Origin of the sequence: Streptomyces sp. NPDC003077, assembly GCF_040611095.1 — a bacterium.
GTDB lineage: Bacteria > Actinomycetota > Actinomycetes > Streptomycetales > Streptomycetaceae > Streptomyces.
In genome coordinates this window covers 114,823-172,493 of sequence record NZ_JBEXNM010000011.1, presented here as the reverse complement: position 1 = coordinate 172,493, position 57,671 = coordinate 114,823, and the positions used below count along the sequence as shown (strand labels likewise).

General features: G+C 72.4%; 47 protein-coding genes (1 of these 47 running past the window's edge). 33 read left to right on the top strand and 14 right to left on the bottom strand.

The features are described from left to right. Window positions 1-3: 3 nt before the first annotated feature. From ABZX96_RS10975 to ABZX96_RS10855, 25 genes are all read left to right on the top strand, one after another. A complete protein-coding gene (locus ABZX96_RS10975) occupies window positions 4-492 on the top strand; it encodes a response regulator (RefSeq protein ID WP_355541346.1) in 489 nt (162 codons plus the stop codon). A 170-nt stretch (window positions 493-662) separates the two neighbouring features. Further along, window positions 663-1,778: an ArgS-related anticodon-binding protein NrtL gene (gene nrtL / locus ABZX96_RS10970; protein WP_355541343.1), complete on the top strand. Its 1,116-nt coding sequence runs from the start codon at window positions 663-665 to the stop codon at window positions 1,776-1,778. Window positions 1,779-2,049: 271 nt separating this feature from the next. Then, window positions 2,050-3,441: a diaminopimelate decarboxylase gene (gene lysA / locus ABZX96_RS10965; protein ID WP_355541340.1), complete on the top strand. Its 1,392-nt coding sequence runs from the start codon at window positions 2,050-2,052 to the stop codon at window positions 3,439-3,441. A 97-nt stretch (window positions 3,442-3,538) separates the two neighbouring features. Then, complete coding sequence (locus ABZX96_RS10960) at window positions 3,539-4,831, top strand: homoserine dehydrogenase (protein WP_355541337.1); 1,293 nt, start codon at window positions 3,539-3,541, stop codon at window positions 4,829-4,831. Window positions 4,832-4,839: 8 nt separating this feature from the next. After that, a complete protein-coding gene (gene thrC / locus ABZX96_RS10955; protein WP_355541334.1) occupies window positions 4,840-5,916 on the top strand; it encodes a threonine synthase in 1,077 nt (358 codons plus the stop codon). 401 nt (window positions 5,917-6,317) lie between these two features. Next, complete coding sequence (gene thrB, locus ABZX96_RS10950; RefSeq protein ID WP_355541331.1) at window positions 6,318-7,235, top strand: homoserine kinase; 918 nt, start codon at window positions 6,318-6,320, stop codon at window positions 7,233-7,235. A 361-nt stretch (window positions 7,236-7,596) separates the two neighbouring features. Further along, on the top strand, window positions 7,597-9,636 hold the full coding sequence (gene rho / locus ABZX96_RS10945) for a transcription termination factor Rho (RefSeq protein WP_355541328.1): 2,040 nt from the start codon (window positions 7,597-7,599) through the stop codon (window positions 9,634-9,636). Window positions 9,637-10,143: 507 nt separating this feature from the next. Beyond that, window positions 10,144-11,268 carry an LCP family protein gene (locus ABZX96_RS10940; protein ID WP_355541325.1) on the top strand — a complete coding sequence of 375 codons (1,125 nt, stop codon included), beginning with the start codon at window positions 10,144-10,146 and terminating at the stop codon, window positions 11,266-11,268. A gap of 200 nt (window positions 11,269-11,468) precedes the next feature. Beyond that, window positions 11,469-11,693 (top strand): 50S ribosomal protein L31, encoded by a 225-nt coding sequence (gene rpmE / locus ABZX96_RS10935; RefSeq protein WP_004953295.1) that lies wholly within the window; start codon window positions 11,469-11,471, stop codon window positions 11,691-11,693. 207 nt (window positions 11,694-11,900) lie between these two features. Beyond that, the gene (prfA, locus tag ABZX96_RS10930) at window positions 11,901-12,980 is read left to right on the top strand and encodes a peptide chain release factor 1 (protein ID WP_355541322.1); all 1,080 of its coding nucleotides are present in this window, start codon (window positions 11,901-11,903) and stop codon (window positions 12,978-12,980) included. Window positions 12,981-13,114: 134 nt separating this feature from the next. Beyond that, on the top strand, window positions 13,115-13,960 hold the full coding sequence (gene prmC / locus ABZX96_RS10925; protein WP_355541319.1) for a peptide chain release factor N(5)-glutamine methyltransferase: 846 nt from the start codon (window positions 13,115-13,117) through the stop codon (window positions 13,958-13,960). Window positions 13,961-14,040: 80 nt separating this feature from the next. Next, on the top strand, window positions 14,041-14,688 hold the full coding sequence (locus ABZX96_RS10920; protein ID WP_355541316.1) for an L-threonylcarbamoyladenylate synthase: 648 nt from the start codon (window positions 14,041-14,043) through the stop codon (window positions 14,686-14,688). Further along, the gene (locus tag ABZX96_RS10915; RefSeq protein WP_355541313.1) at window positions 14,688-15,350 is read left to right on the top strand and encodes a protein-tyrosine-phosphatase; all 663 of its coding nucleotides are present in this window, start codon (window positions 14,688-14,690) and stop codon (window positions 15,348-15,350) included. The genes ABZX96_RS10920 and ABZX96_RS10915 overlap by 1 nt, the downstream gene beginning before the upstream one ends. Before the next feature lie 446 nt (window positions 15,351-15,796). Next, the gene (glyA, locus tag ABZX96_RS10910) at window positions 15,797-17,038 is read left to right on the top strand and encodes a serine hydroxymethyltransferase (RefSeq protein WP_355541388.1); all 1,242 of its coding nucleotides are present in this window, start codon (window positions 15,797-15,799) and stop codon (window positions 17,036-17,038) included. Window positions 17,039-17,167: 129 nt separating this feature from the next. After that, window positions 17,168-18,562 carry an MraY family glycosyltransferase gene (locus ABZX96_RS10905; RefSeq protein ID WP_355541310.1) on the top strand — a complete coding sequence of 465 codons (1,395 nt, stop codon included), beginning with the start codon at window positions 17,168-17,170 and terminating at the stop codon, window positions 18,560-18,562. Between the two features lie 706 nt (window positions 18,563-19,268). Continuing rightward, the gene (locus ABZX96_RS10900; RefSeq protein ID WP_355541307.1) at window positions 19,269-19,706 is read left to right on the top strand and encodes a hypothetical protein; all 438 of its coding nucleotides are present in this window, start codon (window positions 19,269-19,271) and stop codon (window positions 19,704-19,706) included. A 270-nt stretch (window positions 19,707-19,976) separates the two neighbouring features. Further along, window positions 19,977-20,771, top strand: coding sequence for a F0F1 ATP synthase subunit A (gene atpB, locus ABZX96_RS10895; RefSeq protein WP_355541385.1), 795 nt, complete (start codon window positions 19,977-19,979; stop codon window positions 20,769-20,771). 77 nt (window positions 20,772-20,848) lie between these two features. Continuing rightward, window positions 20,849-21,115, top strand: a complete 267-nt coding sequence (atpE, locus tag ABZX96_RS10890; RefSeq protein WP_355541304.1) for an ATP synthase F0 subunit C — start codon at window positions 20,849-20,851, stop codon at window positions 21,113-21,115. 42 nt (window positions 21,116-21,157) lie between these two features. Further along, window positions 21,158-21,730, top strand: coding sequence for a F0F1 ATP synthase subunit B (locus tag ABZX96_RS10885; protein ID WP_355541301.1), 573 nt, complete (start codon window positions 21,158-21,160; stop codon window positions 21,728-21,730). After that, window positions 21,727-22,542: a F0F1 ATP synthase subunit delta gene (locus ABZX96_RS10880; RefSeq protein ID WP_355541298.1), complete on the top strand. Its 816-nt coding sequence runs from the start codon at window positions 21,727-21,729 to the stop codon at window positions 22,540-22,542. The genes ABZX96_RS10885 and ABZX96_RS10880 overlap by 4 nt, the downstream gene beginning before the upstream one ends. Before the next feature lie 210 nt (window positions 22,543-22,752). Beyond that, a complete protein-coding gene (gene atpA, locus ABZX96_RS10875; protein ID WP_355541295.1) occupies window positions 22,753-24,345 on the top strand; it encodes a F0F1 ATP synthase subunit alpha in 1,593 nt (530 codons plus the stop codon). A gap of 20 nt (window positions 24,346-24,365) precedes the next feature. After that, window positions 24,366-25,280 carry a F0F1 ATP synthase subunit gamma gene (locus tag ABZX96_RS10870; RefSeq protein ID WP_355541292.1) on the top strand — a complete coding sequence of 305 codons (915 nt, stop codon included), beginning with the start codon at window positions 24,366-24,368 and terminating at the stop codon, window positions 25,278-25,280. A gap of 5 nt (window positions 25,281-25,285) precedes the next feature. After that, window positions 25,286-26,740: a F0F1 ATP synthase subunit beta gene (gene atpD, locus ABZX96_RS10865; protein ID WP_355541289.1), complete on the top strand. Its 1,455-nt coding sequence runs from the start codon at window positions 25,286-25,288 to the stop codon at window positions 26,738-26,740. Window positions 26,741-26,851: 111 nt separating this feature from the next. Beyond that, a complete protein-coding gene (locus ABZX96_RS10860) occupies window positions 26,852-27,235 on the top strand; it encodes a F0F1 ATP synthase subunit epsilon (protein WP_355541286.1) in 384 nt (127 codons plus the stop codon). A gap of 134 nt (window positions 27,236-27,369) precedes the next feature. Continuing rightward, window positions 27,370-27,819: a DUF2550 domain-containing protein gene (locus ABZX96_RS10855; protein WP_355541283.1), complete on the top strand. Its 450-nt coding sequence runs from the start codon at window positions 27,370-27,372 to the stop codon at window positions 27,817-27,819. 450 nt (window positions 27,820-28,269) lie between these two features. On the opposite strand, the gene ABZX96_RS10850 is transcribed toward ABZX96_RS10855, so the two are convergent. The 3 genes from ABZX96_RS10850 to ABZX96_RS10840 form a co-directional block, all read right to left on the bottom strand. After that, window positions 28,270-30,126 carry a glycoside hydrolase family 18 chitinase gene (locus tag ABZX96_RS10850; RefSeq protein ID WP_355541280.1) on the bottom strand — a complete coding sequence of 619 codons (1,857 nt, stop codon included), beginning with the start codon at window positions 30,124-30,126 and terminating at the stop codon, window positions 28,270-28,272. Window positions 30,127-30,528: 402 nt separating this feature from the next. Beyond that, a complete protein-coding gene (locus tag ABZX96_RS10845; protein WP_355541277.1) occupies window positions 30,529-31,215 on the bottom strand; it encodes a response regulator transcription factor in 687 nt (228 codons plus the stop codon). Then, window positions 31,212-32,414 carry a histidine kinase gene (locus ABZX96_RS10840; protein WP_355541274.1) on the bottom strand — a complete coding sequence of 401 codons (1,203 nt, stop codon included), beginning with the start codon at window positions 32,412-32,414 and terminating at the stop codon, window positions 31,212-31,214. The genes ABZX96_RS10845 and ABZX96_RS10840 overlap by 4 nt, the downstream gene beginning before the upstream one ends. Window positions 32,415-32,641: 227 nt before the next feature. Between ABZX96_RS10840 and ABZX96_RS10835 the strand changes: the two genes are divergently transcribed. Beyond that, window positions 32,642-33,274 (top strand): hypothetical protein, encoded by a 633-nt coding sequence (locus tag ABZX96_RS10835; RefSeq protein WP_355541382.1) that lies wholly within the window; start codon window positions 32,642-32,644, stop codon window positions 33,272-33,274. 129 nt (window positions 33,275-33,403) lie between these two features. Here ABZX96_RS10835 and ABZX96_RS10830 read toward each other — a convergent pair whose 3' ends face one another. After that, window positions 33,404-33,976 carry a cob(I)yrinic acid a,c-diamide adenosyltransferase gene (locus tag ABZX96_RS10830; protein ID WP_355541271.1) on the bottom strand — a complete coding sequence of 191 codons (573 nt, stop codon included), beginning with the start codon at window positions 33,974-33,976 and terminating at the stop codon, window positions 33,404-33,406. Between the two features lie 389 nt (window positions 33,977-34,365). Between ABZX96_RS10830 and ABZX96_RS10825 the strand changes: the two genes are divergently transcribed. The 3 genes from ABZX96_RS10825 to ABZX96_RS10815 all read left to right on the top strand — a co-directional run bounded on the left by ABZX96_RS10825 (window position 34,366) and on the right by ABZX96_RS10815 (window position 39,170). Next, on the top strand, window positions 34,366-35,214 hold the full coding sequence (locus ABZX96_RS10825) for a 3-hydroxyacyl-CoA dehydrogenase family protein (RefSeq protein WP_355541268.1): 849 nt from the start codon (window positions 34,366-34,368) through the stop codon (window positions 35,212-35,214). 156 nt (window positions 35,215-35,370) lie between these two features. Beyond that, window positions 35,371-35,694 carry an STAS domain-containing protein gene (locus ABZX96_RS10820; protein ID WP_355541265.1) on the top strand — a complete coding sequence of 108 codons (324 nt, stop codon included), beginning with the start codon at window positions 35,371-35,373 and terminating at the stop codon, window positions 35,692-35,694. Window positions 35,695-36,455: 761 nt separating this feature from the next. Further along, window positions 36,456-39,170 carry an ATP-binding protein gene (locus ABZX96_RS10815; protein WP_355541262.1) on the top strand — a complete coding sequence of 905 codons (2,715 nt, stop codon included), beginning with the start codon at window positions 36,456-36,458 and terminating at the stop codon, window positions 39,168-39,170. A 207-nt stretch (window positions 39,171-39,377) separates the two neighbouring features. Here ABZX96_RS10815 and nucS read toward each other — a convergent pair whose 3' ends face one another. Continuing rightward, the gene (gene nucS, locus ABZX96_RS10810; protein ID WP_355541259.1) at window positions 39,378-40,037 is read right to left on the bottom strand and encodes an endonuclease NucS; all 660 of its coding nucleotides are present in this window, start codon (window positions 40,035-40,037) and stop codon (window positions 39,378-39,380) included. A 182-nt stretch (window positions 40,038-40,219) separates the two neighbouring features. Between nucS and ABZX96_RS10805 the strand changes: the two genes are divergently transcribed. Next, a complete protein-coding gene (locus ABZX96_RS10805) occupies window positions 40,220-40,612 on the top strand; it encodes an SCO5389 family protein (protein WP_355541256.1) in 393 nt (130 codons plus the stop codon). A gap of 262 nt (window positions 40,613-40,874) precedes the next feature. Here ABZX96_RS10805 and ABZX96_RS10800 read toward each other — a convergent pair whose 3' ends face one another. Beyond that, complete coding sequence (locus tag ABZX96_RS10800; protein ID WP_355541253.1) at window positions 40,875-41,903, bottom strand: LLM class flavin-dependent oxidoreductase; 1,029 nt, start codon at window positions 41,901-41,903, stop codon at window positions 40,875-40,877. A 189-nt stretch (window positions 41,904-42,092) separates the two neighbouring features. On the opposite strand from ABZX96_RS10800, the gene ABZX96_RS10795 reads away from it, so the two are divergent. After that, window positions 42,093-42,410, top strand: coding sequence for an ATP/GTP-binding protein (locus ABZX96_RS10795; RefSeq protein ID WP_355541250.1), 318 nt, complete (start codon window positions 42,093-42,095; stop codon window positions 42,408-42,410). Window positions 42,411-42,466: 56 nt separating this feature from the next. Here the strand turns inward: ABZX96_RS10795 and ABZX96_RS10790 are convergent, their stop codons facing one another. The 7 genes from ABZX96_RS10790 to mce form a co-directional block, all read right to left on the bottom strand. After that, on the bottom strand, window positions 42,467-43,624 hold the full coding sequence (locus ABZX96_RS10790) for an ABC transporter permease subunit (protein WP_355541247.1): 1,158 nt from the start codon (window positions 43,622-43,624) through the stop codon (window positions 42,467-42,469). Continuing rightward, a complete protein-coding gene (locus ABZX96_RS10785) occupies window positions 43,621-44,826 on the bottom strand; it encodes an ATP-binding cassette domain-containing protein (protein ID WP_355541244.1) in 1,206 nt (401 codons plus the stop codon). The genes ABZX96_RS10790 and ABZX96_RS10785 overlap by 4 nt, the downstream gene beginning before the upstream one ends. A 316-nt stretch (window positions 44,827-45,142) precedes the next feature. Next, window positions 45,143-45,916, bottom strand: a complete 774-nt coding sequence (locus ABZX96_RS10780; protein WP_355541241.1) for an ABC transporter permease subunit — start codon at window positions 45,914-45,916, stop codon at window positions 45,143-45,145. A gap of 1 nt (window position 45,917) precedes the next feature. Further along, a complete protein-coding gene (locus ABZX96_RS10775; protein WP_355541239.1) occupies window positions 45,918-46,919 on the bottom strand; it encodes an ATP-binding cassette domain-containing protein in 1,002 nt (333 codons plus the stop codon). 475 nt (window positions 46,920-47,394) lie between these two features. Continuing rightward, window positions 47,395-48,330: a cellulose-binding protein gene (locus ABZX96_RS10770; RefSeq protein ID WP_355541236.1), complete on the bottom strand. Its 936-nt coding sequence runs from the start codon at window positions 48,328-48,330 to the stop codon at window positions 47,395-47,397. Between the two features lie 102 nt (window positions 48,331-48,432). After that, a complete protein-coding gene (gene scy / locus ABZX96_RS10765; RefSeq protein WP_355541233.1) occupies window positions 48,433-52,692 on the bottom strand; it encodes a polarized growth protein Scy in 4,260 nt (1,419 codons plus the stop codon). A 277-nt stretch (window positions 52,693-52,969) separates the two neighbouring features. Beyond that, window positions 52,970-53,443 (bottom strand): methylmalonyl-CoA epimerase, encoded by a 474-nt coding sequence (gene mce, locus ABZX96_RS10760; RefSeq protein WP_355541230.1) that lies wholly within the window; start codon window positions 53,441-53,443, stop codon window positions 52,970-52,972. Between the two features lie 173 nt (window positions 53,444-53,616). On the opposite strand from mce, the gene ABZX96_RS10755 reads away from it, so the two are divergent. Further along, window positions 53,617-54,795, top strand: coding sequence for an acetyl-CoA C-acetyltransferase (locus tag ABZX96_RS10755; RefSeq protein WP_355541379.1), 1,179 nt, complete (start codon window positions 53,617-53,619; stop codon window positions 54,793-54,795). A gap of 159 nt (window positions 54,796-54,954) precedes the next feature. Then, entirely contained in the window at window positions 54,955-55,911 is a 957-nt protein-coding gene (gene meaB, locus ABZX96_RS10750; RefSeq protein WP_355541227.1) for a methylmalonyl Co-A mutase-associated GTPase MeaB, read from the top strand. A gap of 440 nt (window positions 55,912-56,351) precedes the next feature. Here the strand turns inward: meaB and ABZX96_RS10745 are convergent, their stop codons facing one another. Next, a protein-coding gene (locus tag ABZX96_RS10745) for a HAMP domain-containing sensor histidine kinase (protein ID WP_355541224.1) crosses the window boundary here: on the bottom strand, window positions 56,352-57,671 show its 3' portion. Its footprint extends 162 nt past the window's final position; 1,320 of the gene's 1,482 nt are visible here — the last part of the coding sequence; its start codon lies off the right edge, out of view; its stop codon occupies window positions 56,352-56,354.

The following is a 57,671-nucleotide window of genomic DNA, read 5'->3' as shown; positions in this document are numbered from 1 at the left end:
GGTGTGCCTGGCGTGTCCGGCCGGGTCCTTGTCGTCGACGACAACAAGGTCATCCGGCAGTTGATCAGGGTCAACCTTGAGCTGGAGGGCTTCGAGGTCGTGACCGCGGCTGATGGTGCCGAGTGTCTGGAGATCGTGCATCAGGTCAGTCCGGATGTCGTGACGCTGGATGTGGTGATGCCTCGGCTCAACGGGCTGGAGGCGGCGGAGCGGCTGCGGGCCGATGCGCGGACGCGGGACATTCCGCTCGTCATCGTCAGTGCCTGCACCCAGCTGGAGGTGGAGAGCGGGCAGGCGGTCGGGGTGGACGCCTTCCTGGAGAAGCCGTTCGAGCCGGTGGAGCTGGTGCGCGTGGTGCGCCGGCTGATCAGGCACGGGCGGGAAAGCGGGAATGCCGAGGGGATGGAGCCCGAAGGGGCTGCCGAGGGGGCGCAGGGGCTGGCGGATGCCGGTGGGGAGGAGTCGGAGTCCGTGGTCCGGCCGACCCGCTGAGAGCGGGCGGCCGGGCCACGGGCACTGCTGGCGCCGGTCGGCGGCAGTGCGGCTTCGGGGGTTGTTGGCGGGGATGGGCGCTTTGTGTGCGCGACCTGGAGATGGTCGCGGTGTCCGAGTGGTGAAACCGGGTGGTGGGGGGACCGGGCCTCTCCCATACGCTGGGGGTTGTGACGCCCGCTGAGCTTTCCTGTGCCGTGCTGCGCGCCGTGCGTGGTGCCGTGGAGGACGGGGAGCTTTCCGTGACGGTGCCGGAGCGGGTGGTGGTGCGTCCGCCGTCGCTGGGCGGGGTCGGGGATTACGCGTCGAATGTGGCGTTGCGGCTGGCCGGGCCCGCTGGGCGGGCGCCGGGGGAGGTCGCGGAGATTCTGCGGAGGCGGCTGGAGGGCGTTGCCGGGATCGGGCGGGTCGAGGTCGCGGGGCCGGGTTTTTTGAACTTCACGTTGGGGGCGGGGGCCTCCGTCGCCGGGTTGGTGCGGATGGTGCTGGGGGAAGGCGCTGCTTACGGCGGTGATGGGAGAGACGTCCCGCCGTTGAGGGGGAAGGGGGAGCCGCGGGCCGTCGTCGAGGAGCCTCGGGGCGTCATCGTCGGGGAGGCGTTGGGGCGGATCTTCCGGGCGGTGGGGGCGGAGGAGACCCCGGAGCGGCCTGTCGTGCGGCCCCTGGAATCCGGGCTCACGCTCGAAGGTCTGCGGGCTCGGCTGGGGGAGGACGAGCTGCGGTGGGCGGTGCTGCGGACGGCGGCGCACGATCGGGTGCGGCTGCCGGAGCGGCCCGTGCAGCGGGAGGGCAATCCGCGGTTCGCGGTGCAGTACGCGCATGCGCGGGCGCGGGCCGTGGTGCGGAACGCGGGGGAGCTGGGGATCGCGGGGGAGGCCGGGGATCCCGGTTTTGTGGCCGGGGAACCTTCGAAGACTTCGAAGACTTCGGGGCGCCCTGACGGCCTCGCCTCGTCCGCTGCCGACCAGCACGTCGCCGTTGGCGACCGGCGCGCCCCGGGGCCCGACCGGCCCGCCCCCGGCCCCGCCCTCTGCGCCGCGCTCGCTTCCTACCCCGCCGTCGTCCAGGCTGCCGCGCGGCACCGGGCGCCCGAGCGGGTCGCCCGGCATGTGGAGGACACGGCCGAGGCGTTCTTCCGGTGTGTGGACGCGTACCCGCCGTTGCCGGTCGGGGAGGAGAAACCCTTGGCCGTGCACCGCGCCCGGGTGGCCCTTGCCGAAGCCACGGGGACGGTGCTCGCCAACGGCCTGCGTCTGCTCGGCATCTCCGCCCCCGAGCGCCTGTAAGGGAAGCAAGGAAGGCCGGTGCACAGTGTGGTGTGCCGGGGTTTCCGGTGCAGGTGCGGGGGAGCCGGTCGTCCGCGTGTGTGCGGGGGCCGGCGGTCCGTCCGTACCGGTCCGGGCGCGGCGTCGAAGGTGACGTGCGCGGTGGTCGGGCCGGGTCTTCGTCGTCATCCATCGTCAGTGTCTCGCCGCGCGTCGGGCCGTGGGGCTCCCGTGCGGCAGGGGCTCGTACGACAGAATTCGTACGTCGTCACAGAGGGGAATCCCCGTCACCATGAGCCGTTCCGCACATCCCGCAGGTCCCCGGCACGGAGACGTGCTGCCCGAGGGGCACTACAGCGCGCCGCCCGCCGATCTGAACGCCCTCGATCCGCGGGTGTGGTCCCGCACGGTCGAGCGCGGGGCCGAGGGGGCCGTGACCATTGGGGGGATGGACGTCCGGAAGCTGGCCGAGGAGTTCGGTACGCCGGCGTTCTTCCTGGACGAGGAGGACTTCCGGGCGCGGTGCCGGGCGTGGAAGGACGCGTTCGGGGAGGGGGCCGACGTCTTCTACGCGGGGAAGGCGTTCCTTTCGCGGGCCGTCGTGCGGTGGCTGGACGAGGAGGGGATGAACCTCGACGTCTGCTCGGGCGGGGAGCTGGCCACGGCGCTGGCGGCGGGGATGCCGGCCGAGCGGATCGCGCTGCACGGGAACAACAAGAGCGTGGCGGAGATCACCCGGGCCGTGGAGGCGGGGGTCGGGCGGATCGTGCTCGACTCGTTCCAGGAGATCGTGCGGGTGGCGCACATCGCTGAGCGGCTGGGGAAGCGGCAGCGGGTGCAGATCCGGGTGACGGTGGGCGTGGAGGCCCATACGCACGAGTTCATCGCGACCGCGCACGAGGACCAGAAGTTCGGGATCGCGCTGGCCGGGGGGCAGGCGGCGGAGGCGGTGCGGCGGGTGCTGGGGCTGCCGAGCCTGGAGCTGACGGGCATCCATTCGCACATCGGGTCGCAGATCTTCGACATGGCCGGGTTCGAGGTGTCGGCCCGGCGCGTGGTGGGGCTGCTGTCGCAGGTGCGGGACGAGCACGGGGTCGAGCTGCCGGAGATCGATCTGGGGGGCGGGCTCGGGATCGCGTACACCTCGGAGGACGATCCGCGGGAGCCGCAGGAGATCGCGAAGGCGCTGGGCGACATCGTGACGCGGGAGTGCGCGGTGGCCGGGCTGGCGGTGCCGCGGCTGTCGGTGGAGCCGGGGCGGGCCATCGTCGGGCCGACCGCTTTCACGCTGTACGAGATCGGGACGGTCAAGGAACTGGCCGGGCTGCGGACCTATGTGTCCGTCGACGGCGGGATGTCGGACAATATTCGTACGGCTCTGTACGACGCCGAGTACAGCGTGGTGCTGGCCTCGCGCGTCTCGCAGGCCGAGCCCATGCTGTCGCGGGTGGTCGGCAAGCACTGCGAGAGCGGGGACATCGTGGTCCGGGACGCGTTCCTGCCCGCGGACGTGGCGCCCGGTGACCTGCTCGCCGTGCCGGCGACCGGTGCGTACTGCCGGTCGATGGCCAGCAACTACAACCACGCGTTGCGTCCGCCGGTGGTGGCGGTCCGCGACGGCGAGGCGCGGGTGATCGTCCGGCGCGAGACGGAGGAAGACCTCCTGCGGCTCGACGTCGGTTAAGTGAAATGGATGTCTCGGCATCTGGACGACGGGCAGAATCTGTCGTCCGGTGCGTGAGACTGGTGCATTGACGAGCACGAAAGTGAAACGAGGTCGAATGATGCGTACGCGTCCGCTGAAGGTGGCGCTGCTGGGCTGTGGTGTGGTCGGCTCAGAGGTGGCGCGCATCATGACGACGCACGCCGACGACCTCACGGCGCGCATCGGCGCGCCGGTGGAGCTCGCGGGGATCGCGGTACGGCGCCCGGACAAGGTCCGCGCCGGCGTCCCCGCCGAGCTCGTCACCACCGACGCGACGGCGCTGGTCAAACGCGGGGACATCGATGTGGTCATCGAGGTCATCGGCGGTATCGAACCGGCCCGCACGCTGATCACCACCGCCTTCGAGCACGGCGCGAGCGTGGTGTCCGCCAACAAGGCGCTGGTCGCCGCGGACGGCGCCGCGCTGCACGCCGCGGCCACCGAGCACGGCGCGGACCTCTATTACGAGGCCGCCGTCGCGGGCGCCATTCCGCTGGTGAGGCCGCTGCGCGAGTCGCTGGCCGGCGACAAGGTCAACCGGGTGCTGGGCATCGTGAACGGGACGACCAACTTCATCCTCGACAAGATGGACAGCACCGGCGCCGGGTACTCCGAGGCGCTGGACGAGGCCACCGCCCTCGGGTACGCCGAGGCCGACCCGACCGCCGACGTCGAGGGCTTCGACGCGGCGGCGAAGGCCGCGATCCTGGCGGGCATCGCCTTCCACACCCGGGTCACCATCGACGACGTGTACCGCGAGGGGCTGACCGAGGTCACCGCCTCCGACATCGCCTCCGCGAAGCGGATGGGCTGCACGGTCAAGCTGCTGGCGATCTGCGAGCGGGCCGCGGACGGCGCGTCGGTGACGGCGCGCGTGCACCCGGCGATGATCCCGCTCAGCCACCCGCTGGCCTCGGTGCGCGGCGCGTACAACGCGGTCTTCGTGGAGGCGGAGGCGGCCGGGCAGCTCATGTTCTACGGGCCCGGCGCGGGCGGCTCGCCGACCGCCTCGGCGGTGCTGGGCGACCTCGTCGCCGTCTGCCGCAACAAGCTCGCCGGGGCGAACGGGCCGGGCGAGTCGGCGTACACGCGCCTGCCGGTCAGCCCGATGGGCGAGGTCGTCACGCGCTACCACATCAGCCTGGACGTGGCCGACAAGCCCGGCGTCCTCGCCCAGGTCGCCACGGTCTTCGCCGAGCACGGCGTATCCATCGATACGGTGCGCCAGCAGGGCAAGGCGGGCGAGGCGTCCCTCGTGGTGGTCACGCACCGGGCGGCCGACGCCGCTCTGTCGGCGACCGTCGGGGCGCTGCGCAAGCTGGACACCGTCCGCGGTGTGGCCAGCATCATGCGGGTTGAAGGGGAGTAAAGGAACCCATGTCTGTCATTTCCACCGCCGGCCGTCAGTGGCGCGGGATCATCGAGGAGTACCGCGACCGTCTCCCGGTCGGCGACACGACCGAGGTCGTCACCCTTCGCGAGGGCGGCACGCCGCTCGTACCCGCCCAGGTGCTCTCCGAGCGCACCGGCTGCGAGGTGCACCTGAAGGTCGAGGGTGCCAATCCGACGGGTTCCTTCAAGGACCGCGGCATGACGATGGCCATCACCCGGGCGAAGGAGGAGGGGGCCAAGGCCGTCATCTGCGCCTCCACCGGCAACACCTCCGCCTCGGCCGCCGCGTACGCGGTGCGGGCCGGGATGGTGTGCGCCGTGCTCGTCCCGCAGGGGAAGATCGCGCTGGGCAAGATGGGCCAGGCGCTGGTGCACGGGGCGAAGATCCTGCAGATCGACGGCAATTTCGACGACTGCCTGACCCTGGCCCGCGGGCTCTCGGACAAGTACCCCGTCGCACTTGTGAACTCTGTGAATCCGGTCCGGATCGAGGGCCAGAAGACGGCGGCGTTCGAGATCGTGGACATGCTCGGGGACGCCCCCGACATCCACGTCCTGCCGGTCGGCAACGCCGGCAACATCACCGCGTACTGGAAGGGGTACCGGGAGTACGCCGCCGACGGCATCGCCTCCCGCACCCCGCGCATGTGGGGCTTCCAGGCCTCCGGCAGCGCGCCGATCGTGCGCGGCGAGGTGGTCAAGGACCCGCACACCATCGCGACCGCGATCCGCATCGGCAACCCGGCCTCGTGGCGCTTCGCCGAGCAGGCGCGGGACGAGTCGGGTGGCTTCATCGACGAGGTGACGGACCGTCAGATCCTCGCCGCCTACCGGCTGTTGGCGTCCCGCGAGGGCGTGTTCGTGGAGCCCGCGTCGGCCGCGTCGGTCGCCGGTCTCCTCAAGGCCGCGGACGAGGGCAAGGTCGACCCGGGCCAGAGGATCGTGTGCACGGTCACCGGCAACGGCCTCAAGGACCCGGACTGGGCGGTGGCCGGCGCGCCGCAGCCGGTGACGGTCCCCATCGACGCGGACGCGGCGGCCGAGCGCCTCGGGCTCGCCTGAGGCAGGCGTACGCCGGGTACGCCCGGACGTCGCCGGCCCCCTACGGGGCGCGGCGCACGGACCCCGGGAAAACGGGGTCCGTGCGGGCGTAACCAAGCTCGTACGAAACGGGTTACGGGACCGTCGGACACACCGTCACCCCGCGTACAGCAAATCCAGCAAAGGTTGCAAACGCAGCGTCAGGACGGGGGAGGCGCGCGACACGCATCGTGCGCCTCCTGTGCGCCCTATGTCGCCGCAGAACCTTCCTTCGATAGGCTGGCAGTCAACTCCCCTCCCCACCGCATACCGCAGTGGTGTGCAGGGCAGGTCAGAACGGTCCCCACGAGCCGGCCGGGCGCCTCGGCGCCGCGGCGCTTGCGGCGGGTCCCGCAGCATCAACCAAGGAGAGTCATCGAGCGATGGCCGGTCCAGCGTTCCGCGCCGCCGCCGTCCGGGTGCGCACCCCCGCGACCAGCGCAAATCTCGGTCCCGGCTTCGATGCCCTGGGGCTTTCCCTGGGGCTGTACGACGACATCGTCGTGCGTGTCGCCGACTCCGGACTGCACGTCGACATCGCCGGCGAGGGCGCCGAGACGCTGCCCCGCGACGAGCGCCACCTGCTCGTGCGGGCCCTGCGCACCGCGTTCGACCTGCTCGGCGGGCAGCCGCGGGGCCTGGAGATCGTCTGCGCCAACCGCATCCCGCACGGCCGCGGCCTCGGCTCCTCCTCCGCCGCCATCTGCGCCGGCATCGTCGCCGCCCGCGCCGTGACCATAGGTGGCGAGCAGAAGCTCGACGACGCGGCCCTGCTGGAGCTGGCCACCGAGATCGAGGGCCACCCCGACAACGTCGCCGCCTGCCTGATGGGCGGATTCACGCTGGCCTGGATGGACACCGGCGCCGCGCGGGCGATCAGGATGGACCCGGCCGGTTCCATCGTTCCGGTGGTCTTCGTGCCCGGCAAACCGGTGCTGACGCAGACCGCGCGCGGGCTGCTGCCGCGCACCGTCCCCCATGTGGACGCCGCCGCCAACGCCGGGCGCGCGGCCCTGCTGGTCGAGGCGCTGACCAGGCGTCCCGAGCTGCTGCTCGCCGCGACCGAGGACCGGCTCCACCAGGAGTACCGTGCTCCCGCGATGCCCGACAGCGTCAACCTGGTCAACCGTCTGCGGGCGGACGGCGTCCCTGCTGTCATCTCGGGTGCGGGCCCCACGGTGCTCGCGCTGGTCGAGGACGGTGCGGCCGACAAGGTCGCCCGACTGGCGGGGGAGGGATGGGCGGCCAACCGGCTGGCCCTCGACGCGACGGGTACCTGCGTCCTGCCGCTCGCCGGGTGATCCACGCTTGCCGGTCTTGGAGAGGGGGAATGTTTGTTGGATCCGGTAGTGTTAACCTCAAGTGAGTATCCGATGCCTCTGCGGCGCGGTGCTTCGTGTCCCCGTTCGGGACCACTTTTCTTCCGGGAGCCTCCCAAACTGCTTGGAGCAGTTGCCTGAGCAGAAGCGAGCACGCTCCGGAATCGGCGTGACGGACCACGAGCGCTACGTCTCCGTCCGCCGGAATCATCAATGATCTCTCCGCCGTATCCGGCGGGACCACCGCCCCGGCCCGGCCCGCAAGACGATGGGACCGCAGCCGGACAGCACAACCGGTCGCCGAGCCAGACAGGCCGACGCCCGCTCCAGGGAAGGACCCTTCGTGAGCGACACCACCGATCTGATGGGCGCGCGCACCGATGGCAGTGCCACCACGCCCGCCACGGACGCTCCCGCCGCGCCTGCTACCGGGGCTGCCACGGGTGCCCCGCGGCGACGCCGTTCCGGCACCGGCCTTGAAGGCATGGTCCTGGCAGAGCTGCAGCAGGTCGCGTCCAGCCTCGGTATCAAGGGCACCGCGCGGATGCGCAAGAGCCAGCTGATCGAGGTCATCAAGGAGAGGCAGGCCGGTGCCTCCGGCACCGCGGCCAAGGCCGACGCGCCCGCCGCCGAGACCACCGAGACCAAGCCCAAGCGCCGCGCCACCTCCAAGGCCCGTACGGGTGAGGACGCCGCCGAGAAGGCCGCCAAGACCGAGAAGGCCGCCGAGAAGGCCGGCCAGCAGCAGATCGAGATCCCGGGCCAGCCGGTGAGCGAGGACCAGCCGGCCGGCGAGCGCCGCCGGCGCCGCGCCACCGCCGCCGCGGGCAGCCCCGAGCAGTCCGGCGAGGCCAAGGCCGCCGAGACCAAGGCCGGGGACGTCAAGACCGACACCCGCGCCGAGGCGAAGGCCGAGGCCGCGGCGGACACCGCCGAGGGCCGCCAGGGCAAGTCCGACCGCCAGGACCGCGGCGACCGCCAGGAGCGCGGCCAGAAGGGCGACCGCCGGGAGCGCGGCCAGCGTGACCGCGACCGTGACCGGGACCGTGACCGCCGTGGCAAGAACGCCGACGGCGCCGACGGCGGCAACCAGCAGCAGGGCGGCAACCGCCAGCGCGACAACCGTCCCGAGGACGACGACTTCGAGGGCGGGCGCCGCGGGCGCCGCGGGCGCTACCGGGACCGCCGGGGCCGTCGCGGCCGTGACGACTTCGGCAACGAGCCGCAGGTCAACGAGGACGACGTCCTGATCCCGGTCGCCGGCATCCTCGACATCCTCGACAACTACGCGTTCATCCGGACCTCCGGCTACCTGCCCGGCCCGAACGACGTCTACGTCTCCCTCGCCCAGGTCCGCAAGAATGGCCTGCGCAAGGGCGACCACGTCACCGGCGCGGTGCGCCAGCCGCGCGAGGGCGAGCGGCGCGAGAAGTTCAACGCGCTGGTCCGCCTGGACACCGTCAACAGCGTCTCGCCCGAACAGGGCCGCGGCCGTCCGGAGTTCGGCAAGCTGACCCCGCTGTACCCGCAGGAGCGGCTGCGGCTGGAGGGCGAGCCGGGCGCGCTGACCCCGCGCATCATCGACCTGGTCGCGCCCATCGGCAAGGGCCAGCGCGGGCTGATCGTGGCCCCGCCGAAGACCGGCAAGACCATGATCATGCAGGCGGTCGCCAACTCGATCACCCGCAACAACCCCGAGTGCCACCTGATGGTCGTCCTCGTCGACGAGCGTCCGGAAGAGGTCACCGACATGCAGCGGTCGGTCAAGGGCGAGGTCATCTCCTCGACCTTCGACCGCCCCGCCGAGGACCACACCACCGTCGCCGAGCTGGCCATCGAGCGCGCCAAGCGCCTCGTGGAGCTGGGCCACGACGTGGTCGTCCTGCTGGACTCCATCACCCGCCTGGGCCGCGCGTACAACCTCGCCGCCCCGGCGTCCGGCCGCATCCTGTCCGGTGGTGTGGACTCCACCGCGCTGTACCCGCCGAAGAAGTTCTTCGGCGCGGCGCGCAACATCGAGGACGGCGGCTCGCTGACCATCCTGGCCACCGCGCTGGTCGAGACCGGCTCGCGGATGGACGAGGTGATCTTCGAGGAGTTCAAGGGCACCGGCAACATGGAGCTCAAGCTCGACCGGAAGCTCGCCGACAAGCGCATCTTCCCGGCGGTGGACGTGGACGCGTCCGGCACCCGCAAGGAAGAGATCCTGATGGGCAGCGACGAGCTGGCCATCGTGTGGAAGCTGCGCCGGGTGCTGCACGCCCTGGACCAGCAGCAGGCCATCGAGCTGCTGCTGGACAAGATGAAGCAGACGAAGTCCAACGCGGAGTTCCTGCTGCAGATCCAGAAGAACACGCCGGGCATGTCCAACGGCAACGACTGACGTCGCCGGACGGTCTCTCGAAGCCCTCCTCCTCGCACAGGCGAGGGGGAGGGCTTCGTCGTGGCCGGGCGGGGCCAGGGGACGGCCGTGTGTCGCGCCGCCGGGTGCGCACGGCGCGGTAGGCGGACTCCCGCACGGGGCGTACGCCCACGTCACGGTCCGTGGGTCGTCAGGGGCTCGTTCCGCGTCCGGAATCGGTCGGAGATGCGGTGAGGCGGCTGTCGCCGAGGGTGACGAGCGGGGGAGGGGAGCGGTCCGCGGCTGAGACCTTCCGCACACCCGCCAAGATCGGGCCGACCGTCGGCGGTTTCCGGCCATCCCGGCGAAATCCCAGGTGGGCGGCATGGTCACCGGCCGCGCTGGGGCGCCGGGCACCCGTTTTTCCCGGAACGGTCCATAGATGTGCTGTGCAACCCTTCCCGTCGACCCCCCGTCTGACAAGGCACGACAAACCTGGCTGAACAGGGGCGGCGAGGGGTAGCCGAGCGAACGAGGACTGAGGAGCAGATGGCGGACAGCAGCAACGCCGCGAAACCGGCCCGGAGCCGGTCGCGCGGCATACGTCCCACGGGCCGTCGGCGCAAGGCCCCCACCCGGCGCCGCCGCGTCCTGACCATCGCCGGCTGCACGCTGGCCGGCTGTGTGCTGGTCGGCGGCGCGGGGCTCGGCTACGTGTACTTCAGCCTCAACGGCAACCTCAAGGGCGTCGACATCAACGCCGCCCTCGGCGACGACCGCCCCGAGAACATCGACAACGGCTCGATGGACATCCTCGTCATGGGCTCCGACTCGCGGGCCGGGCAGAACAGCGCGTACGGCGCCGACGAGGGCGGGGCGCGCTCCGACACGGCGATGGTCGTGCACGTCTACGAGGGCCACAAGCGCGCCAGTGTCGTCAGCATCCCCCGCGACACGCTGATAGAACGGCCCGACTGCACGAAGGACGGCAAGCCCGTCCCCGGGCAGCGTCGGGCGATGTTCAACACCGCCTTCGAGGTCGGCGGGCCGGCGTGCGCCGTGAAGACCGTCGAGTCGATGAGCGGCATCCGCATGGACCACTTCGTCGAGGTCGACTTCACCGGCTTCAAGAAACTCATCGACGCGCTCGGTGGGGTGGACATCACCACCACCAAGCCGATCAACGACAAGGACAGCCACCTGCACCTCCCGGCGGGCGCGCACACGCTCAACGGGGAGCAGGCCCTGGGGCTCGTCCGGACCCGGCACGGCGTCCCCGGCGGCGACGGCAGCGACCTGGGCCGCATCCAGCTCCAGCAGACCTTCCTGAAGGCCCTCATGGACCAGGTGCGCGGCATCGGGCTGATGTCCAACCCGGCCCGGCTCTACGGCATCGCCGACACCGCCACCAAGGCCATCACGACCGACACCGACCTGAACTCGGTCACCGGACTGATGGGCCTGGCCAAGAGCCTGGGCGGGATCGGCTCCCGGAACATCCACATGGTGACGCTGCCGGTGGCCTACGACCCGGCCGACCCCAACCGCGTGCTGCCGCTCCAGAAGCAGACCGGCCAGGTCTGGGACGCGCTGCGTCAGGACAAGGACATCCCGGCTTCCGCGGTCAAGGACTCGGCGGGGGACAAGGGCGGGACGTCCGGGTACGTCAAGTAGCCGCGCGGGCCGATTACGGCAGGTAGCCGTTGTTTCACGTGAAACGGCGACGCGGGCGTCCGGGGCACCGGAGGGAATATCCCGCACCGCCCCCCGGTTTGGGCCAAAGGCCCCGGTCCTGGCAGACTGGAGCGTCGGTCCCGGTTCACGTGACGCAAACCGTGTGACGACCCGGAACCCTCCCGAACCTAGGAGATCCCTTGAAGCGCGACATTCACCCCGAGTACGTCGAGACGCAGGTCAGCTGCACCTGTGGCGCGTCGTTCACCACCCGCAGCACCGTCGCGGACGGCACCATCCGTGCCGACGTCTGCTCCGAGTGCCACCCGTTCTACACGGGCAAGCAGAAGATCCTCGACACCGGTGGCCGTGTGGCCCGCTTCGAGGCCCGCTTCGGCAAGAACGCCGGCTCCGCCAAGAAGTAGCGATCCGCAAGGCGCCGGATTCCGGTCACCTCTCGCTGGGGTGACCGGACCGGCGTTTTGTCGTCCAGGCCACGGACCCGGCCGGAGGTCCCCCAGGCCGCGGCACCACCGCACGGCGCCGCCCCGCGGCACCGGCGGCACGCACGTCCCGCGGCGCCCGCGGCCCAGCCGGCACCCGGGAAACACAGGCAGCAGAGGAATCCCACGATGTTCGAGGCGGTCGAGGAACTCATCGGCGAGCACGCCGATCTGGAGAAGCGGCTGGCCGACCCCGCGGTCCACGCCGACCAGCGCGAGGCCAAGCGGCTCAACAAGCGCTACTTCGAACTGACCCCGATCATCGCGGCCTACCGCGAGTGGAAGCAGACCGGGGACGACATCGCCACGGCCCGCGAGCTGGCCGCCGACGACCCGGACTTCGCCGACGAGGTCAAGGAGCTGGAGGCGCACCGCGAGGCGCTGACCGACAGGCTCCGGCTGCTGCTCGTCCCGCGCGACCCCAGCGACGACAAGGACGTGATCCTGGAGGTCAAGGCGGGCGAGGGCGGCGAGGAGTCCGCGCTGTTCGCCGGCGACCTGCTGCGGATGTACCTGCGGTACGCCGAGCGGGTCGGCTGGAAGACCGAGATCCTGGACGCGAACGAGTCCGACCTCGGCGGCTACAAGGACGTCTCGGTCGCCGTGAAGACCAAGGGCGGCAACGGCGCGACCGAGCCCGGCCAGGGCGTGTGGGCCCGGCTGAAGTACGAGGGCGGGGTGCACCGCGTGCAGCGGGTCCCCGCCACCGAGTCCCAGGGCCGCATCCACACCTCCGCCGTCGGCGTGCTCGTCACCCCGGAGGCCGAGGAGGTCGAGGTCGAGATCAACCAGAACGACCTGCGGATCGACGTCTACCGTTCGTCCGGCCCCGGCGGCCAGTCGGTCAACACCACCGACTCGGCGGTGCGCATCACCCACCTGCCCACCGGCATCGTCGTCTCCTGCCAGAACGAGAAGAGCCAGCTCCAGAACAAGGAGCAGGCCCTGCGTATCCTGCGGTCGCGGCTGCTGGCGGCGGCGCAGGAGGAGGCCGAGCGGGAGGCGTCGGACGCGCGCCGCAGCCAGGTCCGCACGGTGGACCGCTCCGAGCGCATCCGCACCTACAACTTCCCGGAGAACCGCATCTCCGACCACCGTGTCGGCTTCAAGGCGTACAACTTGGACCAGGTGCTCGACGGCGAGCTCGACCCGGTGATCCAGGCGTGCGTGGACGCGGACTCCGCCGCCAAGCTCGCCGCCGCCCAGTAAGCACCCCCCCGCAAGCCCCCGCAGGGCCGCGTACACCCCCGTACGGGCCCTCGCGGACCCCACGAGCCCCGCCCGCCCCGCCGACGCGCGGAGCGGCAACCGCAAGCCCTGCCCGTACCGGCTGGAGGACCCCAGTGAACCTGCTGCTCGCCGAGGTGGCCCAGGCCACCCAGCGGCTGGCCGACGCAGGCGTGCCCTCACCGCGCTTCGACGCGGAGGAGCTCGCCGCACACGTGCACGGCGTCAAGCGGGGCGGACTGCACCTGGTCGCCGACGCCGACTTCGACGCCCGCTACTGGGAGGCGGTGGCCCGCCGCGAGGCCCGCGAACCGCTCCAGCACATCACCGGCCGGGCGTTCTTCCGCTACCTGGAGCTGCACGTCGGGCCCGGCGTGTTCGTGCCCCGCCCGGAGACGGAGTCCGTCGTGGGCTGGGCGATAGACGCGGTCCGGGCCATGGACGTGGTCGAACCGCTGATCGTCGACCTGTGCACCGGCTCCGGCGCCATCGCCCTCGCGCTCGCCCAGGAGGTGCCGCGCTCCCGCGTGCACGCCGTGGAGCTGTCGGACGAGGCGATGCGGTGGGCCCGCAAGAACGTCGAGGGGTCCCGCGTCGTTCTCCACCAGGGAGACGCGCTGACCGCGCTGCCCGAACTGGACGGCCAGGTCGACCTGGTCATCTCCAACCCGCCGTACATCCCGCTGACCGAGTGGGAGTACGTCGCCCCCGAAGCGCGCGACCACGACCCCGAGCTCGCGCTCTTCTCGGGTGAGGACGGCCTGGACACGATCCGGGGCATCGAGCGGACCGCACACCGCCTGCTGCGGCCCGGCGGCGTCGTCGTCATCGAGCACGCCGACACGCAGGGCGGCCAGGTTCCGTGGCTGTTCACCGAGGAGCGGGGCTGGGCCGACGCGGCCGACCACCCCGACCTCAACAACCGGCCGCGCTTCGCCACCGCGCGCAGGGCGACGCCATGACCCGGCGCGCGCTCCCGGCCCCGGCCCGGACGGCCGGCCCCGGGGAGAAGACATCCGTTCCGCACGAGGAGGTCCGTTAAATGGCACGGCGTTACGACTGCAGCGACGCGACCGACCGCGCGACCGGTCTGCGCGAGGCCGCGTCGGCCGTCCGCCGCGGCGAGCTGGTCGTGCTGCCGACCGACACCGTCTACGGCGTGGGCGCGGACGCGTTCAGCCCGCAGGCGGTCGGCGACCTGCTGGAGGCCAAGGGGCGCGGGCGCGGTATGCCCTCCCCGGTCCTCGTGGGCTCGCCGAACACGCTGCACGGGCTGGTCACGGACTTCACCGAGCAGGCGTGGGAACTGGTCGACGCCTTCTGGCCGGGCGCCCTCACCCTGGTCGCCCACCACCAGCCCTCGCTGACCTGGGACCTGGGCGAGACCCGCGGCACCGTCGCGGTCCGCATGCCGCTGCACCCGGTCGCCATCGAGCTGCTCACCGAGTTCGGCCCGATGGCCGTCTCCAGCGCCAACCTCACCGGGCACCCCTCCCCGCAGGACTGCGACGCCGCGCAGGAGATGCTCGGCGACTCCGTCTCCGTCTACCTGGACGGCGGCCCCACCCCCGCCGCCGTGCCCTCCTCGATCGTGGACGTCACCGGCCCCAAGCCGGTGCTGCTGCGCGCGGGCGCGATCAGCGCGGAGGAACTGCGCAAGGTCGTACCCGAGCTTGAGGTGGCCAATTGATGGCCCCCCTGGGGCGTGGCATAGCGGGAGCGGGCGACGACGGCCCGCGCACCTTCCGCATCCTCCACGTCAGCACCGGCAACGTCTGCCGCTCGCCCATCACCGAGCGGCTGCACCGCCACGCCCTTGACCTGCGGCTGGGCGCGGGCCGGGGCAGCGGGCTGGTCGTGGAGAGCGCCGGCACCTGGGGCCACGAAGGCGCGCCGATGGAGCCGCACGCGGCCACGGTGCTGGCCGACTACGGCGCCGACCCGGTCGGCTTCATCGGCCGGGAACTGCTGGACGAGCACGTCATCCGCGCCGACCTCGTGCTGACCGCGACCCGCGACCACCGCGCCCAGGTCATCTCCATGGGCCACTCCGCGGGTCTGCGCACCTTCACGCTCAAGGAGTTCAACCGGCTGGTGCGGGCGATAGACCCCGCCACGCTGCCCGAGCCGGACCCGTCGCTGCCCGACCACGGCCTGGTGGAGCGGGCGCGCGCCCTGGTCGGCGCCGCCGCCGCGCTGCGCGGCTGGCTGCTGGCGCCGAGCGCGGAGGCCGACGAGGTGCACGACCCGTACGGGGCCCCGATCACCTTCTTCCGCTCCATCGGGGACGAGATCAACCAGGCGCTCGATCCGGTCGTCACCGCGCTGACGGGCGTACCGGCGCGGGCGTAGGCGCCCGGGTCACGGACTCGGGCGCGCGAGCCGTTCGGTGGCCGCGCCTGCCATGGGGTGGCGTCGGGGCCCGTCGGCGTCCGCGTACCGCCCCTGCGTACGGCGCCCTCGCCCTCCGTACGGCGCCCGGCGATCCACGGCGCGCCGGAACGCGGTGACGGTCCTACATTGGGGAGGACGACACCGTACGAGGCCCGGAGCGCGCCATGCCCGCCACTACAGCGTCACCCCGGAGACGGCGTCGGCCCGCCTCCGGCCCGGGAGCCCCGCAGACGGCCCCCGATCCCGCCGGACCGCCCCCGGGCGCCCTGGAGACGGCCGCCTCCGACATTGCCGTCCCGGTCACGCCCCCGCCCGGCCCCGTGCCGCCAGCTTCCCCGAGCGGGCAGGAAGCGCGGGCCCGTACGCCGCTTCCGGCCCGCGACTGGTCCCCCGACCCGGCCGCGCTGGCCCGGCAGGACCCGGAGATCGCCGACGTGCTGCTGGCCGAGGCGGCCCGGCAGGGCGAGGGCCTGCAACTGGTCGCCGCGGAGAACTTCACCTCCCCCGCCGTGCTGGCGGCCCTCGGCTCGCCGCTGGCCAACAAGTACGCCGAGGGGTACCCGGGCGCCCGGCACCACGGCGGGTGCGAGGTGGTCGACCTCGCCGAACGCCTCGCCGTCGAGCGCGCCCGCGCGCTGTTCGGCGCGGAGCACGCCAACGTCCAGCCGCATTCCGGCTCGTCGGCGGTGCTGGCCGCCTACGCCGCGCTGCTGCGGCCCGGCGACACCGTGCTGGCCATGTCGCTCCCGCACGGCGGGCACCTCACCCACGGCTCGCGGGCCAACTTCTCCGGCCGCTGGTTCGACTTCGTCGGCTACGGCGTCGATCCGCGCACCGGACTGATCGACTACGCGCGGCTGCGCGACCTGGCGCACGCGCACCGGCCCAAGGCCATCGTCTGCGGCTCCATCTCCTACCCGAGGCACCCGGATTACGCCGCGTTCCGCGAGATCGCCGACGAGACCGGCGCGTGCCTGATCGTCGACGCCGCGCACCCCATCGGCCTGGTCGCCGGCGGCGCCGCGCCGAGCCCGGTGCCGTACGCGGACGTCGTGTGCGCCACCACGCACAAGGTGCTGCGCGGCCCGCGCGGCGGCATGATCCTGTGCGGCGCCGAGCTGGCCGAGCGGATCGACCGCGCCGTCTTCCCCTTCACGCAGGGCGGCGCCCAGATGAACACCGTCGCCGCGAAGGCCGTCGCCTTCGGGGAGGCCGCAACCCCGGCGTTCGCCGCGTACGCCCATCAGGTGACGTCCAACGCCCGCGTCCTGGCCCGGACGCTGGCTTCCCAGGGGCTCACCGTCACCACCGGCGGCACGGACACCCACCTGATCACCGCCGACCCGGCGCCGCTCGGGCTGGACGGGGCCACCGCCCGGCGGCGCTGCGCCGCGGCCGGTATCACCCTGGACACCTGCGCGCTGCCCGACGCGGGGGACTCCCCGGCGCGACGCACCGGCCTGCGGATGGGCACCGCCGCCATGACGACGCAGGGGATGACGGAGCCGGAGGCGGCGCGGGTCGGCGCGCTGATCGTCTCCGCGCTGCGCGAGGAGTCCGCCGCGCGGGCCGGAACCGCCGAGCTGGTGCGGTGTTTCCCGCCGTATCCGGCGCGCCGTGCCGTCCGGGGTCCCGATCACGGCTGACCCCTGCAACCATCCGGGGGAGCGGGGAGTCTGGGGAAGAGGGGAGGGACGAGGGGATGTCTTCCCCTGCGTTCACCGGCGAGGGGCGGACACGCATATGGTGTGTGGCTGTGATGGCCAGCGATACCAATGGGGCAGCCCGTGCGTGAATACCTGCTGACGTTGTGCGTCACGGCCGCGGTCGCTTACCTGCTGACCGGCCCGGTGCGGAAGTTCGCCATCGCGGCCGGCGCGATGCCGGAGATCCGCGCGCGTGACGTCCATCGCGAACCGACGCCGCGGCTGGGCGGCATCGCGATGTTCGGCGGACTGTGCGCGGGACTGCTGGTCGCCTCCCACCTCACCAACCTCAAGAGCGTCTTCGAGAACTCCGCGGAGCCCCGCGCGCTGCTCTCCGGCGCCGCGCTGATCTGGGTGCTCGGCGTCCTGGACGACAAGTGGGGCGTGGACGCGCTGGTCAAGCTCGGCGGGCAGATGATCGCCGCGGCCGTGATGGTCCTCCAGGGCCTGACGATCCTGTGGATCCCGATCCCCGGCGTCGGCAACGTCTCGCTCAGCCCCTGGCAGGGCACGCTGCTGACGGTGGCCCTGGTCGTCATCACCATCAACGCCGTCAACTTCGTGGACGGCCTGGACGGGCTCGCGTCCGGGATGGTGTGCATCGCCGCCGCCGCGTTCTTCATGTACACGTACCGCATGTGGTTCGGGTACGGCATCGAGGCCGCCGCCCCGGCGACGCTGTTCTCGGTCGTCCTGATGGGCATGTGCCTGGGCTTCCTGCCGCACAACATGCACCCCGCGCGGATCTTCATGGGCGACTCCGGCTCCATGCTCATCGGCCTGGTGCTGGCGGCCGGCGCGGTGTCGGTGACCGGGCAGGTCGACCCGGACCTGCTGAACCAGAAGGCGGGCGGTCTGCGGGAGGCCGTGCACGCGATGGTGCCGGTCTACATCCCGCTGCTGCTGCCGCTGACCGTCATCGCGGTGCCGATCGCGGACCTGGTGCTGGCGGTCGTCCGACGGACCTGGAACGGCCAGTCGCCGTTCGCCGCCGACCGCGGCCACCTGCACCACCGGCTGCTGGAGATCGGCCACTCGCACAGCCGGGCCGTCCTGATCATGTACTTCTGGTCCGCGCTGATCGCCTTCGGCGCCGTCGCGTACTCCGTCAACAACGCCAGCGTGTGGGTGGTGCTGCTGATCGTGCTGCTGAGCGCGATCGGGCTGGTGCTGCTCCTGCTGCCCCGGTTCCGGCCGCGGGCACCGCGCTGGGCGGAGTGGATGGTGCCGCCCCGCTACCGGCGCCGCCGCGTCACCCCCGCCGCGTCCGGGGCGGCGGAACGCGCGGAGGACGCCGGCGAGACGGGCGAGGACGCGGCGGTCCCCGAACCGGCCGGCGCGGGCGCGCCCGGCCGCGCGTCCGGGGCGGCGCGCGAACCGGTGCCGGCCGGGTTGCACGGCGCCACCGCCATCGGCGACCGCTCGCGCTTCCCGGCGCGGGGAGGCGCCGGCACCCACCGCTGAGCTCCTGTGCGTCGTGAACGGCCCGTCCGCCGAGGTGGACGGGCCGTTCTTGTACGAGGACCCGGTGCGGGGCGCGTGGGAAGGCGGCCGGTTCGGCGGCGTCGGCGCGGGGGTGCCGCAGAAGGCGCGCGAGGAGGCGGGGCGGGGCCGCGGGCGCCGCTCGTCCACGGGTGCGTACGCGGTGACCTCGTCCTTCGCCGGTCTTCCCGCCCGGGGCCGCGCGCCGCCGCGTACGGAAGACGCCGACCCCGTCCACCGCGCCGTCCGTCATCGACCGTTCCCCGCTGGCGCGGCCGGAGGGGATGACGGTCCTGGGAACGGCGGTCGGCGAGCGTCGGCGGCGGCGGTCAGGACGTGCGCTCGCGACCGTGACGGGGTGCTGCCGCCTCCTCCGAGGTGGCCGCGACCGGTCGTCGGGGCGCCGATTCGACCCGCTGGAGCCGGTATGAAAAATCGGAAAACGTGCGTCTATAGCAGGCGCGATGGGGGCCTCGCGCGCTCCGACGCGCGGGTTACTGCTCACGTGTGACGGGTAGCACACCAAGCAGGTAAAGACCTCATCAAATAGTTTGTGATACCGTTCACGAAAACCGGGGTTAGAGCCGAAGGTCCGTAGTGCGACGGCCTTGGCCCGAAGGTTCCTTCTCGGCCCGGGTCTACGCTCGTCCCTGACGACCCCGCCCCCACCGTTTGCCGGAGCGCCGCCATGCAGTCAAATGACGCCCGACTTCTCCTCCATGCCGCCGTACCCGCCCTTGCCGTCGGCGCGATCGCCGTCGTCGTGAGCGCCGTGGTCGCGGGTGGGCACGGAGCGGTCGGAGCGCTGGTCGGTACGGCGCTGGTCGTGCTGATGATGGGCTCCGGCGTGGTGATCCTGCAGCGCACCGCGAAGTACCTGCCGCACCTGTTCCAGATGATGGGTTTGCTGCTGTACGCCGTGCAGGTCCTCCTCGTCGGGATCTTCCTGCTGGTCTTCAAGGACACGACGCTCTTCGATCTCAAGGCGTTCGCCTTCACGCTGCTCGCGACCATCCTGGTGTGGATCGGTGCGCAGGCCCGGCACTACATGAAGGCAAAGATTCTGTATGTGGAGGCGGACTCCGCCGCGCAGAAGAAGGCGGAGACGGCGGGGTCCCCGACGTGACCCGTAGGGCCGGGATAAAAGCCCGCGTCAGGGCCTGCTATCGTCCGGTGCCAACTGCGGCACAGTCGGCTGAGCTCCCGAGTTCCACTGAGTGGAACGGGCCGTGCTCTCATCCGACGCCTGTGATTCGACCCGGCCCCGAGCCGACCCGCCGCCCCCCAATCCGTAAGACCAGTCCAGTGCCGCTCCGTGGCTCAACGCCGCGCCGACACAACGAGGTTGCCGAACCCATGCGCCACGCTGAAGGAGCTCGCGGTGAGTGCTGAAACGATGCTCGCCTTCGAGATGGATTGCCACATCTTCTCGGGATGCGGCTTCGAAGCCCCGGGCCTTCATTCGTTCGTCTTCGAGCCCCTTTTCTCCATCGGGAGCTTCAACTTCAACAAGCCGATGCTGCTGGCGCTGCTCAGCACGGTCGTTGTCGTGGTGTTCTTCTGGGCGGCCTTCGGCCGCGCCAAGGTGGTGCCGGGCAAGCTCCAGATGGTCGCCGAGGCGGGTTACGACTTCGTGCGCCGCGGGCTCGTGTACGACGCGCTGGGCAAGAAGGAGGGCGAGAAATACGTCCCCTTCATGGTGTCGCTGTTCTTCTTCGTCTGGATCATGAACATCTGGTCGATCATTCCGGTCGCCCAGTTCCCGGTGACGTCGGTGATCGCGTTCCCGGTCGGCCTGGCCCTGGTGGTCTACTTCCTCTGGCTGTCCCTGACGTTCAAGAAGCACGGCTTCGTCGGCGGTCTGAAGAACATCACGGGCTATGACAAGTCGCTCGGCTGGGTCCTGCCCGTGATCATGGTGCTTGAGCTGCTCCAGCACCTGATCATCCGGCCGTTCACGCACGCGGTGCGTCTCTTCGCGAACATGTTCGCGGGTCACCTGCTCATCCTGATGTTCACCATCGCGAGCTGGTACATGCTGAACGGCATCGGGTTCGTCTACGCGGGCGCCTCCTTCGTGATGGCCATCGTCATGACCGCGTTCGAGGTCTTCATCCAGGCCGTCCAGGCGTACGTCTTCGTCCTCCTGGCCTGCAACTACGTTCAGGGCGCGCTCGCCGAGAACCACTGAGCGCACCCCTCCACCAGCCCCGTTAAACGTCCGGTGGCCAACCCCCATCGGTCCGTGAAAGAGAAGGAAGTAACGGCATGTCCGCTGCTCTCGAACTGCTGAACCTCGCCGCCCCGGGTGACACCGCCAAGACCACGCTGGTCGGTAACGTCGCCTCCATCGGTTACGGCCTGGCCGCGATCGGCCCCGGCGTCGGCGTCGGCATCATCTTCGGTAACGGCACCCAGGCCCTGGCCCGTCAGCCCGAGGCTGCCGGCCTGATCCGTACCAACCAGATCATGGGTTTCGCCTTCTGTGAGGCGCTCGCCCTCATCGGCATCGTCATGGGCTTCGTTTACAAGTAAACGAACCACATCGACCAACCCTTTTAGACGGAAGGCACGGATGTGAACGCCCTGGTAACCATGGCGTCGGACGTGGAGGTTCCCGAGAACCCCCTGTTCCCGCCGATCCCAGAGCTGGTCATCGGCCTGATCGCCTTCTTCATCGTCTTCGGTTTCCTCGCCAAGAAGCTCCTCCCGAACATCAACAAGGTTCTGGACGAGCGGCGCGAGGCCATCGAGGGCGGCATGGAGAAGGCCGATGCCGCCCTGGCCGAAGCCCAGCAGGTCCTGGAGGACTACCGGGCCCAGCTCGCCGATGCCCGCCACGAGGCGGCGCGGCTGCGCCAGGAGGCGCAGGAGCAGGGTGCCGCCCTCATCGCCGAGATGCGGGCCGAGGGCCAGCGGCAGCGCGAGGAGATCATCGCCGCCGGCCACGCCCAGATCGAGGCGGACCGCAAGCAGGCCGCGCAGTCGCTGCGCCAGGACGTGGGCAAGCTCGCCACCGACCTGGCCGGCAAGCTCGTCGGCGAGTCCCTTGAGGACCACGCCCGGCAGAGCCGGACCATCGACCGCTTCCTCGACGAGCTTGAGGCCAAGGCGGCGTCCGGTGCGACGAAGGCCGAGGCCGGACGATGAACGGAGCGAGCCGCGAGGCACTGGCCTCCGCGCGCGAGCGCCTCGACGCGCTGACGGACAACGTGGCCGTCGACGCGGCGAAGCTCGCCGAGGAGCTGGCTGCCGTCACCGCTCTGCTCGACCGCGAGGTGTCGCTGCGTCGGGTCCTGACCGACCCGGCGCAGGCCGGCGAGGCCAAGGCCGAGCTGGCCGGGCGCCTGCTGGCCGGCCAGGTCGGCGGCGAGGCCGTGGACCTGGTCTCCGGCATGGTCCGCTCCCGCTGGTCGCGCGCCCGCGACCTGGTGGACGCGATCGAGGAGCTGGCGTACGGCGCCGACCTGGTCGCCGCCGAGCGGGCCGGGTCGCTGGACGACGTCGAGGACGAGCTGTTCCGCTTCGGCCGGATCGTCTCCTCGTCCACCGACCTGCGCGCCGCGCTGACCGACCGCAGGGCGGGCACGCCGGCCAAGACGGAGCTGCTGCGCTCGCTGCTGGGCGGCCGGGCCAACCCGGTCACCGAGCGGCTGGTGGTGCGCCTTGTCGCGCAGCCGCGGGGCCGTAGCCTGGAAGCGGGGCTGGACGCCCTGTCCAAGCTGGCCGCGGACCGCCGCAACCGGCTGGTCGCGGTGGTCGTCTCGGCGGTGCCGATGAGCGACGGGCAGAAGCAGCGCCTCGGCGCCGCGCTGGCCACGATGTACGGACGGCAGGTCCACCTGAACCTCGACGTGGACCCCGAGGTCCTCGGCGGCGTCCAGGTGCGGATCGGCGACGAGGTCATCAACGGCACCATCTCCGAGCGCCTCGAAGAGGCGTCGCGGCGGATGGCCGGCTGACCCACCCACCAACTCAAAAGCTGCGCATCCGGCGGACGACGGCGGACCAGCCGGCCGGACCGAGTGTCCGGCTGGGGGCCGCGCCGGCCCGGCGGAGCACACAGCACAAGCATCACGGCGGCCCGAGTTGGGCCGTAGCGGCAATCACCGGGGAGCCCCCCGGGCACCCGCAAGTAACTTCGGGCCCAACAAGGAGAGCAGGGAACCCAGATGGCGGAGCTCACGATCCGGCCGGAGGAGATCCGGGACGCGCTGGAGAACTTCGTCCAGGCGTACAAGCCGGACGCGGCCTCGCGCGAGGAGGTCGGGACGGTCAGCGAGGCCGGTGACGGCATCGCGAAGGTCGAGGGTCTGCCCTCGGCGATGGCGAACGAGCTGCTGAAGTTCGAGGACGGCACCCTCGGCCTCGCGCTGAACCTCGAAGAGCGCGAGATCGGTGCGATCGTCCTCGGCGAGTTCGGCGGCATCGAGGAAGGCCAGCCGGTGCGCCGCACCGGTGAGGTGCTCTCGGTCCCCGTGGGCGAGGGCTACCTCGGCCGCGTCGTCGACCCGCTGGGCAACCCGGTCGACGGCCTCGGCGAGATCGAGTCCGAGGGCCGCCGCGCCCTGGAGCTGCAGGCTCCCGGCGTCATGGTCCGCAAGTCCGTGCACGAGCCGATGCAGACCGGCTACAAGGCCGTCGACTCGATGGTGCCGATCGGCCGCGGCCAGCGTCAGCTGATCATCGGTGACCGCCAGACCGGCAAGACCGCCCTGGCCGTCGACACGATCATCAACCAGCGCGACAACTGGCGTTCCGGCGACCCGAAGAAGCAGGTCCGCTGCATCTACGTCGCCATCGGCCAGAAGGGCTCCACCATCGCGTCCGTGCGCGGCGCGCTGGAGGAGGCGGGTGCCCTGGAGTACACGACGATCGTCGCGGCCCCGGCGTCCGACCCGGCCGGCTTCAAGTACCTGGCCCCCTACACCGGCTCGGCCATCGGCCAGCACTGGATGTACCAGGGCAAGCACGTCCTCATCGTCTTCGACGACCTGTCCAAGCAGGCCGACGCCTACCGCGCCGTGTCCCTGCTGCTGCGCCGTCCGCCGGGCCGCGAGGCCTACCCGGGCGACGTCTTCTACCTGCACTCCCGCCTGCTGGAGCGCTGCGCGAAGCTGTCGGACGAGCTGGGCGCCGGCTCGATGACGGGTCTGCCGATCGTCGAGACCAAGGCGAACGACGTGTCGGCGTTCATCCCGACCAACGTCATCTCCATCACCGACGGCCAGTGCTTCCTGGAGTCCGACCTGTTCAACGCGGGCCAGCGCCCGGCGCTGAACGTCGGTATCTCCGTCTCCCGCGTCGGTGGCTCCGCCCAGCACAAGGCCATGCGGCAGGTCTCCGGCCGGCTCCGTGTGGACCTGGCCCAGTACCGCGAGCTGGAGGCGTTCGCCGCCTTCGGTTCCGACCTGGACGCGGCCTCCAAGGCGCAGCTGGAGCGCGGCAAGCGGATGACCGAGCTGCTCAAGCAGGGTCAGTACGCGCCGTACCCGGTCGAGGAGCAGGTCGTCTCCATCTGGGCCGGCACCAACGGCAAGATGGACGACGTCCCGGTCGAGGACATCCGCCGCTTCGAGCGGGAGCTCCTGGACTACATGAACCGGGAGAAGAAGGAGCTGCTCAACAGCATCCTTGAGGGCGCCAAGATGTCCGACGACACCATCCAGGCCATCGACGAGTCCGTCACCTCCTTCAAGCAGCAGTTCGAGACCTCGGACGGCAAGCTGCTCGGCGAGGACGCCCCGGTCAGCACGAGCAAGTGACGACGGAAGGGACCTGATCCATGGGAGCCAAGCTCCGGGTCTACAAGCGTCGCATCCGCTCCGTCACCGCGACCAAGAAGATCACCAAGGCGATGGAGATGATCGCCGCCTCGCGCATCGTCAAGGCGCAGCGCCAGGTGGCGGCGTCCACGCCGTACGCGAGTGAGCTGACCCGCGCGGTGACGGCGGTGGCGACCGGCTCGAACACGCAGCACCCGCTGACCACCGAGGTGGCGAAGCCGACCCGCGCCGCGGTCCTGCTCATCACGAGCGACCGCGGTCTGGCCGGCGGCTACTCCTCCAACGCCATCAAGGCCGCGGAGCGGCTCACCGAGCGGCTGCGCGGCGAGGGCAAGGAGGTCGACAGCTACATCGTCGGCCGCAAGGGTGTGTCGTACTACGCCTTCCGTGAGCGCAAGGTCACGGAGTCGTGGACCGGCTTCACCGACAGCCCGACGTACGCGGACGCCAAGGCGATCGCCGGACCGCTGATCGCGGCGGTCCAGAAGGACACGGCCGAGGGCGGCGTGGACGAGCTCCACATCGTCTTCACCGAGTTCGTCTCGATGCTGACGCAGACGCCGATCGAGGACCGGCTGCTGCCGCTCAGCCTCGGCAAGGACGCGGCGGAGGGGACGGGCAAGGGCGAGATCCTGCCCCTGTTCGACTTCGAGCCGTCGGCGGAGGACGTCCTGGACGCCCTGCTGCCGCGGTACGTCGAGTCGCGCATCTACAACGCGCTGCTCCAGGCCGCCGCCTCCAAGCACGCCGCCACCCGGCGCGCGATGAAGTCGGCGACGGACAACGCGGAGGAGCTCATCAAGTCGCTCTCGCGGCTTGCCAACGCGGCCCGCCAGGCCGAAATCACCCAGGAAATCAGCGAGATCGTCGGTGGCGCCAGCGCCCTGGCCGACGCGACCGCGGGGAGTGACTGACAACTATGACCACCACTGTTGAGCCGACCGCCGCGGTCGGCGTGGCCGCCGGCCGCGTCTCGCGGGTCATCGGCCCGGTCGTCGACGTGGAGTTCCCCGTCGACGCGATGCCGGACATCTACAACGCGCTGCACGTCGAGGTCGACGACCCGGCCGAGGAGGGCAAGCGCAAGACGCTGACCCTTGAGGTCGCGCAGCACCTGGGCGAGGGCCTGGTCCGCGCCATCTCCATGCAGCCCACCGACGGCCTGGTCCGCCAGGCCCCGGTGACCGACACCGGCGCGGGCATCACCGTTCCGGTCGGCGACGTCACCAAGGGCAAGGTGTTCAACACCCTGGGCGAGGTCCTGAACGTGGACCCGTCCACGGTCGAGGTCTCCGAGCGCTGGGCGATCCACCGCAAGGCCCCGTCCTTCGACCAGCTTGAGTCGAAGACCGAGATGTTCGAGACCGGCGTCAAGGTCATCGACCTGCTGACCCCGTACGTCAAGGGCGGCAAGATCGGTCTGTTCGGTGGTGCGGGCGTCGGCAAGACCGTCCTCATCCAGGAAATGATCTACCGCGTGGCCAACAACCACGACGGTGTGTCGGTGTTCGCCGGTGTCGGCGAGCGCACCCGTGAGGGCAACGACCTCATCGAGGAGATGACCGACTCCGGCGTCATCGACAAGACCGCGCTGGTCTTCGGCCAGATGGACGAGCCGCCGGGGACGCGTCTGCGCGTCGCGCTGGCCGGTCTGACCATGGCGGAGTACTTCCGCGATGTGCAGAAGCAGGACGTGCTCTTCTTCATCGACAACATCTTCCGGTACACCCAGGCCGGCTCCGAGGTGTCCACCCTGCTGGGCCGCATGCCCTCCGCGGTGGGTTACCAGCCGAACCTGGCGGACGAGATGGGTCTCCTCCAGGAGCGCATCACCTCGACCCGCGGTCACTCGATCACCTCGATGCAGGCGATCTACGTCCCCGCGGACGACCTGACCGACCCGGCGCCGGCGACCACCTTCGCCCACCTGGACGCGACCACCGTTCTGTCGCGCCCGATCTCGGAGAAGGGCATCTACCCGGCGGTGGACCCGCTGGACTCGACGTCCCGCATCCTGGACCCGCGCTACATCGCGGAGGACCACTACAACTGCGCCATGCGCGTCAAGGGGATCCTCCAGAAGTACAAGGACCTCCAGGACATCATCGCCATTCTGGGTATCGACGAGCTCGGCGAGGAGGACAAGCTCACCGTCCACCGCGCCCGCCGCATCGAGCGCTTCCTGTCGCAGAACACCCACGTGGCGAAGCAGTTCACCGGCGTCGACGGCTCGGACGTGCCGCTGGACGAGTCCATCGCCGCGTTCAACGCCATCGCGGACGGTGACTTCGACCACTTCCCCGAGCAGGCGTTCTTCATGTGCGGTGGCCTGGAGGACCTCAAGGCCAACGCCAAGGAGCTGGGCGTCTCCTGACCCCCGTGCTCGCGTTCCGGGGGCGGCCGGTGGCCGCCCCCGGTCCCCGCGCCCACTAGTATTTGACCCAACATCTGCCGCACCAGGCAGGTGGAGACCCGAGGAGCCATCGTGGCTGAGCTGCACGTCGAGTTGGTCGCCGCGGACCGGCAGGTCTGGTCCGGGACGGCCAGCCTTGTCGTCGCGCGCACCTCGTCGGGCGACATCGGCGTCATGCCCGGACACCAGCCGCTGCTCGGCGTGCTGGAGTCGGGCCCGGTGACGATTCGTACGACCGGTGAGAGCGGGGACGGCACCGTCGTCGCCGCGGTGCACGGCGGCTTCATCTCGTTCGCCGACAACAAGCTGTCGCTGCTCGCGGAGATCGCCGAGTTGTCCGACGAGATCGATGTCCAGCGCGCGGAGCGGGCCCTGGAGCGGGCGAAGGCGGAGGCGGACGCCGCCGCCGAGCGCCGCGCCGACGTCCGGCTGCGCGCGGTGGCGGGCGTGCACTGACGCCCACCACCGACGAGGCACGTCCCTCAGCCGCGGGTCGCCCGGAATCCTCCGGGGCGGTCCGCGGCTGAGGCAATGCAGGTGCGTTTTTCCGTCCGGGGGCTGCCCCCGTCGAGGCGAGGAGGTCGGTGGAGATGGTCCTCGCTCTGCTGGTGAGCGGTGTGGTCGTCGTCCTGGTACTGCTGGGACTCTTCGTCTTCGGGCTGCGGCGGCGGCTCATCCAGCGGTCCGGCGGGACGTTCGACTGCAGCCTGCGCTGGAACGTGCCCGACCAGGAGACCGACCCCACCGGCAAGGGCTGGGTCTACGGGGTCGCCCGCTACAGCGGTGACCGGATCGAATGGTTCCGCGTCTTCTCGTACGCGCCCCGCCCCCGCCGCCTGCTGGAACGCTCCGCCATCGAGGTGCTGGAGCGGCGCACCCCGCAGGGCGAGGAGGAACTCGCCCTGCTCTCCGACGCGATCGTGCTCGCCTGCGGCCACCGCGGCACCCGCCTGGAACTGGCGATGAGCGAGGACGCCCTGACCGGGTTCCTGGCGTGGCTGGAGGCGGCGCCGCCGGGGCAGAGGGTGAATGTGGCGTGAGGGTTTTCGCCTGAGTGTTGTCCGGTGACGGCTTCCCTGGATTGAGGTCCGGGGGAGCCGTTGTCGTGTGTGTGGGGTGGCTCGGTGGGGGTGTTCGTAGGGGCGTGGGGCGTGAGGCGTGGTCCGGCCGGTCCGGGGGACCGAAGCCGGAGGGCCGTACGGCGGGGATCGCCGTACGGCCCCTTTGTGTGTCTTGTGTGTCGTGCGGAAGCGGGGCTCGTCCGTACTGCGGGCGGGTGGTACTCGTCCGCGTCGTTGGCGGGATGGGTGCTCGTCCGCACTCGTCCGCACCCTGGACGGAGCGGTCCTCGGACGGAGCTGTGTCCGCAAACGCCGGAGGCCGGAGAGACGGGGGCGACGCCGTCTCTCCGGCCGGGCCCTTGGCGCGGCGCCGGACGGGGCGCCGGCCGCGGGGGTGGGGGAGCTGGGGGGTGAGCCGGGGCTCGGGGGTTACTTCAGACCGGTGTCGATCGCGGTCATCAGCTCGCCGTTGGTGGTGTCACCGCTGAACTCCCAGAAGAACGCGCCACCCAGGCCCTGCTTCTTGGCGTAGTCCATCTTGCCGATGATGGTGGCCGGGGTGTCGTAGCTCCACCAGTTGGTGCCGCAGTGGGCGTAGGCGGTGCCGGCGATGGTGCCGTTGGAGGGGCAGCTGGCCTTGAGGATCTTGTAGTCCTCGATGCCGGCCTCGTACTTGCCCGGCGCGGCGCCGGTCGCGCTGCCGCCCGGGGTGGACTGGGTCACGCCGGTCCAGCCGCGGCCGTAGAAGCCGATGCCTATCAGCAGCTTCTTGGCGGGCACGCCCTTGCTCTTGAGCTTGTTCAGGGCGTCGTCGGTGCTGAAGCCCTGCTGGGGGATGCCGGGGTAGGAGTACAGCGGGGAGTGCGGGGCGGTCGGGCCCTGCTTGTCCCAGGCGCCGAAGAAGTCGTAGGTCATGACGTTGTACCAGTCGAGGTACTGCGCCGCGCCGCCGTAGTCGGCCTTGTCGAGCTTGCCGCCGGTCGAGCCGTCGGCGGTGATGGCGGCGGTGACCAGGTTCTTCGAACCGAACTTGGCGCGCATGGCCTCCATCATCTTGCGGAAGGCGTCCGGGCCGCTGGTGTCGCAGGTCAGACCGCAGGCGTTGGGGTACTCCCAGTCCAGGTCGATGCCGTCGAAGACGTCGGCCCAGCGCGGGTCCTCGACCAGGTCGTAGCAGGACTGCGCGAAGGCGGCCGGGTTCTTCACCGCGTCACCGAAGCCGCCGGACCAGGTCCAGCCGCCGAAGGACCACAGGATCTTGATGTGCGGGTACTTCGCCTTCAGCTTCTTGAGCTGGTTGAAGTTGCCGCGCAGCGGCTGGTCCCAGGTGTCGGCGACGCCGTCCACACTCTGGTCGGCGGTGTAGGCCTTGTCGGTCGCCGCGTAGGCGTCGCCCATGGTGCACTTGCCGCCCTGGACGTTGCCGAACGAGTAGTTGATGTGCGTCAGCTTGCTCGCGGAGCCGGACGTCACCAGGTTCTTGACGTGGTAGTTCCGGTCGTAGACGCCCCACTCGGTGAAGTAGCCGAGCTTGACCTTGTCGCCGACGGGCGGCTCGCCGCCGTCGCCGCCGGTGGTGCGCACGGCCGTGACGGGGCTCGGCGCGCCGAGCTGGTCGGCGGTGTCGCGGGCGCGCACGGTGTACGAGTAGTCGGTGCCCTTGGTCAGGCCGCTGTCGGTGTACGAGAGCTTCTCGACGGTGGCGACGGTGGTGCCGTTGCGCTGCACGTCGTAGTTCTTGACGCCCTTGTCGTCGGTGGCGGCGGACCAGGTGAGCTTCACCGAGGTGTCGGTGATGTCGCTGGCGACCGGCTTGCCGGGGGCGGACGGCGGGGTGTCGGTGGGCTGGGTGCCGCCGTCACACGAGCCGCCGTTGAGCTTGCAGCCGTTGGGCGCGCCGCCGCCGGTGCCGTTGAACCCGAAGCTGACGCTGGCGCCGGGGGCGAGCGTGCCGTTCCAGCTGAGGTTCTTGGCGGTGTAGTGGCCGTTGGAACCGCTCAGGGAGGCGTTCCAGGCGGAGCCGGCGGTGGTGCCGGAGGGGAAGTCCCACTCGACGGTCCAGCTGTTGAGGGTGGTGGAGCCGGTGTTCTTCACCGTCCACTTGCCTTCGAAGCCGGTGCCCCAGTCGGAGACCTTGGTGTAGGTGGCGGTGGCCGATTCGGCGGCGTGCGCCGTGGTGGCCGTGCTGAGGCCGACGAGAGCGGTGGCGGGGAGGAGGAGGGCGGTGAACGCCGCTCTGACTCTGCGCCGTGGTCGGGTGGTGCGGGGAGAGCTTCCGGTTCTCAAGGGTGCTCCTCGATTGGGGGCGGAAGAAACAAGGAGGTTGAGATCTGCGCCGCCCGGCGAGCGCTGTGGGGAACGCTCACCGCAATGTGAAGGGAGAGTAAAAAGGTCCAGACCATAGGTCAAGAGGTCTGGACCAAAGTGGAGAACGCGTGGGCGTGGTTGCCGGGGCCGCTTTCAGAGCGTTGTGCCTGGTGGGAGCGGGGAGTTCTTGACGTGTTACGGCCATTGGAACGGCTGCCTCGGCCTCCCGGGGGATCGCCCTGCCCGCAGCGCGCTGTGACGATCGGGACCGCCCCGCCTTCAGCGCGTTACGACCACCAGGGCCGCTTCGTCCTCAGCGGGCGACGACCGCCGGATCGGCCCCGGTCCGCCGGCGACCGTCCCCGCCACCGGACCACCGCGTCAGTCGGCGCTCACGCCCAACTCCTGCGCCAGCACCGCCGCTTGGACCCGGCTGCGCAGCTCCAGCTTGGCCAGCAGCCGGCTCACGTGCGTCTTGACGGTCGCCTCCGCCATGTCCAGCCGCGCCGCGATCTCCGCGTTCGACAACCCCCGGCCGAGGCAGCCCAGAACCTCCCGCTCGCGGCGGGTCAGCGCGTCCAGGACCGCCGGGTCCGGCGCGTCCGCGTCCGGCCGGGCGGAGACGTGGCGCGGACGGGCGAACTCGGCGATCAGCCGCCGCGTCACCGCCGGCGCGATCATCCCCGCCCCGGACGCCACCAGCCGGACGGCCTCCAGCAGCGTCGGCGCGTCGCTGTCCTTGAGGAGGAACCCGGACGCCCCCGCGCGCAGCGCCCCGAACACGTACTCGTCCAGATCGAAGGTGGTCAGCACCAGCACGTCCGCCAGCTCCTCGGCGACGACCTGCCGGGTGGCCGACACGCCGTCAAGGCGCGGCATCTGCACGTCCATCAGGACGAGGTCCGGGCGCAGTGCGCGGGCCAGCCGCACCGCCTCCTCGCCGTCCGCGGCCTCCCCGACGACCTCGATGTCGGGCGCGGAGCCCAGGATGAGCACCAGCCCGGCCCGTACGGCGGACTGGTCCTCGGCCACCAGTACCCGCACCGGACCGCCGTCGGCCGCTGTCATGACGTCCCCTCCTCCCGCACGGGCAGCGTGGCCCGCACCTGCCATACCTTGCCGTCCGGGCCGCTGACCGGGCCCGCCTCGAACGTGCCGTCCAGCAGCGTCACCCGCTCGCTCATCCCCACCAGCCCGGCGCCGGAGCCGGGCGCCCGCGGGCCCGGACGGTCGCCGAAGGGGCTGGTGACGCGGACGGTCAGCGGCCCCTTGGGCGCCCGCGCCAGCCGCACCGTGACCTCGCCCGGCGCGGCGTGCTTGAGGGCGTTGGTCAGCGACTCCTGCACGATGCGGTACGCGGCCAGTTCGACCGGAGCGGCCAGCGCCGGGCCCGGGGTGCGCGCGTCGTCCAGGACGAAGGTCAGGCCGCTGCTCGTCCCGTTCGTCCGGGCCTGGGCGACCAGCGCGTCCAGCCCGGCCAGCGTGGGCGTGGCCGCGGGCTCCGCCGTGGCGCCCGCGTCCCGCAGCAACCCGATGAGGCGGCGCATCTCGGCCAGTCCCTGGACGCTGTTCTCGCGGATCACGCCCAGTGCCTGACGGGTGGCCGCGGCGTCGTCCACCGTCTGCGCGGCGGTGGCGTGGATCGCGATCGCGGACAGGTGGTTGGCCACCATGTCGTGCAGTTCGCGGGCCATCCGGGCCCGTTCGGAGGCCACCGCCTGGCGGCGGTCCATCTCGGCGAGCAGCGCGGTCTGTTCGGCCTGGAGGCGGGCGGCCCGCGCCGCGTCGCGGTGGTCGCGGATGATGACGCCGGTCCAGGCCGGGCCGACGGTGCACACGCCCACCGCGACCCCGAGCAGCAGCGCTTGCGCGTCCCGCAGCAGCGCCACCGAAAGGATCATGGACAGCACCGTCGCCAGGACGCACAGCACGGGGATCCGGCGGGCCGCGGCCGGCGAGCCGTACAGCACCGACGCGTACACCACGTCCGTGAACATCACGAGCGTGGCGACCAGCGTGCCCACGGTCACGTCCAGGCCGAGCGCCGGGACGGCGATCACCAGGGCCACCGTGGGCGCGACGCGCCGCAGCAACTCCGCGCCCGCCATCGCGGTGAGGGAGAGCAGAGTGAGGTCGGAAGGGAGCCCGAAGAGCGGCGGACCGCCCTGAATGCCCAACGCCCACAGGACGACGCCGCCGAGCAGCCCGGCGGCGGCGATGCGCACGTCGTCGCGGTGCGGGCGGGCGAGGCGGCGGGCGGTGGTCACTCCTCCATCAAACACGGCGCCCGGCGGCGCGGCTTCCGCACCCCGGTGGAACCCGCGTACATCGAAGGATGCAGCGCCGGATCATCACGCGCGACGACGCCCGCGCGCGGCACGCGGGCGAGGCTGGGAAACGTGGCCGCCCGGGACCGGGGGGCGGGTCGTCCGGCGGGGCGGCGTCGAACCGGGCGCGTGGAGGCAGCCCGTAGGGAGGAGGCAGGAACGTGAGCGTGATCGTCGCGCTGGTCGTCATCTGCGAGGTCGGGTTCTGGGTCCTGCTGGCGCTCGGGCTGCTGCTGCGCTACGTCCTGAAGCTGCGGCGGACCGGGGCGGTGGTCCTGCTCATGGAGCCGCTGCTGGAGGTCGTCCTGCTGGTCGTCACCGCGATCGACCTGAAGAACGGCGCGCGGGCGGGGGGAATGCACGGCCTGGCCGCCGTCTACATCGGCTTCACCGTCGCCTACGGCCATTACCTGATCAAGTGGGCCGACGGGCACGCCGCGCACCGCTTCGGCGGCGGGCCGCCGCCGGTCAAGCCCCCGCAGTACGGAATGGCGCGGGCCAAGCACGAGTGGAAGCTGTGGGTGCGCACGGTGGTGGCGGCGGTGGTGGCGACGGCGCTGCTGCAACTCGCGATCTGGTACGTGGGCGGCGACGGCCACACCGGGTCGCTGAGCGGCTGGCAGGGCACCGCCTTGCGGATCGCGGGCATTCACGGCCTGGTGGCGGTGTATTACACGGTCTGGCCGAAGAAGACGCCGGAGAAGGCGCCGGAGCCGGTGGCCGGGGGCGGGCACGGGGAGGGGGCCGGGAGTTCCCCGGGTGCCGGGAGCGGGCGCTCGCCGTTCAAGAGCTTGTGGTGAGGGACGGGGGCCCGGTGGGGGCCGGTCGGGGCGTCGCGGCCGTCTGCCGTGGGCGGGGCCGCCGGTCCGCCGGGGGCGCCGGGCCGCCGACGGGGTGACGCGGCGGCCCCCGATGGCCTGATGACGAACTCAGCGCTCGCCGCCCGGCACCCACAGCACGTCCCCGACCTCCTTGTTGGCCGTGCGGGCCAGGATGAACAAGAGGTCGGAGAGGCGGTTGAGGTACGTCGCGGCCAGGGGGTTCATGGTCTCGCCGTGCTCCTCCATGGCCGCCCAGGTCGAGCGCTCGGCCCGCCGGACGACCGTGCACGCCTGGTGCAGCAGCGCCGCGCCCGGCGTGCCGCCCGGGAGGATGAAGCTGCGCAGCTTCTCCAGGTCCTCCAGGAAGCGGTCGCAGTCGGCCTCCAGCTTGTCGATGTAGGACTGCTCGACGCGCAGCGGCGGGTACTCGGGGTTCGCCACCACCGGCGTGGACAGGTCCGCGCCCACGTCGAACAGGTCGTTCTGCACCCGGACGAGGACCTTGACGACCTCCTCCGGCAGCGAACCGAGCGCGATGGCGACCCCGATCGCGGCGTTGGCCTCGTTCGCGTCCGCGTACGCCGCGATGCGCGAATCGGTCTTGGCGGTACGGCTCATGTCGCCCAGGGTGGTGGTGCCCTTGTCGCCGGTACGGGTGTAGATGCGCGTCAGATTGACCATAGGGCGAGCCTACGCCGGGCCCTTCCGGAAGGCCCGTGTCCACAGGGCCGCCGACAGGACGGCGCACCCGATCGCACGGCGGTGCCGCGAGCCGCGTGTGGGGGCGATATGCGGACGGATGTACCCGGATAACGGACCCGCGCGGTGATGCGCGGACGGTGTCGCGCGCCGCCCCGGAGTGGCCCCGCGGACACCGGCTGACCCCGCCGAACCCGGCCGCGCGTCAACTGCCCGGCGCCTGTGCCCGGCTGATCCCGCGACGGAAGTGGTCCGCGGGGATGTCCGGAATCCGAGACGTGACGTGTATCTCGTGCCGGCGCTCTGGATCGTTCCCGGCCGCTACCGTCACCATGAGAACCGTTAAGTGAACAGGGCGTTAGGGGACAGCAGTGGCAAGAAAGCTCGCCGTCATCGGGGCCGGGCTCATGGGTTCCGGCATCGCGCAGGTCTCCGCCCAGGCGGGTTGGGACGTGGTGCTCCGGGATGTGACGGACGAGGCGCTGGCGCGGGGCCGCAGCGGTATCGAGGCCTCGTACGGCAAGTTCGTCTCCAAGGGCAAGCTGGAGGCCGACGCCGCCGAACAGGCGCTGGCGCGCATCACCACCACGACCGACCTGGACGCGGCGGCCGACGCGGACATCGTCGTGGAGGCCGTCTTCGAGAAGATCGAGGTCAAGCGGGAGATCTTCCAGACCCTCGACAAGCTGGTCGGCGACCACACGGTGCTGGCCTCCAACACCTCCGCCATCCCGATCACCAAGATCGCGGCGGCGACGAGCCGCCCCGAGCGGGTCGTGGGCACGCACTTCTTCTCGCCGGTGCCGATGATGCAGCTGTGCGAGCTGGTGCGCGGCCACAAGACCAGTGACGAAACCCTCGCCACGGCGCGGGAGTTCGCCGAGTCGGTCGGCAAGACCTGCGTCGTCGTCAACCGTGACGTCGCGGGGTTCGTGACCACCCGTCTCATCTCAGCGCTGGTCGTCGAGGCGGCGAAGCTGTACGAGTCGGGCGTGGCCTCCGCCGAGGACATCGACACGGCGTGCAGGCTGGGCTTCGGGCACGCCATGGGCCCGCTGGCCACCGCCGACCTGACCGGCGTGGACATCCTTCTGCACGCCGCCGAGAACATCTACACCGAATCGCAGGACGAGAAGTTCGCCCCGCCGGAGATCATGCGCCGCATGGTGGACGCCGGTGACATCGGCCGCAAAAGCGGGCAGGGCTTCTACGAGCACTGATGCCGTGCCCTGCCCCGTGTCAAGTTCGGGGCAGGGCTTCCTTACCCCAAGGGGTGAATTCGGTATCGGTTCGCTTACAGGCGGCAACTTCACCGCTTGAGAGGCAGTCAGTTCTGTAGACGTAGCGAACGAGCACCATCACTCCGGGGAGCGCATATGCACATCAGGGGCGACCACGTCGAGCTGGTCGTCGGGGGCCGCCTCGATGTCCGCACCGCGGCGGACGCCCGTACGGCCCTGCACACCGCCGTCGACGGCGGCCACGGCGACCTGGTGCTGGACCTCAGCGAGCTGGACTCCTGGGACGCCACCGGGCTCGGCGTCATCATGGGCGCCCACCGCCGTGCCGGGCGCGCCGGACGCCGGCTCGTCCTGCGGGGCGTCCCGCCGCAGATGCAGCGCCTCCTGGTCGCCACGCGGTTGCACCGCATTCTGGCCATCGAGGGCGGCATAGAAGCGGAATCGCTTCCGCGGGTCTGAGTTCGAATGCGCGGCCGGGGGCGGGGGCCGGGTGCGGGGCCGGTGCCTGCGAAGGAACGGCGTCGGGGGCGGGGCGATGAGCGTCGTGGGTTGATGCCGGCCGTGGGTCGATGCCGAGCGTGGGTTGATGCCGGTCGTGGACCAGGGAGCGTCGCACGGCGGCCGGAGTTCGTCGAGCCCGGGGGCGCGCCGCATACCGGGGCGCCCGTTGCGCGCGGGCGCTTGCCGCACGCCGGCGCTCACCGTGCGAGCGCGCTTCGCGCGCCCGCGTACGCACCGGGGCACACGTTCCCCTCACGCCCGACGCCTCACCCTGGCCCGTCCACCGGCGCGTCCGCACCGGCACCGCGCGCGGCGGCGCGACACGCGCGCCCGACACGCCCCGGCCGCGCGACACGCGCCGCCGACCCACCGGCTCATCCGGGCTCCGCACCCGGGCCCTTCCGCAAAGACCGCCGGTCAGGGAATTCCCGGTAACGATCAAAGCCGCATACGCGAATGATCCTCACAACACTGTGACGTTCCGGGCAGGACCGCACCCCGGCCGTTCGTAGATACTGGCCCAAGGTCTAAGGTTCGGTTTCCTGCCCTATGCCCTGGAGCCCCGGTGGGCACCGGACCAAAGCGACGACCGTGGACATACCGGCCGACGGCTGGGGGAGTGCGGACGGCCGGACAGCAATCGGCACGTACTCCGCCTCCTGGACGGACATGCGCGGCGGAGGCGGAGTGAAACGAAGCGCGTCTGGGGGGCTTTGACCATGGACCCGAACAACATGGAATCCGAGGAGTACGGCGAGCAGGGACACCCTGCCGCGTCGCCGGCGCCCGCGCCCGGCGGTTCGTCCGGCGGCCCCGTGCGCACGGTGCAGCTCGTCTCGGGCCCGTACCTGGTGACCGTCAATCCCGTGGACGGCAGCGAAATAGAGCCCTGCCCGCCCGGGTTCACGCCGGCGCACGCGACGGGCGCGGACGGGCCCCGCAAGCGCGGCGCGGTCGATCGCGCCGAGCACGAGCGCGCCGCGGCGCCCCCCGCCGCGCCCGCCGGCTCCGGCTACACCGGCCACGACCTCCCCCTCCTGGACCGCACGGAGGTGAACGAGCGGCTGGTGCGCCTGCTGTCCCGCGGGCGCTCCGTACGCCTCACCGGCCCCGGCGGTTCCGGCCGCACCCGGTTGCTGGACGCCGTCGCCACCGCCTGCGCCGGGCTCGCGCCCGACGGCGTGGTGCGCCTGTCCGGCTACCACCGCACGGCCACGGACCTGATGTACGACCTGTTCGCGACCGTGTACGACGCCCCGTTGCAGCGTCCCGACCGGGCCGAGCTGCTGCGCGCGCTCGCCGGGATCGGCGCCGTCGTCGTCGTGGACGACCTGGAGTTCGGCGGCGCCGCGCTCGACGAGCTGCTGGACGCCACGCCCGAGTGTGCCTTCCTGCTCGCGGCCACTCCCGACATCCCGGCCCCCTCGCCCGACTCCCACCTCGAAGAGGTCTTCCTCGCCGGTCTCGACCGGGAGGCGTGCCTGGAGCTGCTGGAGGGCGCGGCGGGCCGGCCGCTCACCGAGGAGGAGAAGGACTGGGCCGCCGACCTGTGGTTCGAGTCCGAGGGCCTGCCGCTGCGCTTCGTGCAGGCCGGGGCGCTGCTGCGGCAGCGCGACCGGCGGCGCGTGGACCCGGACGCCGTCGAGGAGCACGGCGTCTTCGCCGAACAGCCCTACGACGCGCCGGAGACCGACGGCCAGACCGACGGCCGGAGCGGCAGCCGGACCGACAAGAGCGACCAGGGCGGTGAGGGCGGCGACGCCCCCGAGATCCCGCTGCCCGCCATCGCCGAGGCAGCCTCGCCCGCCGCGCTGCTCGCCTCCCGGCTGAGCGAGTCCGCGCGCGAGACGCTGCGGTTCGCGGTGGCGCTCGGCGGCGAGGTGCCGCACCAGGCCCACCTGCCCGCGCTGGTCCAGGACACCCACGCCGACGCGGCGCTCGGCGACCTGCTGGGATGCGGCCTGATCAGCCCCGCCGGGTGCCACTACCGGCTCGCGACGACCGTCCGGGAGCAGCTGGAGACCGCCGGTTACGGCGAGGGCGCGGCCGACCGGGCGCACTCCGCCGCCCAGCACTACGCCTGGTGGGCCGGGCACCCCTCCGTCACGCCGGAGCGCGCCGCCACGGAGGCGGACGCCATCCTCGCCGCCACCGCCGTGCTCACGGGGAGCCGCGAGAACGGCCACGCCAGCGCCGCCGTGCTGCTCGTCCGCACCGCCGCGCCCGCCTTCGCGGCGGCGCTGCACTGGAGCGCCTGGGAGCGCGTCCTGCGGCACGGCCAGGAGGCGGCCCGGCTCGCCGGGGAGGTCGCCGAGGAGGCGTACTTCCACCACGAGCTGGGCGTTCTCGCGCTGTGCAGCGGCAACCTGGACCGCGCGCGGGCCGAGCTGGAGGCGTCCATCGGGCTGCGCGGCGTGCTGTCCGACCGGCGCGGTGCGGTCGCCGGGCGACGGGCGCTGGCCCTGGTGGCGGACCGTTCCGGCACGCTGCCCCCGCCGATCCCGGTGGCCGGCGAGGAGGTCCCGGACGCGCGTACGGAGGAGTCGGCCTCGCCGCCCGGCGGGGTGACCGGCGGCCTCGCGTCCGCCGCGCCGACCGCGTCGGCGGCCTCGCCGACCATGCGGGCCGTGGACGACTCGGCCGCCACGGTGGTCACCCCGAAGGTCGTCGTACCGGCCGCCGGAGCCGCCGCGAAGGCGGGCGCCGGGGGCACGGGGAGCGCCGGCGGCAAGCGCCTCCTGCTGGGCGGCGCCCGGCGCAACCTGGTCGCGGCCGGGGCCGGGGCGCTGCTGGTCGCGGTGCTGGGCACCGTCGTCACACTGGGCCTCACCTCCGGCTCGGACAAGGACGACGGCGGCAACCGCGTCAAGACCGAGCACTCCGCGGAGAAGGACAAGGACGGCGACGGCCTGAACGCCGACCAGCCGGGCACCGGCGGCGGCAGTCAGCAGCCGGGCGCCGGCCCCGGCGTGAGCCAGGGCCGGCCCGGCGGCGCCGGAGCCGCGTCCTCCTCACCGGGGGCGACGGGCAGCGCCCGTCCCGGCTCCCCGGGCAGCAGCGGCTCACCGAGCCCCGGCGGCACGACCGGGACGGGGGAGGAGCCGACGAACGAGCCCACCGGCCCCGAGTCGCCGACGGGCCGGCCGACCGGCAACCCGACGCACCCGAACCCGCCGACCGGCCGTCCGACGGAGCCCACCGAGGACCCGACGACGCCCACGAACCCGCCGACCACCGAGGAACCCACCACCCCGCCGACCCAGCCCACGCAGCGGCCGACCACGGAAGGCCCGTCGCAGACGGCCAGCGGCTCGGTGCCGAGCTCCCCGGTGGGCTCGGCGTCGGGCACCGCCTCGGCGTCCATGTCGACGACGCCGGGGTCCGCCTCCGCCAGCGCCTCGATGTCCCGGGGGCCGTCGGCGACCTACGCCTGACACGTACGCACGCCTGACACGTACGCAGGAGGGCCCGCGCGTGAGCGTCACGCGCGGGCCCTCGTCGGCTTGCCCGGCCGAAGCGGCCGAAACGATCAAGACACCTGGAGCGGCCGAAACGATCAAACGCCTGGAGCAGCCGAAAGAGCGGCCGAAGGAGCGGCCCGAGCCCCCGAAACGCCCGACCGCCCCCGCCCCCGTCCGCCCTCAGAACAGCCGCAGCTTGTCGTCCTCGATGCCGCGCAGCGCGTCGTAGTCCAGGACGACGCAGCCGATGCCGCGGTCGGTGGCCAGGACGCGCGCCTGGGGCTTGATCTCCTGGGCGGCGAAGACGCCCTTGACCGGGGCCAGCAGCGGGTCGCGGTTGAGGAGTTCGAGGTAGCGGGTGAGCTGTTCCACGCCGTCGATCTCGCCGCGGCGCTTGATCTCGACGGCGACGGTGCCGCCGTCCGCGTCCCGGCACAGGATGTCCACCGGGCCGATGGCCGTCGGGTACTCGCGCCGGATCAGGGAGTAGCCCTCGCCCAGGGTCTCGATCCGGTCGGCGAGCAGTTCCTGGAGGTGCGCCTCCACGCCGTCCTTGATCAGCCCGGGGTCCACACCGAGCTCGTGGGTGGAGTCGTGCACCACCTCTTCCAAGGTGATGATCAGCTTCTCGCCGCCCTTGTTCTCCACCGTCCAGACGCCGTCCCCCTCCTTGAGGGTGCACGGCGGGGACATCCAGTTGAGGGGCTTGTAGGCACGGTCGTCCGCGTGGATGGACACGGAGCCGTCCGCCTTCACGAGGATGAGGCGCAGGGCCGACGGGAGGTGGGCGGTGAGCCGGCCCGCGTAGTCGACGGAGCAACGGGCGATGACGAGACGCATGGTGCGCCACGCTACTCGACCGGGGCGCGCGGACGCGATTCGACCCCGCTCGCACTCCTGGTGCGTGCCGGACGCGAGCAATACCGTGGAAGCGAGGGGTCGCGATGCGGACACGCTCCGTTGCGGTCCCCCGACCTGATCCTTAAGGCCCCGTCCCGGCGGGGCCGCGAGAGGAGAACCTCATGTCGCTCGACGTCTCACCGGCCCTCCTCGAACAGGCCGAGCGAGGCGAGGTCGACGAAGCGGAATTTGTCGACTGCGTCCGGATGTCCCTGCCCTACGCGTGGGAGATGATCAGCTCCCTGGTGGCCCGGCTGACGGTGGACGGCGGCCAGATCGCCGACAACCAGACGCCGCCACCGGACGAGCAGGCGCGCGGTCAGCTCCTGCGCGCGCTGGCGAGTGACGCGATACGCGGGTCGCTGCAGCGCCACTTCGGCGTGCGTCTCGCCTTCCAGAACTGCCACCGGGTCGCGGTGTTCCCGCTCGACCCGGCGGCGGACGACCGGCTGGCCGCGTTCACCTCTGTCCGCGGACAGTTGCTGAACCAGTCGCCCGAACTGCGTGACTGCTGACCGGAGTCGCTGCCGCCGCGCACGCGGGTGTGCACCCCTCCGGTGTGAGTGCACCGACGGCAGCCCAACAGGGCCGCACGGACGTCCGTCCGGGCGGCCCTTCGACGTGTGGCGGACGCGGTCGGCCCTTCGACGTGGTGCGGACGCGGACGGCCCTTCGCCGACGTGCCGCGGGCACGGACGGACCGGCACGGACCGGACGAGCCGGTGGAGGGCGCGCGTACCGGACGCGTGGGCGTGAGACGCGCCGGGCCCGGACGCGTCAGACGAGCTGGGGCAGCACCTCGGCGCCCAGCCGCCGGACGTTCTCCTCGGTGGCCGCCAGATCGCCCGAGCCCTCGACGAGCAGCGCGAAGCGCGTGATGCCGGTCCGCTCGGCCAGGGCCGCGAGCCGGTCCGCGCACAGCCGGGGCGTGCCGACCGGGTGCAGCCCGCACAGCATCTCCGTGTAGGCCACCGGGTCGCGCATCGCGCGCTCGCGCCCGTCGACCGTCACGTGCGCCGCCAGGCCGCGCCGCAGCCAGCCGGGCATCGCCTTGGTGAGCGTCTCCGTCGCGTCCGGTCCGGCGTCGGCGACCTGGACGACGCCCGCCGAGATGTGGCCGGCCGCCGCGACCCGGGTCGGGTCGTGCCCCGCCGCCAGCGCGGAACTGCGCCACAGCGCCACCATCTCGGCCTTGTCGTCGGCGCCGCAGTGCATGCCCAGCAGCATGGCCAGCCCGCGCTCGCCGGCCAGCCGCACGGACGCCGGCGAGGTGCAGGCCAGCACCACCGGCGGGCCGTCGTCCCCGGCCAGCGCCTCGTCCGGGCGCGGTACGACGGGCACCTCCCGGAAGGAGAACCGGCTGCCCCGCGCCCCCACGCGCGGCTCGCGCAGCCAGCGCAGCAGCAGGTCCAGCGACTCGGGGAAGTCCCGTTCGTACGCCGCCAGGCCGGAGCCGAAGACCTCCAGGTCCACCCACGGCCCGCCGCGGCCGACGCCGAGCGTGAACCGGCCGCCGGACAGCAGGTGCAGCAGCGCGGCCTGTTCGCCGAGCGTGACCGGGTGCTGGGTCGGCAGCACGCTGACGGCCGTGCCGACCCCGATCCGCCGCGTGCGCCCGAGCAGGAGCGCGGCGAGTGTCGTCGCCGACGGGCAGACGCCGTACGGGACGAAGTGGTGTTCCGCCAGCCACACCGCGTCCAGTCCGGCTTCCTCCGCGACCTCCGCGGACCGGACCGCCCGGTGCAGCGCCTCCCCCTGTCCCTGGCCCGGGAATTGGGCGGCCAGGATGAATGCCCCTACGCGCATCGCTCTTCTGCCTCCTCGCAGCCGACGCGATCTCCCCCCAACACGCAACAACGTTTGACACGTGCCAAAGGCACGGCTTGCCCCGCAGTTTCCCGATGATCCCAGGATTGCGGTAGAAGCCGGTCCCTTCGGGAGCCGCCGCGTAGGCTGGCGACCGTTCGTGACCCCGCCGATATCCCGAGGTGCCCCGTGTCCCCGCGCAGAAACCGTCCACGCGGCGGTGAAAAGTCGACCGACCGCTCAGCAGGGGACCGCTACGGACTGGAGCGTACGGAGGAGTGGCGCGGCGAGGACTGGGTGGTACGGCACCTGGGGGGCGGCGGCGCGGCCAAGCACTACCGCTGCCCCGGATGCGACCAGGAGATCCCGCCGGGGGTGCCGCACGTGGTCGCGTGGCCGCGGATGGGGGACGTGGACGACCGCCGGCACTGGCACACGGCGTGCTGGAACGCGCGGGACCGCCGGAGCGCGCGGCTCCAGCGGTCCCGTAACGCGCCTCGTTACTGAGCGCGTTCCTGCGTAGGGGTCACTCGGGGCGCGTTCACCTGCGCGTCACCCGTGCCTCACACGTCCCGGCGCTGCAGGGCCACGTACGCGCCACCGAGGACGACGGCGGTCACACCGGCGAGGATCACCACCGGCTGCCAGCCGCTCGGGCCCGTCTCCAGGAACGGGATGTCGTACAGGGCCGCCATGGCGCTCGGCACGGAGTACTCGATGAGCGCCTGGCCGATCTTCTGCGTGAACTCGCCGCCCTGGAGGAAGAGCGCGAGCAGCATCGGCAGCAGCACGAGGCCCATCATGAGGCTGATCGCGCCCGCGGAGTGACGCAGCAGCGCGCCGACGGACATCGCCAGCAGGCCCAGCAGCGCGACGTACAGACCGGCGCCCAGGGTGGCGCGCACCCACTGGTCGAACGTCGGGTCCGGGCCGCTGAGCACCGCGCGGTTCAAGAAGGCGACGAGCGTGGTGGCGATCGTCGTGATGACGAACGCGAGCAGGAAGAAGACGATCGCCTTGGCGGTCAGCACGCGGGCGCGGCTGGGGCAGGCCGTCAGCGTCGTCCGGATCATGCCGGTGCCGTACTCGGACGAGATCGACAGGATGCCGAGCGTGATGACGCACAGGCTGCCCAGAAGGACACCGACGAACCCGGGGGCCAGCAGCGGGTCCATGTTGACGCTGCTCGCCACCAGCGACGTCATCATGCCGATGCCGACGGTGATCAGGACCATCACGCCCAGCGTCCACATCGTGGAGCGCACCGACTTGATCTTCGTCCACTCGGAGGCGAGGGCGTGGCCGAGGTGCGCGGGCCGGACGGGGATGGGGGAGACGTAACCGGCCTGCCAGTTCTGCGCCGGTGCGGTCGCGGGGTGCTGGTGGTGGCCGGCGTTCGCGGGGGAGGGGTGCGGCGGGGCCGGATTCTGCTGCGGGGCCGGGGCGTGCGGCGGGGCCGGAGACTGGGGCTGGGGCTGGGCAGCCGGGGCCTGGAGGAACATCGTGCCGGCGTCGGCGGGCGGCTGGTTCGCCGACTGAGCCTGCCCCTGGAGCAGCATCGTGCCCGGCTCGCGGGCCGGCGGCACCGCGGGCCCCTGACCGGCGGTGGGCGGCTGCGACGGGGGGAGGGGCGCCCCGGCGGGCGGCATCGGCCCGGCCGAGGGGGCGGCCGGGGCAGCGGCGTCGCGCGGCTCGGGCCGCGGCTGCTGGGGGCTGGTCATCGGGCGTCCTCGTGGTGGGGCGTGGTCGGTTCGGCGGGGGCGGCGGGCGGCAGGGGCGCGGCGGCCGGCGGCCCGTACCCTGCGGGAGCCCCGTACGGGTTCTCGGCCGGAGTCCCGTACGGGTTCTGGGGCGGGTGGCCCTGGCCGGGGACGGGCGGGGCCGACGGGAACGGGTGCCGCGCGGCCGGGGGCATCGGCTGCCCGTACCCGGGAGCCCCGTACCCCGGCGGCTGGAGCGCGGGCCCCGGGGCGCCCTGCACCTCCATCAGGCCCGCGCGCTGGTCGGCCGTGGAGCGGTAGTCCACGGCGCCCTGCGTCATCCGCATGTACGCCTCTTCCAGGGACGCCTGGTGCGGGGACAGTTCCCACAGGCGGACGTCCGCGCCGTGCGCGAGGTCGCTGATCCGCGGCAGCGGCAGCCCCGTCACCCGCAGCGCCCCGTCCGGCTCCGGCGTCACCTGCGCGCCCGCCTCGGTGAGCGCCGCCGTCAGCTTCTCGCGCTGGGCGGGCTCGGTCTCCGGCGTGCGGACGCGGGCGAATCCGGCGGAGTTGGCGGCGATGAAGTCCTTGACGGACATGTCCGCCAGGAGCTGGCCGCGCCCGATGACGATCAGGTGCTCCGCCGTGAGGGCCATCTCGCTCATCAGGTGTGAGGAGACGAAGACCGTGCGGCCCTCGGACGCGAGCTGCTTCATCAGGTTGCGGACCCACAGGATGCCCTCCGGGTCCAGGCCGTTGACCGGCTCGTCGAAGAGCAGCACCTGCGGGTCGCCGAGCAGCGCCGCGGCGATGCCCAGCCGCTGCCCCATGCCCAGCGAGAACCCGCCCGAGCGCCGCCGGGCCACTTCCTGGAGGCCGACCACGCCCAGCACCTCGTCCACCCGGCGGGCCGGGATGCCGGAGAGCTGGGCCAGGGAGAGCAGGTGCGCCCGCGCGCTCCGGCCGCCGTGCACGGCCTTGGCGTCGAGCAGGGCGCCCACCTGGCGCGGCGCGTTGGGCAGCCGCCGGAAGGGGTGGCCGCCGACGGTGACGTGCCCCGCCGTGGGCGTGTCCAGGCCCAGGATCATCCGCATGGTGGTGGACTTCCCGGAGCCGTTGGGGCCCAGGAAGCCGGTGACGGTTCCCGGCCGCACCTGGAACGACAGGTTGTACACGGCCGTCTTGGCGCCATAGCGCTTCGTCAGGCCGACTGCCTCGATCATTCTCCGCCCCTCGTGCTGACGCGGGGCAGAGTGCGCTCGTACCCCCGTGCTCGTTACCCCCGTAGGAGTGGAGAGGCTATCGAGACATTGACGGTTCCCGTCAAAAACGAACGTGGCCGAAAGACGGGCACCGGCCCGCCGCGGCGCTACGGCGACCGTTTGTGCGCGGTCCGATCACCGGCGGGCGGGCCGTACGGGAGCGGTCCGATCGCCGCCGTACCGGTCGCGTGGAGGTGAGCCGATCGCCGCCGTACCGGCCGTACGGGAGCGGCCCGATCGCCGCCGGTCGGGCCGTTCGTGAGTGCCGGCCCGCCGCTCAGGCGTCCCGCTTCTTGAGCAGCACGTACCCGCACAGCACCGCCGCCGCCGTCCAGGCCAGCATGATCCCCAGCCCGCCCCAGGGCCCGTACGGCGTGCCGTCGCCCGGATCGGGCACCGTCCGCATGATCCGCTGGCCCGCCTGGTCCGGCAGGTAGCGGCCGATCTTCCGGGTGGCCGAGACGCTGCTGAGGATGGTGGAGACGAGGAAGAAGAACGGCATCAGGACGCCCAGCGACAGCATCGGCCCGCGCAGCACGGCAGCCACTCCCATGGAGAAGACCGTGATGAGCGCCATGTAGAGCGCCGCACCGAGGACCGCCCGCAGCACGTTCGGGTCGCCGAGCGCGGCCCGGTGGCCCCCGAGTGCGGCCTGCCCCGCGAAGAACGCGAGGAAGGCGGTGATCAGGCCGACGACGAGGGCGAGCACGGCGGCGACCGCGATCTTTCCGAAGAGGAACGTCCCGCGCTGGGGGACGGCGGCCAGGGATGTCCGGATCATGCCGGTGCTGTACTCGCTGGAGACCACCAGCACGCCGAAGACGATCAGCGCGAGCTGTCCCAGCCCCATGCCCGCGAAGCTCGTGCCGGTGGGGTCGAAGGTGATCCGGTCGGAACCGGTCAGATCATCGAACTCCTTGTTCATCAGCAGGCAGATCAGCATCCCCACCACCACGGTGACCAGCACCGCCGCGGCCAGCGTCCACACCGTGGAGCGCACCGACCTGATCTTCGTCCACTCCGACCGCAGCACCTGGGAGACCACCGGCATGTCAGGCCCCCTTCTTCCGCCGCCAGTCGGCGCCCCAGCCGGCCTCCGGCGGCGGCGCGCCCCCGGGCGGCGGCGCCGCTCCGGTCGCCCCCTCCGCCTCCGCGTGCGCGTGGTACTCCACCGAACCCGCCGTGAGCCGCATGAACGCCTCCTCCAGTGACGCCTGCTGTGGGCTCAGCTCGTGCAGCACCAGCCCCTGCCGCGCGGCCAGCTCGCCCAGCCGCGCCGCCTCCACCCCGTCGATCTCCAGTGCCCCGTTTCCGACGGTCACCGCCGTGATCCCCGCCTCGTGCAGCACGTCCCGCAGCCGCTCCACCTCGGGCGAGCGCATCCGGACGTACGACCGCGAGTTGTCCCGGATGAAGTCGGACATCGACGTGTCCGCGAGCAGCTTCCCGCGTCCGATGACCACCAAATGGTCGGCGGTGAGCGCCATTTCGCTCATCAAGTGGGACGAGACGAACACCGTACGACCCTGGGCGGCGAGCGACTTCATCAGCGTGCGGATCCAGTGGATGCCCTCCGGGTCCAGCCCGTTGACCGGCTCGTCGAACATGAGGATCACCGGATCGCCGAGCAGCGCCGCCGCGATGCCCAGCCGCTGCCCCATGCCCAGCGAGAACCCTTTGGACCGCTTCTTGGCGACGGAGGTGAGTCCGACCGTCTCCAGCACCTCGTCCACCCGGCGCCGCGGGATGCCGTTGCTCTGCGCCAGGCACAGCAGGTGGTGGTACGCGCTGCGCCCGCCGTGCGTGGCCTTGGCGTCGAGCAGGGCGCCGATGGAGGTGAGCGGGTTGTGCAGCTGCCGGTAGTGGCGGCCGTCGATGCGGACGGTGCCCGCCGTCGGGTTGTCCAGGTCGAGCATCATCCGCATGGTCGTGGACTTCCCGGCACCGTTCGGCCCGAGGAAGCCCGTGATCATTCCGGGCCGTACGGCGAAGGTGAGCTGGTCCACGGCGGTCTTCTCGCCGTACCGCTTGGTCAGCCCGACAACTTCGATCACGTTTGCACGCTAAGCGCGCCGCAGAGGGGCTGCCACTCGAAAGCTTCCGCGTGGAAAACGGGCGGGAAAGCGGAAGCGGTGGTGGGAGCGTTTCGGCTGACGGCGCGATCGGCGGCGGAGAACCCGGTAATCGATCAAGGAAAATCACCCGGGGGTGGAGGACCGCGTAATGATCATTAACCGAAGATCGGCGACGGCCGGCCGATAATCGGCGACCGGGCAAGCGGTGAAATGATCAAGAAATTAAAAACGATCAAGGAATAATCGCGCGCCCGCCCCTCCGCGACAGCACCCCCGCACACGACCGTCCGCCCACCCCCGTGCGAACGAGGTGGGCGGACGAGGAGAACCGTTGCGTCAGGCCCCGCCGCGGTCGCACCGGAGCACGAGCCGAAGGCGGCCGGTCAACGGGACTGCCGAGCGGTCGGTGGGCCGACGACGAGCGATCGGCGGCGGTCGACGGACAGGCGGGCCGTCAGCGGGTCTGCTGGGCCGGGACGCCGCGCGACATGGGCTCGTCGTCCGGGGCGCCGGCCGCGGCCACCGCCGCGCCGGTCAGCGTGGCCAGCATCTCGCGGACGTTGGTGAGCTGGGCGTTGATGGAGTCGCGGCGGTTGGTCAGCGCCGCCAGCTCGCGCTCGGACTCGCTGCGGATCCGGTCGGCCTTGGCGTTGGCGTCCGCGACGATGTCCTCGGCCTGCCGCTGCGCGGTCTCCACCGTCTGGCGGGCCCGGCGCTCGGCGTCCGTACGCAGCTTCTCGGCCTCCAGGCGGAGCTGCTCGGCGCGGTGCTCGATCTCCGCCAGGCGCTTTTCGGCCTTGGCCTGACGGGAGGCGAGGTCGCGCTCGGACTGCTCGCGGCGCTTGGCGAGGTTGGTCTCGAAGTCGGCGGCGGCCTGCGCGGCCTTGGCGCGCATGTCCTCGTACTGGGCCTGCGCCTCTTCCTGCTTGGACTGGGCGTCCTTCTGCGCCTCGGCGCGCAGCGCGGCGGAGTCGGCCTGGGCCTTGTCGATGATCCGGGCGCCCTCGTCCTCGGCCTTGGCCTTGCGCTCCGCCGCGTACTGCTCGGCGTCGTCCCGGACCTGCTGGGCGGCCGACTCGGCGAGCTCGCGGTGCTGTTCCGCGGCCCGGCGGGCCTCTTCGCGCAGGTCCTTGGCCTCCTCCTCGGCCAGCCGGAGGATCTTCTCCACACGAGCGCCGAGCCCCGCGTACGAGGGCTCGGCGTCATTGATCTGGGCCTGCGCGTTCTGCGTTTCGAGGTGCAGTTCCTCGATCCGCTTCTCCAGTGAAGTGATGCGGGCCAGCGCACTGTCGCGGTCGGCGACGAGCTTGGTAATGCGGTCGTCCACCTGACCGCGGTCATAACCACGCCGCACGAGCTCGAAGCCGAAGGGGGAGGATGTGTCGCTCATGGGGTTCCTGTCGAAAGAGACCGGTGAGGTGATGGGTGAAATCCTAGGGGCCCAGGCGCAAGGTCATCGAGTCAATGCTTTGTGTACTTGAAGAATGTCCCCTCATTTGAGTGGCTGATTATCGGACTGCTTGCCGCCCGAGCGCGGCGCTCCGGCGCCCGCCCCTGCCTTGACTCCCCCGTCCTTGGCACCGGACGCGGCCGGGGCCTCAAAAGACTCCAACGCCTCCAGCACGTCCTGGACACGGGAGATCTCCGCATTGATGTCCTTGCGGCGCCGGGCCAGCACCTCCAGCTCGCGCTTGCCCTCCTCGACCATCCGGCGGGCCTCGGCCTCCGCCTCGGCGCGGATGCGCTCGGCGTCCCGGACGGCGGCGGCCTTCTTCTGCTCGGCCTCCTTGAGCAGGCCCTCGGCCTTCTTCACGGCCGCGATGCGGACCTTGCTCGCCTCGCCGCTGGCCTCGCTCAGCAGCCGCTCGGCCTTCTCCTCGGCCTCCTGCTGCTGGGCGGTGGCCTGCGCGATGAGCTTGTCGACCCGTTCGCCGGCGTTCTTCATCGCCTCGGACGACTCCCGGCGGGCCCGGTCGTGCAGCTCCTCCACCTCGGACTCGACCCGGGTGCGCAGCTCCTCGGCGCGCTCGCGCACCGCCGTGGCGTCCCCGCGCGCCTCGCTCAGCAGCCGGTCGGCGTCCGCGCGCGCCTTCTCGACGGTCGCGTTGCCCTGGGCGGTCGCCTCGGTGACGATCCGCTCGGCCTCCTGACGGGCCACGCCGACCATCGTGTCGGCCTGCTCCTCGGCCGCCGCGGCGGTGCGCAGCGCCTCCTCCCGGGCCTTGGTGATCAACTGGTCGGCCTGCTCGGCGGCGTCCGCGCGCCGCTTGGCCGCGGCCTCGCGCGCGTCGTCGACGGTGCGCTCGGCCTCCGCCCGCGCGTCCGCGCGCAGCCGCTCGGCCTCGGCCTCCGCGTCTTCCTTGATCTTGGCCGACTGCGCGCGGGTCCGCGTCGCGTGCTCCTGCGCGGAGGCGACCGTCTCCGCGGCCTCCGCGCGCATCCGGTCGGCGTCGGCGGTGGCCTCGGCGAGGGTGCGGTCCGCCTGCTCGCGGGCCTCGGCGCGGGTGCGGTCCGCGTCCCGCTCGGCGGTCGCGGTGGCCTCGGCGGCCTCCGCGCGCAGCTTCTCGGCCTCGGAGGCGGCCTCCGAGATCAGCTGATCGGCCTGCTCTGCGGCGTCGGTGCGGGTCTTGTTCGCGGCCTCGCGCGCCTCGTCGGCGGTCCGGTCGGCCTCCTCGCGGGCGGCGCGCAGCACCTCCGCGGCCTCGGCCCGCAGCTCCTCGGCCTTCTCGGTCGCCTCGGCGACCAGCCGGGCGGCCTCCCGCTCGCCCTCGGACCGCAGCGTCGCGGCGGCCTCCCGCGCCTCCGCGACCACCCGGTCGGCGTCGTCCTGCGCGGACGAGGTCAGCTCGGCGGCCTCGGTGACGATCCGCTCCGCCTCCGCACGGGCCTCCGCGAGCACCCGCTCGGTCTGCTCGGCGGCCTCCGCGCGCATCCGGTTCGCGTCCTCGCGCGCCTCGGCGCGGGCACGGGCGGCGTCCTGCTCGGCGGCGGCCAGCGAGTCGGACGCGTCCGTACGGAGCTGCTGGGCCCGCGCGGTGGCGTCCGCGACCAGCTTCTCGGCCTGCGCACTCGCCTCCGCGACCAGCCGGTCGGCCTGCTCGGCGGCGTCGGTGCGCGTCTTGTTCGCGGACTCGCGCGCCTCGTCCAGCGTCCCGCCGGCCTCCTCGCGCAGCCGCTCGGCCTCCGCCAGCGCCTCCGCGACCGTGCGCTCGGCCAGCTCCTTGGCGGCGTCGGCCGCCTCCTGGGCCTCGCGGCGGATGCGGGAGGCGTCCTCGCCGGCCCGCTCCCGCTCCGCGTGCGCGTCGGCGCGGACCCGGTCCGCCTCCTCCTGGGCCTCGGACTTCGTCCGCTCGGCGGCGTGCTCGGCGGCCGAACGCAGCCCCGCGATCTCCTCCTCGGCCTGCTCGTGCAGCCCGGCGACCGCGTCCCGCACCTGCTGCGCGGTCTGCTCGGCCGCCTCGACGACCTCGGAGGCGCGCCGGTCGGCCTCCTCCACCAGGTGCCGTGCCTCGGCCTGCGCCTCGCTCACCCGCGTCCGGGCGGCGGCCAGCAACTCCTCGCTCTGCTCGCGCGCGGCGGTGCGCTCCTGGTCGGCCTCCTCGCGGGCCTCGCCGAGCAGCTGCTCGGCCTCCCGGCGGCGGCGGGCCGCCTCCTCCTGGGCGGCTGCCAGCGCCTCGGCGGCCTCCGTGGCGGTGCGCTCCGCGGCGGCGGCGGCCTCCGCGCGCAGCCGGTCGGCGGTCTCCTGGGCCTCGGCCCGGACCCGCTCCGCCTCGGCCGCGGCCTCGGCGCGCAGCCGCCCGGCGGCCGACTCGCCCTCGGCACGGGTGGCGCCCGCCTCCTCGGCGGCCTCGGCGCGCAGCCGTTCGGCCTCCTCCTCGGCCTCCTGCCGCAGCGCGCGCAGCCGCTCGGCGGACTCGGCCTTCAGGCGCGCGGTCTCCTCCTGGGCCTCGCGGCGCAGCCGCTCGGCCGTCTCGCGCGCCTCGCGCAGCGCCTCCTCGGCGGCGGTGACCTTCTCCGCGGCCTCCGCGTGCCGCCGGTCCAGCTCCTCCTCGGCCTTGACGCGCCGCTGCTCGGCGGCCTCCTCGGCCTGCTCGCGCAGCCGCCGGGCGGCCTCCTCGGCCTCCGTGCGGGTCGCGTCCGCCGCCTCCTCGGCCTCGCGGCGCAGCTCCTCGGCCTCCGTACGGGCGCGCTCCAGCGCCTCCTCGGCCTGCTCGCGCAGCGCCGCCGCGCGCTCGGCGGCCTCGGTGCGCACCCGCTCGCCCTCCGCCGCCGCGCCCGAGCGCGTCTCCTCGGCGTCGGACTTGGCCTTCGTCAGCAGCTCCTCGGCCGTGCGGGCGGCCTCCTCGATCTGCCGGACGGCGTCGCGGCGCGCCTCGGTGCGGATCCGCTCGCCCTCCTCGACCGCCTCGGAGCGCAGCTGCTCGGCCTCGCCGCGCAGCCGGCGGGCCTCCTCCTGGAGCTCGACGGTCTTGGCGCGGTACTCCTTGGTGTCGTCCTTGGCGGCGCCCTTGAGCTCCTCGGCGGTGTCGTGCGCCTCGGCCCGCAGCCGGTCCGCCTCGGCCTCCGCCTCCCGGCGCAGCCGCTCGGCCTCCTCGGTGGCGGCCTTGACGGTGGCCTTGGCGTTCTCCGACGCCTTGGACAGCACCTCCTCGGCCGTCCGCGCCGCCTTGGCGAGCTGGGCCGCGGAGTCCTCGGCGGCCTTGGCGCGCGCGGCCTCCGTCGCCTCGGCGACCACCCGCTCCGCCTCCGCGCGGGCGTCCGCGCGCAGCTGCTCGGCCTCCGCGCGCAGCGCCTCGGCCTCCTTGGTGGCCTCGCCGACCAGCCGGGCGATCTCCGCCTTGGCCGTACGGGTGCGCTGCTCGTTCTCCGTCTCGGCGGCCGACAGCCGCTTGGCGGCGGTCTCCCGCGCCTCCCGGACCAGCTTCTCGGCCTCGGCCCGCGCCTCCCGCAGCGCGGCGTCCGCCTCCTGGACGCGCGCTTGGGCGGCCTGGGTCAGCTCGGCGGCCTGGCGGCGCGCCGCCTCCGCCTCGTCGCCGGCCCCGGCGCGCAGCAGCTCCGCCTGGTCGGTGGCCTCCTGGGCCTGGGTGGACGCGGCGGTCAGCAGTCGCTCGGCGTCCGTACGGGCACGCCGCAAAATCGCTTCGGCTTCGGCGCGGGCCTGCTCGGCCTCGCCCGCGAGCCGCTGCCGCGCCTGCTCCACCATCCGGTGCGCCTCGGCGCGCGCGGCGGACAGCGCCTGCTCGGCCTCCGCGCGGGACTCGTCCACCAGCCGGCGGGCCTGCGCCTCGGTACGGGCGCGCAGCTGCTCGGCCCACGCGACGTTCTCGTTGACGTGCGACTCGACGGTCTGCCGGCGCTCGTTCAGCTCCTCGTCCAGACGCTGGCGCCGGGCCACCGCCTCGGCGTGCAGCTCGGCCTCCAGCCGGGCCTGGCGCTCGGCCTGCTCCTGGAGGAGGCGCTGCGTCTGGGCACGCGCCTCGCGCAGCTCGCGCTCGGCGTCCGCGCGGAGCTGGTCCGCCTGGATCTGCGCGTTGCGCAGCAGCTGCTCGGCCTGATGACTGACGTTGTCGTAGGCAGGACGGGCGGCGAGGTTGCGGCGCGCCTCGTGCAGCTTGGCGCGCAGCACCTCCACCTGGTAGCCGAGGTCGTCGGCGTGCTGGACGGCCTTCTCCCGCTCCTTCTTCAGCCGCTCCATCTCGGCCTCGAACTGCGAGAGGTGGTCGTCAGCCTCGTAGCGGTCGTTGCCCCGCACTGCGCGGTCCCATCCGTCCCCTGGTCATGGTGGCGGCCGGCTCCGTCCTGCTCGTGTGCGCCCCGTTGTGGTGGTGGCGGACGCGCACTGGAACCGACCCTTCCGAAGAAATGGTGTCAGATCATCGGCAGAGCATGGGACGGGCCCCAACCCGTACCCCGGCCGAAGCTGCACTCTACCGGCCGGGGAACTCGAAGGTCAGTGCTGCGTGCCTGTATGAGGGGTGTCGCCGTCCGCGGGCGGGGCGGCGGGCCCTCATGGGGAGGGGTGCCGGGCCCTAGTGGGGCGGAGTGGCGGTGCCCTCGTGGGGCGAGGTGCCGGTGCCCTTGTGGGGCGCGGCGGTGACGAGTTCCGTCAGGACGCCGTGGCAGTCCTTGGGGTGCAGGAAGGTGATCCGGGACCCCATCGACCCCTTGCGCGGCTGGTCGTACAGGACCCGTACGCCCGTGTCGCGGATGGCCTCCGAGTCGGCGTCGACGTCGGCGGTCCCGAAGGCGATGTGGTGGACGCCCTCGCCGTTCTTGGCGAGCCACTTGCCGACGGGGGAGTCCTCCCGGATCGGCTGGAGGAGCTGCAGGTAGGAGGCGCCGCCGTCGTCGGTCCCGTTGATCCGCAGCATGGCCTCGCGGACGCCCTGTTCCTCGTTGACCTCGGTGTGGAAGACCTCGAAGCCGTAGGTCGCGCGGTAGAACTCGACGGTCGTGTCGAGGTCACGGCAGGCGATCCCGATGTGGTCGATTCGCGTCAGCATGGCTCCAGTGCACCGCCCGTACACATGGTTACGCAACGTGCGCGCGATCACACCCACGGGCCGGTGACCGCGCGGGTACCGCTCAGTACATTGACGGTAACCCTCGTTAACTTCCCTGCACAGGAAGGGCCGCACCTATGTCTCCGACGAACGGTTCGACCGGCACCACCTCTGTGATCGTCGCCGGCGCCCGGACCCCCATGGGGCGGCTCCTGGGGTCCCTGCGGACCTTCTCCGGTGCCGAGCTGGGCGGCATCGCCATCAAGGCCGCGCTCGACCGGGCGGGCATCGGCGGTGACCAGGTGCAGTACGTGATCATGGGTCAGGTGCTGCAGGCCGGCGCGGGCCAGATCCCCGCGCGCCAGGCCGCGGTCAAGGCGGGCATCCCGATGTCCGTCCCGGCGCTCACCGTCAACAAGGTCTGCCTCTCCGGCCTCGACGCCATCGCGCTGGCCGACCAGCTCATCCGGGCCGGCGAGTTCGACATCGTGGTCGCCGGCGGCCAGGAGTCCATGACCAACGCGCCCCACCTGCTGCCCAAGTCCCGCGACGGCTACAAGTACGGCGCGGTGGAGCTGCTGGACTCGATGGCCCACGACGGCCTCACCGACGCCTACGAGAACGTCGCCATGGGCGAGTCCACCGAGAAGCACAACACCCGCCTCGGCATCGGCCGCGCCGAGCAGGACGAGGTGGCCGCGCGCTCCCACCAGCGGGCCGCCGCGGCCCAGAAGAACGGCCTGTTCGACGCGGAGATCACCCCCGTCGAGATTCCGCAGCGCAAGGGCGACCCGGTCCTCTTCAACAAGGACGAGGGCATCCGGGGTGAGACCACGACCGAGTCCCTGGCCAAGCTGCGTCCGGCGTTCAGCAAGGACGGCACCATCACCGCCGGTTCGTCCTCGCAGATCTCCGACGGTGCCGCGGCCGTGGTCGTGATGAGCCGGGCGAAGGCGGAGGAACTGGGCCTGGAGTGGATCGCGGAGATCGGCGCGCACGGCAACGTCGCCGGTCCGGACAACTCGCTGCACTCCCAGCCCTCGCGCGCCATCGAGCACGCGCTGGGCAAGGAGGGCCTGACCGTCGCCGATCTGGACCTGATCGAGATCAACGAGGCGTTCGCCGCGGTGGCCGTCCAGTCAATGAAGGATTTGGGCGTTTCGCCGGAAAAGGTGAATGTCAACGGCGGGGCCATCGCGTTGGGCCACCCCATCGGCATGTCCGGTGCGCGGATCGTGCTGCACCTGGCGCTGGAGCTGAAGCGCCGTGGTGGGGGCGTGGGAGCGGCGGCGCTGTGCGGGGGTGGCGGTCAGGGTGACGCGCTGATCGTGCGGGTGCCGGGGAAGAAGTAGGCGGTTCCGGGGCGGGCCGGGGCCGTGCGTGCGGCGGACCGGCCCGCGTCCGGCGGCTTTTCGGGGCTCGTTCCCCGAGGCCGCGCCCGGGAAAGCCGTACCGAAAGGCCGTGCGGGAAAGTCGTACGGAACAGCGGAAGTCGAAGGAGCCGAGCAGCGATGGTGGACGTCCCCGCACTGGTGGAGCAGGCACGGCAGGGCCGGCCGCGTGCCGTGGCCCGGCTGATCTCGCTGGTGGAGGGGGCCGCGCCACAGTTGCGGGAAGTGATGGCGGCGCTGGCTCCCCTCAGCGGGGGTGCCTACGTGGTCGGGCTGACCGGCTCGCCCGGTGTGGGCAAGTCCACCTCCACGTCCGCGCTCGTCACCGCCTACCGGAAGGCCGGCAAGCGAGTCGGAGTGCTGGCCGTGGACCCGTCCTCGCCGTTCTCCGGCGGCGCGCTGCTCGGTGACCGGGTGCGGATGAGCGAGCACGCCTCCGACCCCGGCGTCTACATCCGGTCCATGGCCACCCGCGGCCACCTGGGCGGACTGGCCTGGGCCGCGCCGCAGGCGATCCGGGTGCTGGACGCGGCCGGGTGCGACGTGATCCTCGTCGAAACGGTCGGCGTCGGGCAGTCCGAGGTGGAGATCGCCTCGCAGGCCGACACGAGCGTGGTGCTGCTGGCTCCCGGGATGGGGGACGGCATCCAGGCCGCGAAGGCGGGCATTCTGGAGATCGGTGACGTTTACGTCGTCAACAAGGCGGATCGGGACGGTGCGGACGCCACCGCCCGCGAGCTGAACCACATGCTGGGCCTCGGCGAGGCGCGCGCTCCCGGCGACTGGCGGCCCCCGATCGTCAAGACGGTGGCGGCGCGCAGCGAAGGCGTCGACGAGGTCGTGGAGGCGCTGGAGAAGCACCGGGCGTGGATGGACGAGCGCGGGGTGCTGGCCGAGCGCCGCCGGGCGCGGGCGGCGCGGGAGGTCGAGACGATCGCGGTGACGGCGCTGCGCGAGCGGATCGCCGATCTTCGCGGGGATCGGCGGCTGTCCGTGCTGGCCGAGCGGATCGTGGCGGGGGAGATCGATCCGTATGCGGCGGCGGACGAGTTGGTGGCGGGGGTTACGGAGGGCTGAGGCGGGGCTCGGGTGGGGGCGCCTGCCGTTATGTGCGGGGGCGGCTCTGTCGCGGGTGCGGCTTGGTGGTCGGTGCGCCTTCGCTTTCGTGTGGGGCGCGGTCTGTTCGCGGGTGCGGTTCGGCGGTTGTGCGCCTTTTGTTTCGTACGGGGTCGGGGCCGCCCCGGGGTACCTCCTCGCGGCAGTTGCGCTTCCCCGACGCTATGTAGGTCACCGGCCGCCGCGCCCCAGTCCGCTGCGGGGGCACCCCGGGACGTCCCCTTCCGTCGGTTTGGCGGCTGATCGCCGGTGGGGGCCGCTGGGCGGGTGCTTGCCGTGCGTACGCGGCGGGGTTGCCCCGGTGCGGCTCTCCTCTCTGCCTTCGGAAGGGAGCCGCCCCCACGCGGCATCGGCGGCTGATCGCCGGTGGGGGCGTGTGCCTGCGCCGTGAAACGCGTCTTTCACCTGTCCCGCAGCGGCACCCGCAGCTCGAACACCGTCGGCCGCCCCTCCCGCAGCGTCAGCGTGCCCCCATGGCGTTCGGCGACGTCGCGGGCGATGGCCAGGCCGAGGCCGGCGCCGCCGTCGTCGCGGGTGCGGGCGGCGTCCAGGCGGACGAAGCGTTCGAAGACGCGTTCCCGGTCCGGAGGCGGTACCCCGGGGCCGTCGTCCGTGACGCGGAGGACGGCGCTGCGGGCTTCGCGGACGACCTCCACGGACACCTCGGACGTGGCGTGCCGTTGCGCGTTGTCCAGGAGGTTGCCCAGGACGCGGCCCAGTTGGGGGCGGGAGCCGGTGACGTGGGCGCCGCCGTCCAGCGTGCCGGTGCGGACGGTGATCCGGTCGCCGGTCCGTTGGGACAGTTCCTCGCGGGTCAGCGCGGCCAGGTCCACAGGGGTGTCGGCGGGGCGTTCGCCCGCGTCCAGCCGGGCCAGTAGGAGGAGGTCGGTGGCCAGGCGCTGGAGGCGGACGGTGTCGGCGATGGCGCCGGGCAGGTCGAGCAGGGCCGGGTGGGCGGCGGCCACCTCCAGTTGGGTGCGGAGGCTGGCGATGGGGCTGCGCAGTTCGTGGGAGGCGTCCGCGACGAAGCGGCGCTGGCGTTCGACGGACGCCTCCAGGGCCGCCAGCGTCTCGTTGGTCGTCCGGGCCAGCCGGGCCACCTCGTCCCGGGACGCGGGTTCGGGGACGCGCCGGGAGAGGTCGGTGCTCGCCGTGATGGCGGCCATCTCGCCCCGGATGCCCTCCACCGGGCGCAGGGCCCGGCGGGTCACCAGCCAGGTCACCCCGGCGACGACCAGCAGCAGCGGCGGCAGGCCCAGGAGCATGGCGGTGCGGACCGTGCTGACGGCGCTGCGTTCGGGGGCCAGCGGCGCGCCGGCGCGGACGGTGACCTCGTTGCCGTCGGTGTCCTTGGCCTCCACTGAGGCGAAGCGGTAGGAGGCGGTGTGGTCGTCAACGGTCGCGGTGCCCGTGTCGTGGTCGGCCTTCTCGGCGACATCTCCGGGGCTCGGGCCGGGGCCCGGGGCCCGTGTGTCGTCGTCGGAGGGGGAGTCCTCGGGCTCGTCCTCGTCCGGCTCGTCGTCCGCGTGCGCGGACTTCCGTACGGGGTCGGTTTCGGTTTTCTGCGGGCGGTGGACGAGGACGGGGTGGCCGTCCACCGCCCGCAGGTCCTTGCCGGCCGCTCGTACGCGTCCGTCGTCGTCCAGGACCAGGACCGGGCGGTCGTCCTCGTCGGGGAGTTCCAGGCGGGCGTAGGGGGTTCCGGTGGCGATGCGGGCGGC

Bases quoted from the DNA above. Each gene is read 5' to 3' on its own strand.
- lysA (WP_355541340.1), top strand. From the start codon at position 2,050: ATGAGCCGTTCCGCACATCCCGCAGGTCCCCGGCACGGAGACGTGCTG.
- ABZX96_RS10960 (WP_355541337.1), top strand. From the start codon at position 3,539: ATGATGCGTACGCGTCCGCTGAAGGTGGCGCTGCTGGGCTGTGGTGTG.
- thrC (WP_355541334.1), top strand. From the start codon at position 4,840: ATGTCTGTCATTTCCACCGCCGGCCGTCAGTGGCGCGGGATCATCGAG.
- thrB (WP_355541331.1), top strand. From the start codon at position 6,318: ATGGCCGGTCCAGCGTTCCGCGCCGCCGCCGTCCGGGTGCGCACCCCC.
- ABZX96_RS10940 (WP_355541325.1), top strand. From the start codon at position 10,144: ATGGCGGACAGCAGCAACGCCGCGAAACCGGCCCGGAGCCGGTCGCGC.
- prfA (WP_355541322.1), top strand. From the start codon at position 11,901: ATGTTCGAGGCGGTCGAGGAACTCATCGGCGAGCACGCCGATCTGGAG.
- ABZX96_RS10920 (WP_355541316.1), top strand. From the start codon at position 14,041: ATGGCACGGCGTTACGACTGCAGCGACGCGACCGACCGCGCGACCGGT.
- ABZX96_RS10915 (WP_355541313.1), top strand. From the start codon at position 14,688: ATGGCCCCCCTGGGGCGTGGCATAGCGGGAGCGGGCGACGACGGCCCG.
- ABZX96_RS10905 (WP_355541310.1), top strand. From the start codon at position 17,168: ATGGGGCAGCCCGTGCGTGAATACCTGCTGACGTTGTGCGTCACGGCC.
- ABZX96_RS10900 (WP_355541307.1), top strand. From the start codon at position 19,269: ATGCAGTCAAATGACGCCCGACTTCTCCTCCATGCCGCCGTACCCGCC.
- atpB (WP_355541385.1), top strand. From the start codon at position 19,977: ATGCTCGCCTTCGAGATGGATTGCCACATCTTCTCGGGATGCGGCTTC.
- atpE (WP_355541304.1), top strand. From the start codon at position 20,849: ATGTCCGCTGCTCTCGAACTGCTGAACCTCGCCGCCCCGGGTGACACC.
- ABZX96_RS10880 (WP_355541298.1), top strand. From the start codon at position 21,727: ATGAACGGAGCGAGCCGCGAGGCACTGGCCTCCGCGCGCGAGCGCCTC.
- atpA (WP_355541295.1), top strand. From the start codon at position 22,753: ATGGCGGAGCTCACGATCCGGCCGGAGGAGATCCGGGACGCGCTGGAG.
- ABZX96_RS10870 (WP_355541292.1), top strand. From the start codon at position 24,366: ATGGGAGCCAAGCTCCGGGTCTACAAGCGTCGCATCCGCTCCGTCACC.
- atpD (WP_355541289.1), top strand. From the start codon at position 25,286: ATGACCACCACTGTTGAGCCGACCGCCGCGGTCGGCGTGGCCGCCGGC.
- ABZX96_RS10855 (WP_355541283.1), top strand. From the start codon at position 27,370: ATGGTCCTCGCTCTGCTGGTGAGCGGTGTGGTCGTCGTCCTGGTACTG.
- ABZX96_RS10845 (WP_355541277.1), bottom strand. From the start codon at position 31,215: ATGACAGCGGCCGACGGCGGTCCGGTGCGGGTACTGGTGGCCGAGGAC.
- ABZX96_RS10830 (WP_355541271.1), bottom strand. From the start codon at position 33,976: ATGGTCAATCTGACGCGCATCTACACCCGTACCGGCGACAAGGGCACC.
- ABZX96_RS10820 (WP_355541265.1), top strand. From the start codon at position 35,371: ATGCACATCAGGGGCGACCACGTCGAGCTGGTCGTCGGGGGCCGCCTC.
- ABZX96_RS10815 (WP_355541262.1), top strand. From the start codon at position 36,456: ATGGACCCGAACAACATGGAATCCGAGGAGTACGGCGAGCAGGGACAC.
- nucS (WP_355541259.1), bottom strand. From the start codon at position 40,037: ATGCGTCTCGTCATCGCCCGTTGCTCCGTCGACTACGCGGGCCGGCTC.
- ABZX96_RS10805 (WP_355541256.1), top strand. From the start codon at position 40,220: ATGTCGCTCGACGTCTCACCGGCCCTCCTCGAACAGGCCGAGCGAGGC.
- ABZX96_RS10800 (WP_355541253.1), bottom strand. From the start codon at position 41,903: ATGCGCGTAGGGGCATTCATCCTGGCCGCCCAATTCCCGGGCCAGGGA.
- ABZX96_RS10790 (WP_355541247.1), bottom strand. From the start codon at position 43,624: ATGACCAGCCCCCAGCAGCCGCGGCCCGAGCCGCGCGACGCCGCTGCC.
- ABZX96_RS10785 (WP_355541244.1), bottom strand. From the start codon at position 44,826: ATGATCGAGGCAGTCGGCCTGACGAAGCGCTATGGCGCCAAGACGGCC.
- ABZX96_RS10780 (WP_355541241.1), bottom strand. From the start codon at position 45,916: ATGCCGGTGGTCTCCCAGGTGCTGCGGTCGGAGTGGACGAAGATCAGG.
- ABZX96_RS10770 (WP_355541236.1), bottom strand. From the start codon at position 48,330: ATGAGCGACACATCCTCCCCCTTCGGCTTCGAGCTCGTGCGGCGTGGT.
- mce (WP_355541230.1), bottom strand. From the start codon at position 53,443: ATGCTGACGCGAATCGACCACATCGGGATCGCCTGCCGTGACCTCGAC.
- meaB (WP_355541227.1), top strand. From the start codon at position 54,955: ATGGTGGACGTCCCCGCACTGGTGGAGCAGGCACGGCAGGGCCGGCCG.